The sequence below is a fragment of the Roseomonas sp. GC11 genome, assembly GCF_024437745.1.
Taxonomy (GTDB): Bacteria; Pseudomonadota; Alphaproteobacteria; order Acetobacterales; family Acetobacteraceae; genus Pseudoroseomonas.
The window spans coordinates 1-55,689 of the sequence record NZ_JANFNY010000007.1 but is presented as its reverse complement, the minus strand read 5'-3'; the positions used below and the strand labels follow the sequence as shown (position 1 = coordinate 55,689).

Annotated in this window: 54 protein-coding genes and 1 pseudogene (1 of these 55 only partly in view); 34 read left to right on the top strand and 21 right to left on the bottom strand. The window is 68.5% G+C overall.

The features are described 5' to 3' along the window. From NON00_RS03915 to NON00_RS03900, 4 genes and pseudogenes are all read left to right on the top strand, one after another. On the top strand, nt 1-471 hold the 3' portion of the coding sequence (locus NON00_RS03915; protein ID WP_256017777.1) for a GNAT family N-acetyltransferase. The gene continues 48 nt to the left of window position 1, outside the view; 471 of the gene's 519 nt are visible here — the last part of the coding sequence; its start codon lies beyond the left edge, outside the window; it ends in the stop codon at nt 469-471. Nucleotides 472-483: 12 nt separating this feature from the next. Further along, nucleotides 484-1,338 (top strand): annotated as a pseudogene (locus tag NON00_RS03910) (amino acid ABC transporter permease); the annotation flags it as partial. A 138-nt stretch (nt 1,339-1,476) separates the two neighbouring features. Next, nucleotides 1,477-2,241 carry an amino acid ABC transporter ATP-binding protein gene (locus tag NON00_RS03905; RefSeq protein ID WP_256017803.1) on the top strand — a complete coding sequence of 255 codons (765 nt, stop codon included), beginning with the start codon at nt 1,477-1,479 and terminating at the stop codon, nt 2,239-2,241. A 24-nt stretch (nt 2,242-2,265) separates the two neighbouring features. After that, nucleotides 2,266-3,207, top strand: a complete 942-nt coding sequence (locus NON00_RS03900; RefSeq protein WP_256017776.1) for an ABC transporter substrate-binding protein — start codon at nt 2,266-2,268, stop codon at nt 3,205-3,207. 179 nt (nt 3,208-3,386) lie between these two features. Here NON00_RS03900 and NON00_RS03895 read toward each other — a convergent pair whose 3' ends face one another. Continuing rightward, nucleotides 3,387-3,725: a ferredoxin family protein gene (locus NON00_RS03895; protein ID WP_256017775.1), complete on the bottom strand. Its 339-nt coding sequence runs from the start codon at nt 3,723-3,725 to the stop codon at nt 3,387-3,389. Further along, nucleotides 3,722-5,311: an FAD-dependent oxidoreductase gene (locus NON00_RS03890; RefSeq protein ID WP_256017774.1), complete on the bottom strand. Its 1,590-nt coding sequence runs from the start codon at nt 5,309-5,311 to the stop codon at nt 3,722-3,724. The genes NON00_RS03895 and NON00_RS03890 overlap by 4 nt, the downstream gene beginning before the upstream one ends. A gap of 321 nt (nt 5,312-5,632) precedes the next feature. On the opposite strand from NON00_RS03890, the gene NON00_RS03885 reads away from it, so the two are divergent. From NON00_RS03885 to NON00_RS03850, 8 genes are all read left to right on the top strand, one after another. Further along, entirely contained in the window at nt 5,633-6,484 is an 852-nt protein-coding gene (locus NON00_RS03885) for an ABC transporter permease subunit (protein WP_256017773.1), read from the top strand. After that, nucleotides 6,484-7,194: an ABC transporter ATP-binding protein gene (locus NON00_RS03880; protein WP_256017772.1), complete on the top strand. Its 711-nt coding sequence runs from the start codon at nt 6,484-6,486 to the stop codon at nt 7,192-7,194. The genes NON00_RS03885 and NON00_RS03880 overlap by 1 nt, the downstream gene beginning before the upstream one ends. 11 nt (nt 7,195-7,205) lie before the next feature. Further along, on the top strand, nt 7,206-8,192 hold the full coding sequence (locus NON00_RS03875; protein ID WP_256017771.1) for an NrtA/SsuA/CpmA family ABC transporter substrate-binding protein: 987 nt from the start codon (nt 7,206-7,208) through the stop codon (nt 8,190-8,192). A gap of 110 nt (nt 8,193-8,302) precedes the next feature. Further along, the gene (locus NON00_RS03870) at nt 8,303-9,439 is read left to right on the top strand and encodes an LLM class flavin-dependent oxidoreductase (RefSeq protein ID WP_256017770.1); all 1,137 of its coding nucleotides are present in this window, start codon (nt 8,303-8,305) and stop codon (nt 9,437-9,439) included. Between the two features lie 10 nt (nt 9,440-9,449). Beyond that, a complete protein-coding gene (locus NON00_RS03865) occupies nt 9,450-10,541 on the top strand; it encodes a histone deacetylase family protein (RefSeq protein ID WP_256017769.1) in 1,092 nt (363 codons plus the stop codon). Then, complete coding sequence (locus tag NON00_RS03860; RefSeq protein ID WP_256017768.1) at nt 10,538-11,950, top strand: aminotransferase; 1,413 nt, start codon at nt 10,538-10,540, stop codon at nt 11,948-11,950. Before NON00_RS03865 ends, NON00_RS03860 begins: the two co-directional genes overlap by 4 nt. A 2-nt stretch (nt 11,951-11,952) precedes the next feature. After that, the gene (locus NON00_RS03855; RefSeq protein WP_370688662.1) at nt 11,953-13,533 is read left to right on the top strand and encodes an ABC transporter substrate-binding protein; all 1,581 of its coding nucleotides are present in this window, start codon (nt 11,953-11,955) and stop codon (nt 13,531-13,533) included. A gap of 44 nt (nt 13,534-13,577) precedes the next feature. After that, the gene (locus NON00_RS03850) at nt 13,578-14,753 is read left to right on the top strand and encodes an acyl-CoA dehydrogenase family protein (RefSeq protein ID WP_256017766.1); all 1,176 of its coding nucleotides are present in this window, start codon (nt 13,578-13,580) and stop codon (nt 14,751-14,753) included. 155 nt (nt 14,754-14,908) lie between these two features. Here the strand turns inward: NON00_RS03850 and NON00_RS03845 are convergent, their stop codons facing one another. Next, nucleotides 14,909-16,258, bottom strand: coding sequence for an LLM class flavin-dependent oxidoreductase (locus tag NON00_RS03845; protein ID WP_256017765.1), 1,350 nt, complete (start codon nt 16,256-16,258; stop codon nt 14,909-14,911). A 335-nt stretch (nt 16,259-16,593) separates the two neighbouring features. Here NON00_RS03845 and NON00_RS03840 point away from each other — a divergent pair, with 335 nt between their 5' ends. The 8 genes from NON00_RS03840 (at nt 16,594) to NON00_RS03805 (ending at nt 24,765) form a co-directional block, all read left to right on the top strand. Next, nucleotides 16,594-17,565, top strand: a complete 972-nt coding sequence (locus NON00_RS03840) for a tripartite tricarboxylate transporter substrate binding protein (protein WP_256017764.1) — start codon at nt 16,594-16,596, stop codon at nt 17,563-17,565. A 30-nt stretch (nt 17,566-17,595) separates the two neighbouring features. Further along, nucleotides 17,596-18,570: a tripartite tricarboxylate transporter substrate binding protein gene (locus NON00_RS03835; RefSeq protein WP_256017763.1), complete on the top strand. Its 975-nt coding sequence runs from the start codon at nt 17,596-17,598 to the stop codon at nt 18,568-18,570. Between the two features lie 131 nt (nt 18,571-18,701). Then, a complete protein-coding gene (locus NON00_RS03830) occupies nt 18,702-19,247 on the top strand; it encodes an OsmC family protein (RefSeq protein WP_256017762.1) in 546 nt (181 codons plus the stop codon). A gap of 45 nt (nt 19,248-19,292) precedes the next feature. Further along, the gene (locus NON00_RS03825; protein ID WP_256017761.1) at nt 19,293-20,921 is read left to right on the top strand and encodes an ABC transporter substrate-binding protein; all 1,629 of its coding nucleotides are present in this window, start codon (nt 19,293-19,295) and stop codon (nt 20,919-20,921) included. Further along, complete coding sequence (locus NON00_RS03820) at nt 20,900-21,976, top strand: ABC transporter permease (RefSeq protein ID WP_256017760.1); 1,077 nt, start codon at nt 20,900-20,902, stop codon at nt 21,974-21,976. The genes NON00_RS03825 and NON00_RS03820 overlap by 22 nt, the downstream gene beginning before the upstream one ends. Continuing rightward, the gene (locus NON00_RS03815) at nt 21,973-22,815 is read left to right on the top strand and encodes an ABC transporter permease (RefSeq protein WP_256017759.1); all 843 of its coding nucleotides are present in this window, start codon (nt 21,973-21,975) and stop codon (nt 22,813-22,815) included. Before NON00_RS03820 ends, NON00_RS03815 begins: the two co-directional genes overlap by 4 nt. Then, nucleotides 22,781-23,818 carry an ABC transporter ATP-binding protein gene (locus tag NON00_RS03810; RefSeq protein ID WP_256017758.1) on the top strand — a complete coding sequence of 346 codons (1,038 nt, stop codon included), beginning with the start codon at nt 22,781-22,783 and terminating at the stop codon, nt 23,816-23,818. The genes NON00_RS03815 and NON00_RS03810 overlap by 35 nt, the downstream gene beginning before the upstream one ends. Beyond that, on the top strand, nt 23,815-24,765 hold the full coding sequence (locus NON00_RS03805) for an ABC transporter ATP-binding protein (RefSeq protein ID WP_256017757.1): 951 nt from the start codon (nt 23,815-23,817) through the stop codon (nt 24,763-24,765). The genes NON00_RS03810 and NON00_RS03805 overlap by 4 nt, the downstream gene beginning before the upstream one ends. A gap of 75 nt (nt 24,766-24,840) precedes the next feature. Here NON00_RS03805 and NON00_RS03800 read toward each other — a convergent pair whose 3' ends face one another. From NON00_RS03800 to NON00_RS03775, 6 genes are all read right to left on the bottom strand, one after another. Further along, nucleotides 24,841-26,421, bottom strand: coding sequence for an ABC transporter substrate-binding protein (locus NON00_RS03800; protein ID WP_256017756.1), 1,581 nt, complete (start codon nt 26,419-26,421; stop codon nt 24,841-24,843). A 441-nt stretch (nt 26,422-26,862) separates the two neighbouring features. Then, nucleotides 26,863-28,401, bottom strand: coding sequence for an amidohydrolase family protein (locus NON00_RS03795; protein WP_256017755.1), 1,539 nt, complete (start codon nt 28,399-28,401; stop codon nt 26,863-26,865). Nucleotides 28,402-28,432: 31 nt separating this feature from the next. Further along, entirely contained in the window at nt 28,433-29,230 is a 798-nt protein-coding gene (locus tag NON00_RS03790; protein ID WP_256017754.1) for an ABC transporter ATP-binding protein, read from the bottom strand. Next, nucleotides 29,223-30,128 carry an ABC transporter permease gene (locus tag NON00_RS03785; protein ID WP_256017753.1) on the bottom strand — a complete coding sequence of 302 codons (906 nt, stop codon included), beginning with the start codon at nt 30,126-30,128 and terminating at the stop codon, nt 29,223-29,225. The genes NON00_RS03790 and NON00_RS03785 overlap by 8 nt, the downstream gene beginning before the upstream one ends. Continuing rightward, nucleotides 30,125-31,174 carry an ABC transporter substrate-binding protein gene (locus NON00_RS03780; RefSeq protein ID WP_256017752.1) on the bottom strand — a complete coding sequence of 350 codons (1,050 nt, stop codon included), beginning with the start codon at nt 31,172-31,174 and terminating at the stop codon, nt 30,125-30,127. Before NON00_RS03780 ends, NON00_RS03785 begins: the two co-directional genes overlap by 4 nt. A gap of 197 nt (nt 31,175-31,371) precedes the next feature. Further along, the gene (locus tag NON00_RS03775) at nt 31,372-32,262 is read right to left on the bottom strand and encodes a polysaccharide deacetylase family protein (protein WP_256017751.1); all 891 of its coding nucleotides are present in this window, start codon (nt 32,260-32,262) and stop codon (nt 31,372-31,374) included. A gap of 84 nt (nt 32,263-32,346) precedes the next feature. Here NON00_RS03775 and NON00_RS03770 point away from each other — a divergent pair, with 84 nt between their 5' ends. Genes NON00_RS03770 through NON00_RS03745 form a run of 6 tightly spaced genes read left to right on the top strand, consistent with a single transcriptional unit; the run spans nt 32,347 to nt 37,545 of the window. Then, nucleotides 32,347-33,474, top strand: a complete 1,128-nt coding sequence (locus NON00_RS03770; RefSeq protein ID WP_256017750.1) for an ABC transporter ATP-binding protein — start codon at nt 32,347-32,349, stop codon at nt 33,472-33,474. Beyond that, nucleotides 33,471-34,499, top strand: coding sequence for an extracellular solute-binding protein (locus tag NON00_RS03765; protein WP_256017749.1), 1,029 nt, complete (start codon nt 33,471-33,473; stop codon nt 34,497-34,499). Before NON00_RS03770 ends, NON00_RS03765 begins: the two co-directional genes overlap by 4 nt. Next, entirely contained in the window at nt 34,496-35,326 is an 831-nt protein-coding gene (locus NON00_RS03760; protein ID WP_256017748.1) for an ABC transporter permease, read from the top strand. The genes NON00_RS03765 and NON00_RS03760 overlap by 4 nt, the downstream gene beginning before the upstream one ends. Further along, nucleotides 35,319-36,137, top strand: coding sequence for an ABC transporter permease (locus NON00_RS03755; RefSeq protein WP_256017747.1), 819 nt, complete (start codon nt 35,319-35,321; stop codon nt 36,135-36,137). The genes NON00_RS03760 and NON00_RS03755 overlap by 8 nt, the downstream gene beginning before the upstream one ends. Then, nucleotides 36,134-36,610 (top strand): ureidoglycolate lyase, encoded by a 477-nt coding sequence (locus NON00_RS03750; protein WP_256017746.1) that lies wholly within the window; start codon nt 36,134-36,136, stop codon nt 36,608-36,610. Before NON00_RS03755 ends, NON00_RS03750 begins: the two co-directional genes overlap by 4 nt. An 11-nt stretch (nt 36,611-36,621) precedes the next feature. Continuing rightward, a complete protein-coding gene (locus tag NON00_RS03745; RefSeq protein WP_256017745.1) occupies nt 36,622-37,545 on the top strand; it encodes an allantoinase PuuE in 924 nt (307 codons plus the stop codon). Between the two features lie 23 nt (nt 37,546-37,568). Here NON00_RS03745 and NON00_RS03740 read toward each other — a convergent pair whose 3' ends face one another. The 5 genes from NON00_RS03740 to NON00_RS03720 form a co-directional block, all read right to left on the bottom strand. After that, nucleotides 37,569-38,441 (bottom strand): alpha/beta hydrolase, encoded by an 873-nt coding sequence (locus NON00_RS03740; RefSeq protein WP_256017744.1) that lies wholly within the window; start codon nt 38,439-38,441, stop codon nt 37,569-37,571. A gap of 22 nt (nt 38,442-38,463) precedes the next feature. Beyond that, on the bottom strand, nt 38,464-39,366 hold the full coding sequence (locus tag NON00_RS03735; protein ID WP_256017743.1) for a VOC family protein: 903 nt from the start codon (nt 39,364-39,366) through the stop codon (nt 38,464-38,466). Between the two features lie 44 nt (nt 39,367-39,410). Beyond that, on the bottom strand, nt 39,411-40,472 hold the full coding sequence (locus tag NON00_RS03730) for an Ldh family oxidoreductase (protein WP_256017742.1): 1,062 nt from the start codon (nt 40,470-40,472) through the stop codon (nt 39,411-39,413). A gap of 94 nt (nt 40,473-40,566) precedes the next feature. Beyond that, the gene (locus tag NON00_RS03725) at nt 40,567-41,538 is read right to left on the bottom strand and encodes a tripartite tricarboxylate transporter substrate-binding protein (RefSeq protein WP_256017741.1); all 972 of its coding nucleotides are present in this window, start codon (nt 41,536-41,538) and stop codon (nt 40,567-40,569) included. A gap of 103 nt (nt 41,539-41,641) precedes the next feature. Then, nucleotides 41,642-42,352 carry a GntR family transcriptional regulator gene (locus NON00_RS03720; RefSeq protein ID WP_256017740.1) on the bottom strand — a complete coding sequence of 237 codons (711 nt, stop codon included), beginning with the start codon at nt 42,350-42,352 and terminating at the stop codon, nt 41,642-41,644. Between the two features lie 241 nt (nt 42,353-42,593). Here NON00_RS03720 and NON00_RS03715 point away from each other — a divergent pair, with 241 nt between their 5' ends. The 3 genes from NON00_RS03715 to NON00_RS03705 all read left to right on the top strand — a co-directional run bounded on the left by NON00_RS03715 (nt 42,594) and on the right by NON00_RS03705 (nt 44,985). After that, the gene (locus tag NON00_RS03715; RefSeq protein WP_256017739.1) at nt 42,594-42,968 is read left to right on the top strand and encodes a nuclear transport factor 2 family protein; all 375 of its coding nucleotides are present in this window, start codon (nt 42,594-42,596) and stop codon (nt 42,966-42,968) included. A gap of 102 nt (nt 42,969-43,070) precedes the next feature. Beyond that, a complete protein-coding gene (locus NON00_RS03710; RefSeq protein ID WP_256017738.1) occupies nt 43,071-44,120 on the top strand; it encodes a biotin/lipoate A/B protein ligase family protein in 1,050 nt (349 codons plus the stop codon). 223 nt (nt 44,121-44,343) lie between these two features. Further along, a complete protein-coding gene (locus NON00_RS03705; protein WP_256017737.1) occupies nt 44,344-44,985 on the top strand; it encodes a TetR/AcrR family transcriptional regulator in 642 nt (213 codons plus the stop codon). 25 nt (nt 44,986-45,010) lie between these two features. Here the strand turns inward: NON00_RS03705 and NON00_RS03700 are convergent, their stop codons facing one another. Beyond that, nucleotides 45,011-45,958: a 4-hydroxy-tetrahydrodipicolinate synthase gene (locus NON00_RS03700; RefSeq protein WP_256017736.1), complete on the bottom strand. Its 948-nt coding sequence runs from the start codon at nt 45,956-45,958 to the stop codon at nt 45,011-45,013. 296 nt (nt 45,959-46,254) lie between these two features. Here NON00_RS03700 and NON00_RS03695 point away from each other — a divergent pair, with 296 nt between their 5' ends. After that, entirely contained in the window at nt 46,255-47,229 is a 975-nt protein-coding gene (locus tag NON00_RS03695) for a tripartite tricarboxylate transporter substrate binding protein (RefSeq protein WP_256017735.1), read from the top strand. 6 nt (nt 47,230-47,235) lie between these two features. After that, nucleotides 47,236-48,117 carry an SMP-30/gluconolactonase/LRE family protein gene (locus tag NON00_RS03690; RefSeq protein ID WP_256017734.1) on the top strand — a complete coding sequence of 294 codons (882 nt, stop codon included), beginning with the start codon at nt 47,236-47,238 and terminating at the stop codon, nt 48,115-48,117. A 10-nt stretch (nt 48,118-48,127) separates the two neighbouring features. Here the strand turns inward: NON00_RS03690 and NON00_RS03685 are convergent, their stop codons facing one another. Continuing rightward, nucleotides 48,128-48,307 (bottom strand): hypothetical protein, encoded by a 180-nt coding sequence (locus tag NON00_RS03685; RefSeq protein ID WP_256017733.1) that lies wholly within the window; start codon nt 48,305-48,307, stop codon nt 48,128-48,130. A gap of 12 nt (nt 48,308-48,319) precedes the next feature. Then, a complete protein-coding gene (locus NON00_RS03680; protein ID WP_256017732.1) occupies nt 48,320-49,270 on the bottom strand; it encodes a LysR family transcriptional regulator in 951 nt (316 codons plus the stop codon). A gap of 109 nt (nt 49,271-49,379) precedes the next feature. Between NON00_RS03680 and NON00_RS03675 the strand changes: the two genes are divergently transcribed. The 3 genes from NON00_RS03675 to NON00_RS03665 all read left to right on the top strand — a co-directional run bounded on the left by NON00_RS03675 (nt 49,380) and on the right by NON00_RS03665 (nt 51,910). Beyond that, the gene (locus tag NON00_RS03675; RefSeq protein WP_256017731.1) at nt 49,380-50,447 is read left to right on the top strand and encodes an LLM class flavin-dependent oxidoreductase; all 1,068 of its coding nucleotides are present in this window, start codon (nt 49,380-49,382) and stop codon (nt 50,445-50,447) included. Next, entirely contained in the window at nt 50,447-50,737 is a 291-nt protein-coding gene (locus NON00_RS03670) for a hypothetical protein (protein WP_256017730.1), read from the top strand. The genes NON00_RS03675 and NON00_RS03670 overlap by 1 nt, the downstream gene beginning before the upstream one ends. A 180-nt stretch (nt 50,738-50,917) precedes the next feature. After that, entirely contained in the window at nt 50,918-51,910 is a 993-nt protein-coding gene (locus NON00_RS03665; protein ID WP_256017729.1) for a tripartite tricarboxylate transporter substrate binding protein, read from the top strand. An 18-nt stretch (nt 51,911-51,928) separates the two neighbouring features. Here the strand turns inward: NON00_RS03665 and NON00_RS03660 are convergent, their stop codons facing one another. The 4 genes from NON00_RS03660 to NON00_RS03645 all read right to left on the bottom strand — a co-directional run. After that, on the bottom strand, nt 51,929-52,693 hold the full coding sequence (locus NON00_RS03660; protein WP_256017728.1) for a carboxymuconolactone decarboxylase family protein: 765 nt from the start codon (nt 52,691-52,693) through the stop codon (nt 51,929-51,931). Next, nucleotides 52,690-54,048, bottom strand: coding sequence for an SDR family oxidoreductase (locus NON00_RS03655; protein WP_256017727.1), 1,359 nt, complete (start codon nt 54,046-54,048; stop codon nt 52,690-52,692). Before NON00_RS03655 ends, NON00_RS03660 begins: the two co-directional genes overlap by 4 nt. 86 nt (nt 54,049-54,134) lie before the next feature. Continuing rightward, a complete protein-coding gene (locus NON00_RS03650) occupies nt 54,135-54,908 on the bottom strand; it encodes an SDR family NAD(P)-dependent oxidoreductase (protein WP_256017726.1) in 774 nt (257 codons plus the stop codon). Between the two features lie 161 nt (nt 54,909-55,069). Continuing rightward, nucleotides 55,070-55,689 (bottom strand): acyl-CoA dehydrogenase family protein (locus tag NON00_RS03645; RefSeq protein WP_256017725.1); only part of this gene is annotated, 620 nt, incomplete at its 5' end.

The following is a 55,689-nucleotide window of genomic DNA, read 5'->3' as shown; positions in this document are numbered from 1 at the left end:
CCGCTGGTTGACGAGCTGATTCACGAATATGACAGCCGCTACGGCGATCTTTTCGACCGTGACGGCGCGGTCGTCGAGTTGAACCGCTACCCGCCGGAGGCCTTCGCGCCACCCTCGGGGCATTTTCTCCTGCTGATCCGCGATGGTGTGACCATCGCGGGTGGCGGCTTCAAGCGCTATGACGAGCAGACGGCCGAATTCAAGCGCATCTGGACCCGGCACGACCTGCGCCGCCAGGGCCTCGCCAGCCAGGTTCTGGTCGCGCTGGAGGAAGCGGCGCTGCGGCAGGGCTATCGGCGCATCTACCTGACCACCGGCTTCCGCCAGCCGGAGGCCGTCGGGCTTTATCTGCGCCGTGGCTATACGGCGCTGTTCGATCCGGCCGCGGATCTCGCTGCCCTGCGCCGCCTTCCTTTTGAGAAATGGCTGGCCGCGCAGGCCGAAGCCCCGCCCGCCATCGCGGCTGCCTGACGGAGCATCTTCATGTCCGGTCTGACGGAAGTGGCAGGCACGGCGGACGCCGTGCCTGGACAGGCGAGCCATGCCAAGCGCTACCGCATCATCCCCGCGCGCTATCCCCTGCGCAGCGCGGGCACGGTTTTCGGCATCCTGCTGCTGCTTGCCATCGCGCATTCCACGCTGAGCAATCCGCGCTGGGGATGGGATGTCTTCGCCCAGTGGTTCTTTGCGGAGCCCGTCCTGGTTGGACTGGGGCGGACATTGCTGCTGACGCTGCTCGGGACCTTTTTCGGCTTTATCCTCGGCACGGCCCTTGCCCTGGCGAGGGTCTCCGGGTCGCCCCTCCTGGCGGCGATCTCCTGGGGCTATATCTGGATCTTCCGCTCGACGCCGCTGATCGTCCTGCTTCTGCTGCTCAACAATCTTGGCTATCTCTACCCTGTCATCAGCCTTGGCATACCCTATACGGATCTGGAGTTCTTCAGCACCTCCACCACCCAGTTCATCACGCCCTTCGTGGCCGCGGTGCTGGGACTGACGCTGAACAAGGCGGCTTTCTCCTCGGAGATCATCCGTGGTGGCATTCTCTCTGTCGAGCAAGGGCAACTGGAGGCCGCGGCGGCGCTAGGTCTTTCGCGCCGGCGCCAGGCCTTCCGCATCATCCTGCCGCAGGCCATGCGCTCCATTCTGCCAACGGCCTTCAACGAAATCATCGCCCTCGCAAAAGGCACCTCACAGGTCTACATCCTGGCGCTGCCGGAACTGTTCTACACCATCCAGGTCATCTACCGCCGTAACCTGGAGGTGATTCCGCTGCTGATGGTGGCCACTGTCTGGTATCTCGTCATCCTGACCGTGCTCTCCGCTGTGCAGCAGCAGATCGAACGCCACTACGCCCGTGGCGCGCTGCGTGAGCCCCCGCCTTCTCTCTTCTCCCGCTGGCGTGGCCGGGCACAGGTGGCGGCACAGTCTTCCGTACCCACAGCGACATCGCCTGCCTTGGCAAGGAGCGCGTCGATCCAGGGCGGGGCCATCGAGATTCAGAATGTCTCGAAGAGCTTTGGCACGCTGCGTGTGCTGGAGGATGTGAGCCTCACCCTGCCCGCCGGCAGCGTTACCGCGATCCTCGGGCAGTCAGGCTCTGGCAAGTCAACGCTGCTGCGGACGATCAACCATCTGGAGCGCGTCGATTCCGGCTTCATCACCATCGATGGTGCCTTTGTCGGCTATCGCCAGGTGGAAGACCGCCTGTACGAACTGAAGGAAAAGGACATCCTCCTGCGTCGCGCCGAGACGGGCATGGTGTTCCAGACTTTCAACCTCTTTCCGCATCTGACGGTGCTGGAGAACATCACAGAGGCACCGGTGGCCACCGGCAGGCTCTCCGAGGCGGAGGCCGTTGCCCAGGCCCGTGAATTGCTGGCCCGCGTTGGTCTTGCGGATAAGGAAGCTGCCTATCCGCGGCAGCTTTCGGGCGGGCAGCAGCAGCGCGTGGCCATCGCCCGCGCCATGGCGCTGCGCCCCAAGGTTCTTCTGTTCGACGAGCCCACTTCCGCACTCGATCCTGAACTGGTCAAAGAAGTCCTCGATGTCATCAAGGACCTTGCCCGCTCGGGTACAACGCTGGTGATCGTTACCCACGAGATTGGCTTCGCCCGTGAGGTCGCGGACCGGATCGTCTTCATGGAAGGCGGACGTATCCTGGAGAGCGGCTCCCCTGAGCAGATCTTCAATGCACCGCGCCATCCGCGCACTGCGGCCTTCCTGGCAAAAGTGCTCTAACCGAGAAGAAACAGGAAAAACGCCATGTCCAACATGACCCGCCGCTTCGCCCTGGCCACCGGGGCAGGCCTGATCGCCCTGCCACTCCTGCCCCGGCCCCTGCGTGCGCAGGAAGAGATCGACCTGAGCCCGGCACAGGCCGGACGCATCCGCGCCAAGAAGGTGGAAGAGGCCATCCGCCTTCTGCCGGCCAATCTGCGTCTTACCACACCGGGCAAGCTGACAGTGGCCAATAATCCTGGCCGCTTCCCCTTTGGCGGCTATGCCACCGACAGCCGCACCCCCATCGGTTCGGAAATCGACATCGCGCAGCTGGTGGCTGACAGCCTCGGCCTCACGCTTGAGGTGATCCCGACCGCCTGGGCGGACTGGCCCCTCGGCCTCATCTCGGGCAAGTTTGATGCTGTGGTCAGCAACGTCACCGTCACCGAGGAGCGTAAGGAGCGCTACGATTTCTCGACCTACCGGAAGGATCTCCTGGGCTTCTATGTCGCGCTCGACAGCCGGCTGACCAGCATCGCGAAGCCCGAGGATGTGGCGGGCCTGAAGGTGATCGTCTCCTCCGGCACCAACCAGGAGCAGATCCTGCTGCGCTGGATCGAGGCCAACCGCGCCAAGGGCCTGCCCAACACCGAGGTGCAGTATTACGATGACGAGGCCGTGCTCGACCTCGCGCTGCAATCGGGCCGGGCGGATGCCTATCTCGGCCCGAATGCGACGTCTGCCTTCAAGGCCGCCCGTCAGCGCAAGACGCGGCTGGTCGGCACATTCTCCGGCGGCTGGCCGGTGACGGCGGAAATCGCCGTGGCAACGCGCAAGGGCTCGGGCCTAGCCGAACCGATCACCGTGGCGCTGAACGCGCAGATCGAAGCCGGGACCTATGCGCGCGCCCTCGCACGCTGGAATCTTTCGGCCGAGGCCATCGACCAGTCGCGGACGAATCCACCGGGCCTGCCGCGCCGCTGAGTTTTCTCCGCCAGGACAGCACGGAAAGGAAGGGCCGGCGCGCGATGCGCCGGCCCTTTTTCCATCATGCCCCCAGCAGGATCAAAGATAGCGCTCAGGGATGATGCGGAAGGCAATTTCCCTGGTGACGGCCAGAATATCACCCAGCGGCCGACGGGGCGCGCGGCAGAGCGCGCTGTTCAGCCGCCGCGCGCCAGGCGGAAAATCGCATCCATCCGCCAGTGTTCGTTCGGGTAGTGGCCCTGCCATTCATGCCATCCCGAATGCCGGCGGAACTGACCAAGCAGGCCAGACGCCAGGAGCGCGGCAGGTTCCACGGGAGTGCGCCCCTCCGCATCCGGGCTGACATAAAGGGCATCGGCGGTGCAATAGAGCTCGCACATGAAGCAGGTCTGGCAATCCTCCACGCGGGCGATGCGCGGTGGCGCACCGGGCACCGCCTCGAAAACATCGGTCGGGCAGGCTGTGACGCAGGCATTGCAGCCCGTGCATTGCTCTTCCAGCAGCAACTCGATCATGCGGCGGTCTCCGGCAGGGCAGGGACATGGTCAGGCGTGACGCGGATGGTGTCGATCCCGTCCACAAGCAGGCGATGCGCGAAATCCGGCACGATGCGCGGGATATCTTCCAGGCGGTGCAGGCCACGGCTTTCCGCGCGCGCCAGCGCGGCCGTCACCGACCAGCGCGCGGTGGCCAGCAAAGCAGCGGCCTCACGCGCGCGAAGACGCTCACGGCCCCCATGCCCGGGCAAGGCATGGTCGCGCAATTCCCCCCATGCGGTGTCCAGCACGGCGCGGGAACGCCGCAGGCCGGCCTGCGTCCGGAAGAAATTCTTGTCATAGGGCTGCATCTCGCCCAGCACGGTGGCCCGCGCGGCCTCGATCTCCACCGGCCGCACCGCACGCAGTGGCCGCAGCCCCGCCTGCCCCAGGCCGCGCAGCCGCGCCCCGGGCCGCCAGCCACGCGCAAAGCGCGCCGCGCCACGCCCGGCCCACAGGCCGGACGACAGGGCCCAGGCGGAATTCTGTGCACCGCCCCCCGAGATGGCGCCGGCGATCAATTCCCGGCTGGCGGCATCACCCGCGGCGAACAGGCCCGGAATGCCGGTGCCACACTCCGCGTCGACGATGCGCAGGCCCCCCGTGCCGCGGATGGTGCCATCCGTGTGCAGCGTGACGGGAAAGCGGTCCCGGAAGGGATCGATTCCCCAGCGCACGAAAGGCAGCATCACATTGGGCGAGACAAGGTGCAGGCGCGCGCGCACCGCCTCCGGCATGCGGTGCAGGGAACAGGTGACAGGCCCCGCCAGGAGCGCCCGCGCCAGCGTGGCGGTGTTGTCCGGCCCCGGCGGCACGACGATCTCGTGCCCGTCGGCATCATAGTAGGTGGCGAAGGCATAGGACATGCTGCGCGTCATCGTAGAGCGCGCCGGCGCCACGGTGTAGATGCCGGTGAATTCCAGGCCGGACAGCTGTGCCCCGGCCTCCGCGCCCATCAGATAGCCATCGCCGGTGTTGTTGCGCGCGCCCAGCAGGCCGGAGAGGAAGGCCGTGCCGCCCGTGGCCAGCACCGTGGCGCCTGCCTCCACCTGCCAGGGCGCATCCGCATCCTGGCGGCAGAGGCCGCGCGCACCGCCGACCCGGCCATTCTCCTCAGCCAGCAATTCCAGCGCCGGGCAATGATCGAGGATGAGAACGCCGAGTTCCTCCGCCTGGGCGCGCAGGGCGCGCATGTATTCGGGGCCACGCAGGGCGCGGTATTGCACCTGGCCCTTCTCATCGCGCGGGAAATCATAGTGCCGGGCGAGGCCGGGGAGGCTGCGCCAGGTTTCTTCGAGCACCCGCTCCATCCACTGCGGATCGGCGAGGCCGAGGGCGGCCTCGTTGCGCGCGGCGATGGCGGCGCGGCGCCCCTCGGGCGGTACCCACCAATGGCCGGGCCCCGCCGTGGCGGTGACGCCGCTGGTGCCGCAATAGCCTTTCTCGGCGAGCACAACGGACGCGCCCTGGCGCGCGGCCTCGGCGGCAGCCCAGGCCCCGGCCATGCCCCCGCCAATGACCAGCACATCCCGCCGCAGCGCAAGGCCTGGGGCGACGCTCCTCATCGCCACACCAGGCGGGGAAAAAGAACAGGGCGGGGGAGAAGAAAGGGGTCATCCGGTGCGGAGTGAGGCATGCCAAGGCTCCTGCCATATTTCACGTTTTTATAAAGCTATAAAAACACGTAACATCGCGCCAGAGCTTCCTGCGAGAGTTGAATATGATTCTTTTCTGCAAAAGGGATTTTCGGTTCATGGCGCCAATCCGCGATCATCCTGCCCGGCCTGGACGCTCCGCAGATCGAACAGGAAAGAGAAATTTTTACGTTGCAATTCGAATTACACGATTTAAAACGAATATATAATAGATTTCCGAAAGGAACGCGCATGAGCGCCACGACGGCTGGCCAGTCGCCCGCCTCCCGCGGCACCCGCCCTGGCCAGCACAACACGGCAGGCGATTGGGGCGGGCTGGGCCTGCATCTGCTCTCCTGGCTGGCACCCGTGGCGCTGCTGCTGCTGTGGGAAGGCGCGGCACGCTTCGGCGAGATCCCACCGCATCTCCTGCCCGCACCCAGCAAGGTCGCCACAACAGCCATACGCCTGATCGGCAATGGCCAGCTGATCCCGGATATGGGCGTGAGCCTGCTGCGCGCCGCCTCAGGCTTCGCTATTGGTGGCAGCATCGGCTTCCTGCTGGGCCTGGCGGTGGGCTTCTCCCGCCTCGCCGAGGCGCTGCTGGACCGCCCGGTGCAGATGATCCGCGCGGTGCCCTTCCTCGCCGTTCTGCAGCTCGTCATCGTCTGGTTCGGCGTCGGCGAGGAAGCGAAAATCTTCCTGGTCTCGCTCGGCGTGCTCTTCCCCATCTACATCAACACCGTGCTCGGCATCCGGCAGGTGGATCCGAAACTGCTGGAGATGGGGCGCGTGCGCGGCCTCAGCCGGGGGCAGCTGATCCGCCGGATCATCCTGCCCGGCGCCATGCCATCGCTGCTCGCCGGCGTGCGCTATGCACTCGCCTCGGCATGGCTGGCGCTGGTGGTAGCCGAGACCATCGCCGCCACCTCAGGAATCGGCTTCCTGGCCATGGATGCGCGGGAGTTCCTGCGCACCGATGTCATCGTCCTCGCCATTGTCATCTACGCGCTGATCGGCGTCCTGGCCGATGGGGTGGCGCGACTGCTGGAGCGGCGCCTGCTGGCCTGGCATCCGAATTATGCCCGCCGGGGGGCACGCTGATGGCCAGCCTCCCCGCCGCCCGCGTACAGGAACTGCGCCGCGCCTATGGCCCGCGCGTGATCATCGATGGCCTCAACCTCACCATCGCGCGGGGCGAATTCGTCGCGCTGCTCGGGGAAAGCGGCTGCGGCAAGACCACGCTGCTGCGCGCACTGGCCGGGCTGGACTCACCCCAGGGCGGGCGGATCGAGACGGCCGGGCGCCCCGCCATCGTCTTCCAGGAACACCGCCTGCTGCCCTGGGACACGCTGTGGCGCAATGTCGCGCTCGGCCTGTCCGGCCACGATGCCCGCGACCGTGCCGCGCGGGCCCTCGCCGAAGTCGGCCTGGGGGACCGGCTGGAGGACTGGCCGCGCAACCTCTCGGGCGGCCAGGCCCAGCGCGTGGCACTGGCGCGCGCGCTCGTCGAGGAACCGGCCCTGCTGCTGCTCGACGAACCCTTTGCCGCGCTCGATGCGCTGACACGCCTGCGCATGCATGACCTGGTGCGCGATCTTGTCGCGCGGCACCGCCCTGGCGTGCTGCTGGTCACGCATGATGTCGATGAGGCGATCGCGCTGGCGGACCGCATCCTGGTGATGCGCGATGGCGCCATCGCCGGAACCCATATCCCACCCGAGGCCACGCGCCGCGACCGCGCGCATCCGGAAGCCGCCGCCCTGCGGCGCGATCTTCTGGCGGCGCTCGGCCTGCGGGCCACGGCCGATTGAGCGGAAAACCCATGCTGTCTCTCCCCTTCCTCTCCCGCCGCGCGGTGCTGGGCACGGGCCTCGCCGCAGCCGGCACCCTGGCCGGCCACGCGGCCCTGGCGCAGGGTCGCCGCACCACGGATACCGTCCGCCTCGGCTGGGGCTTCGGCGGCCTGCCGCTGCTGGCCAAGGAACGCGGTGAATTCGCGCGCCTGCTGGCCCGCGATGGCATCAAGGTAGAATGGATCGGCCCCTTCCCCGCCCATGCCCCCTCGATCCAGGCGGTGGTCGGCGGCAGCGCGGATTTCAGCTTCGGCGGCAGCACGACGCCCGCCCTGGCCTCGATCATCGCCGGATCGCCGCTGGTCTTCACGCAATTCGCCGTGGTCGAGCCGCGCACCACCGCCATCATCGCCCGGCGGGACTCGGGCATCACCGGCATTCCAGGGCTGAAGGGGCGGAGTGTGGCCGTCAACCGCTCAGGCCTCGGCGAATTCCTGCTGATCGCCGCGCTGGAAAAGCATGGTCTCAGCCGCAACGATGTCCGCGTCGTCTATCTCAACCCGCCCGAGGCAGCGCCAGCCTTCGCCGCCGGTAAGGTCGATGCGTGGTCGATGTGGAGCCCGGGTGTGGATATCGCCCGCAGCGAATACGGCGCGCACGATATCTTCGTCGAGGGGCGTGACCTCGGTTTCCAGATCGACTTCAGCTCCTATCTCGTGACGCGCCGCTTTGCCGAGCAGAACACCGAGATCGTGCGCGCCGTGAACGCGGCCTATGCGGCCGAGGCCGCCTGGGCCAGCGAGAACCCGCGCGAGGCGGAAACCCTGGCGCAGCGCCAGGGCGCCTATAGCGACGCGATCCGGGATGCCTTCATCGAGCGCCGCCGCCGCTACGTCATCCGCCGCATCGATGACACGGATTTCCAGGCGGAACTGCAACGCGCGGCGGACTGGCTGTCCCAGCGCCGCGTCCTGCCGGAACCTGTGCGTGTCAGGGACCATCTCGCGCGGCTCTGAGCCCTTGCGCCTGGACAGCACCGCTGCCCAGGCCTGCCTGCTTCCCGCGGGAGGACGGAGCCGGGCCGCCCTTCCCCAACCTGCCAGACCTACCCTTCGGGAGAATCGCCATGAGCGTCGAATTCATTGGCTATGTCGGCCACTTCAATTCCTCCGAGACCATGCGGCGCAGCGGCCCGGCCGTGGACGTGCCGTATATCGAGGCCGTGGCCAAGGCGCATGAGCATGTCGGCTTCGATCGCGTGCTGGTCGCCTTCCACTCCAACTCGGCCGAAAGCATCCTGATCGGCCAGCACATCGCGCATGTGACGGACCGCCTGGGGCTGATGATCGCGCATCGCCCCGGCTTCACCGCGCCCACCCTGGCGGCACGGCAGCTCGCCACGCTGGACCAGTTCGCGCGCGGGCGCGCCGCCGTGCACATCATCACCGGTGGCAACGACAAGGAACTGGCCCAGGATGGCGACCATCTCACGAAGGATGAGCGCTATGCCCGCGCCAGCGAGTATATCGACATCCTCCGCCAGGAATGGACCTCGCAGAATCCCTTCGACTATGAAGGCCGCTACTACAAGGTTCTGGGCGGCTTCGGCGATGTGAAGCCCTACCGGGCCGAAGGCATCCCCGTCTTCTTCGGTGGCGCGTCCGAGGCGGCGCTGCCGGTGGCTGGTAAGCATGCCGATGTCTATGCGCTGTGGGGCGAGACGCTGGAGCAGACGCGCGACCTGCTGAACCGCGTGCGGGCCGCCGCCGCCCCGCATGGCCGCAACCCACGCTTCAGCCTCTCGCTGCGCCCCATCCTCGCCGAGACCGAGGAAGCCGCCTGGGCCAAGGCGGAGGAGATCCTGCGCCGCGCCCGTGCCCTGCGCGAGAGCGGCGGCAGCGGCCGTTCCCCGCACAATGCCCGGCAGCATGATGCCGCCGGCGCCGCGCCGCCGCCGCCGAATGAGGGCTCCCGCCGCCTCCTCGCCGCCGCTGCCCAGGGCAAGCGCCTCGACAAGCGGCTGTGGACGGAGATTGCCGCGCTGACCGGTGCTTCCGGCAATTCCACCGCGCTGGTCGGCACGCCGGACCAGGTGGCGGAAGCTCTGCTCGACTACTATGATCTTGGCATCACCACCTTCCTGATCCGCGGCTTCGATCCGCTGGTCGATGCCATCCAGTACGGGCGTGAATTGCTGCCCCGCTTCCGCGCCCTGGTGGCGGAGCGCGAGCGCAGCACCGCCCAGGCCGTCGCGGCGGAGTGACGGGGCGGCCATGCGCGTCCTCCTGCCCCCGGGTCATGCCGCGCATGACCCGGACCCCGTGATCGGCAGCGGTGCCGGCGCGCGGCCCTATTTCGAAACCCCCGCGCGTATCGCGGCTCTGCTGCGGGCCGTGCAGGCGGCAGGCCTCCCGGTGGAGGAAAACCAAGCCTGGGCGAGCGGCCAGGAAAGCCTTGGCGTCATCGCAAAGGTGCATGAGGCGGGCTATCTCGGCTTCCTGGAAGGCGGCTTCGCCGCCTGGCGCAGCAGGCCGGGGCGCGAGGCGGATCTGGCCGTGCGCCCCAGCGCCTTCGCCGTGCGACCGCTGAACCGGCGCCCCAGCGATATTGTCGGCCTTGCCGGCTGGTATCTCGGCGGCAATGGCGCGCCGCTGCTGGAAGGCAGTTGGGGCGCCATCCTGGCTTCCGCCCGGGCGGCTGAGGCAGGCGCGCGGTGCCTGCTGGCGGGTGATGCGCAGGCCTATGTCCTGACGCGCCCACCCGGACACCATGCCTATGCCGACCTCGCCGGCGGCTTCTGCTTCCTCAACAACGCCGCCATCGCCGCGGAGACACTGCGCGCGGGCGGCATCAACAAGGTTGGCATCCTCGATATCGATGTCCATCACGGCAACGGAACGCAGGCCATCTTCTACGAGCGCGAGGATGTTGCCTTCGCCTCGGTCCATGGAGATCCAGCCGGGCTCTACCCCTTCTTCGCCGGCTATGCCGATGAAACCGGCCAGGGCCGTGGCCTCGGCGCCACGCTGAACCTGCCGCTGCCGCCGGGCACGGGCAGTGCCGGATGGGTTGCCGCGGTGGAAAGGGCACTCTCCGCTTTGCGGCGGCAGGCCGTGGAGGCACTGGTCGTCTCCCTCGGCTTCGATGCGCAGGAAGGTGACCCGAGCGCCAACCTCGCTGTCCAGGCCGATGGCTTCCGCGAGGCCGGGCGGCGGATCGGGCAATTCGGCACCCCCATCCTGCTGGTGCAGGAGGGCGGCTACCTGATCACGCGGCTGGAGGACAATCTTGCCGCCTTCCTCGATGGATTCCTGGCCGCGCGCGGAATCGCCACGCGACCGCAGCTGACGGAGACACCGGCATGAGCGGCACGCCGCGCAATTCCTGGGCCGCACGCGATACGGCAAGCCTGATCCATCCCTACACCAACCTCCGCCGCCATGCCGAGGCCGGGCCGTTGGTGATACGCCGCGGCAAGGGTGTGCGTGTCCAGGACGAGCAGGGCCGCTGGTATCTGGAGGGCATGGCCGGCCTCTGGTCCGCCGCGCTGGGCTTCGACGAGCCACGCCTCGTCCGGGCGGCGACACGCCAGATGGAGGAATTGCCCTTCTACCACATCTTCAACGGCCGCTCGCATGGGCCTGCGATCGAGTTGGCGGAGACGCTGCTGGCTCTTGCCCCGCCGGGCCTGTCGCGCGTGCTGTTCAGCAATTCCGGCTCCGAGGCCAATGACGCGGCGATCAAGCTCGCCTGGCATTACAACCATGCGCGGGGCAAGCCGGAGAAGCGCAAGATCATCGGGCGGCAGCGCGGCTATCATGGAGTCACCATCGCCGCCGCCAGCGCCACAGGGCAGGCCGCCAACCACCAGGATTTCGGCCTGCCCCTGCCTGGCTTCCTGCATACCGGCAGCGCCAGCCACTGGCATGATGCCGCGCCCGGCGAGAGCGAGGCCGATTTCGTCGCCCGCCGCGCGCGGGAACTCGAAGAACTGATCCTGCGAGAGGGGCCGGAGACCATCGCCGCCTTCATCGCCGAGCCGGTCACCGGCGGCGGCGGCGTCTTCGTGCCGCCGGAGGGCTATTTCACCGCCATCCAGGCCGTGCTGCGCCGGCACGATATCCTGTTCATCGTCGATGAGGTGATCTGCGGCTTCGGCCGCACCGGCCGCCTCTTCGCCTGCGAGACCTTCGGCCTGAAGCCGGATCTGCTGACGGTGGCCAAGGCCCTTTCCGCCTCCTTCCTGCCGATCTCCGCCGTGCTGGTCTCGGAGGAGATCCATCAGGCCCTTCTGGCGGAGAGCGAGAAGCTCGGCGTCTTCGCCCATGGCGTCACCTACGCCGCGCATCCCGTCTGTGCCGCGGTCGCGCTGGAGACGCTGCGGATCTACCAGGAACGCGACATCATCGGCCATGTGCGGGCGGTCGCGCCCTTGCTGCAACAGGGCCTGCGCGATCTGGTGGGGCATCCGCTGGTGGGGCAGGCGCGTGGCATCGGGCTGATCGGCGCCGTCGAAATCGTCGCCGACAAGGAAAGCCGGCGGCATTTCCCGGCCGAACTCGGCATTGGCGCGCGCGTGCAGCAGGCGGCGCTGGAGCGCGGGCTCATTCTGCGCGGCCTGCGCGGTGATGCCATCGCCGTCTGTCCGCCCCTCATCATCCAGCCGGCCGAGATCCAGGAATTGCTCGCGGGCCTGCGCGCCGCGCTGGACGATGTGGCGGCAGCCCTGGCGCGCGAGGGCTTGTTCACGCTTGCGGAGGAACAGGTGGCATGAGCCTGCATCGTCGTACTCTGCTTTCCGCCGCGCTGGGCAGTTCCGCCGCCCTGTCATCCCCGCGCCTGGCCCAGGCGCAGGGCAAGCGCGTGCTGCGCTTCGTGCCGCAATCAGACCTCGCCATCCTCGATCCGGTGTGGACCAGCGCCTATGTCACGCGCAATCACGGCTTGATGGTTTTCGATACCCTCTATGGCATGGATGCGCAGTACCGGATCCAGCCGCAGATGGTGGAAGGCCATGTCGTCGAGCCGGATGGCCTGACCTGGACGCTGACCCTGCGCGAGGGCCTGCGCTGGCATGACGGGGAAAAGGTCCTGGCGCGGGACTGCACCGCCTCCATCCGCCGCTGGGCGGCAAGGGACGGGCTGGGGCAATCCTTGCTCGCCGCCATTGACGAATTGTCGGCGCCCGATGACCGCACCCTCCGCTTCCGCCTGAAAAAGCCTTTTCCGCTGCTCACCTATGCGCTGGGCAAGCCCGGCTCGCCGGTCTGCGTCATGATGCCGGAGCGTCTGGCGCAGACCGACCCCAACACGCAGATCCGCGAGATGGTGGGCAGCGGCCCCTTCCGCTTCGTGGCGGAGGAACGGCTGGCCGGTGCCCGCGTCGTCTACGCCCGCAACCCCGATTATGTGCCGCGCGCCGGCACGCCAAGCTTCACCGCCGGGCCAAAGGAAGTTTTCTTCGAGCGCGTGGAATGGCACGTCCTGCCCGACCCTTCCACCGCCGCCGCCGCCCTGCGCGCCGGCGAGGTGGATTGGTGGGAAGCGCCGCCCTTCGATCTGTTGCCGGCCCTGGCCAGGGACCGCGCCATCCGCACCGCCGTGCCGGACCCGACCGGCTATATCGGCACCATGCGGCTGAACCATCTGCATCCGCCCTTCAACAACCCGGCGCTGCGCCGCGCCCTGCTGCCGGCGCTGCGGCAGGCGGATTTCATGCAGGCCGTGGCCGGTGAAGTTGCGGATGGCTGGCGCGATGGCGTGGGCTTCTTCTGCCCGGACACCCCGATGGCCAGCACCGCCGGGCTGGAGGCGCTGACCGCCCCGCGCGACCTGGAGCGCGCGCGGCGTGACGTCGCCGCCTCCGGCTACAGGGGCGAGAAGGCCGTGCTGCTGGCACCCTCGGACTTCCCGACGCTGAAGGCGCTGGGCGATGTCGCGGCCGACCTCCTGCAGCGCCTCGGCATCCAGGTGGATTACCAGTCGCTCGACTGGGGCTCGACCCTCTCCCGCCTGACCAAGATGGAGCCGGTGGAGCAGGGTGGCTGGAGCGTCTTCAGCACCTATTGGGCCGGCATGGACCAGCTGGACCCGGCGGTCCACAGCTCACTGCGCGCCAATGGCCGGGCCGGGCCGCGCGGCTGGCCGAGCAGCGAGAAACTGGAAGCCCTGCGGGCCGCCTGGATGGAGCAGTCCGACCAGGGTGAGCGCATCCGCATCGCCGCCGAGATGCAGCGCCAGGCCTTCGAGGATGTGCCCTATCTCCCGCTCGGCCAGTTGCTCACCCGCACCGCATGGAAGGGGCTGACGGCGCCGCCGCATGGCTTCGCGCTGTTCTGGCAGATCCGCCCGGCATGACCCACGCGGCCCCCTCCCTTTCTCCTGACGACGGAGCCCGCCGGATGACCCTCGCACAGGCCGCCCTCGCGCCTCTTCCCGCCGCGCCCGCCGGGCGTCCCAGGCCGGATTGGCCAACCCTGCTGCCGCAGCTGCGCGAGGCCGGGGCACGGCATGACCGTGATGGCAGCTTTCCCTTTGATGCGCTCGATCTGCTGCGGCAGGCCGGGCTGCTCTCGCTCACCGTGCCGGTGGCGCTGGGCGGCCAGGGCGGGGGGCTGGCGGCCTCGGCCGAGGCGGTGGGGCTGGTGGCCCAGGGCTGTGCCTCCACGGCCCTGGTGCTGGCCATGCAATGCACGAAGCAGGCGGCGCTTGCGCGCGGCCAGGGCTATGCGGCCCCCCTGCGTGAGCGCCTCGGGCGCGAGGCCGTGCAGGAGGGCGCCCTGGTCAATGCCATCCGCGTGGAACCGGAGCTGGGCAGCCCGACCCGGGGCGGCCTGCCGGCCACCACGGCCCGCCGCGTGCCCGGTGGCTGGCGCGTCTCGGGCCGCAAGATCTATTCCACCGGCGCGCCCGGCCTCACCTGGTTCGAGACCTTCTGCCGCACGGATGAACTGAAGCCCCGCCTGGGCAATTTCCTCATCCGCGCCGGCAGCCCGGGCCTGCGCATCGTCGAGAGCTGGGACCATCTGGGCCTGCGCGCCTCGGGCAGCCATGACGTGGTGCTGGAGGATGTCTTCGTGCCGGAGGAGCAGGCGGGGCAGTTGCAGCCGGCCGGGGAAGGCCCGCCGCCACGGGATGACATCCAGGCGGCCTGGAATGCCGCGCTGCTGGGCGCGCTCTATACCGGGGTGGCCGTGGCGGCGCGGGACTGGCTGCTGGGCTTCCTGCGCGGGCGGGTGCCGGCCAATCTGGGCCAGCCCCTGGCCAGCCTGCCACGCGTGCAGGAGGCCGTGGGCGAGATCACGACGCTGCTCACCGTCAATGGGCGCCTCCTCGCCGGCCTCGCGGCCGAGACGGATGCCGGAAACGCGCCCTCCTCGACCGAGGCCGGACTGCTGAAGGTGGTGCTGACGCGGCAGGCGGTGGACGCGGTCCGGCTGGCCAATGGCCTTGCCAGCAACCATGCCCTGTCGCGGCACAATCCGCTGGAACGGCATTGGCGCGATGTCCAGTGCGGGGTGGTGCATGTGCCACAGGCCGATAGCGCGATGATCGCCGCCGGGCGTATAATTCTTTAAATTCAGTTATTTATGTTCTTTTTTGAAAAAAAGAACCAAAAAACTTTTCCAGTTGGCGTCCCGCGTATGGCCTGAGGCGGGACGCCAGACTGAAAAAGTCTTTTTGCTTCTTTTTCTTCAGAAAAGAAGATAAAATGTTGAATATAAAAGATTCCCTAAACCAAAACCTCCGCCTCCGCGCCGAAGAACTGATTGGCCGGCTCGGGCAGGCCGAGATGGCCGCGCAGGGTCTCGCTGTCATAGGCCTCGCGGAACAGGCCACGGCGGCGCAGGAGGGGAACGACCTCACTTGTGAAGGCTTCGAACTGCGCTGGCAGGATGGGCGGCATCACGTTGAAGCCGTCAGCAGCGCCGGAGCGGAACCAGGCCTCGATCACATCCGCCACCTGCTCCGGCGTGCCGGCCATGGTGTAATGGCCGCGCGCGGCGGCGAGGCGGTGCAGCAGCGCACGCAGGGTGGGCCTCTCCCGCGCCACGAGGTCGGTGATCACCTCCGCGCGGCTGCGGGCGGCCTGCACACCGGCGGGCGGCGGAAAATCATCCACGGAAAGCGCGCGGTCGAGCGGCAGGTGGGAGAAATCATGCCCGCCGAAACGCGCCGAGAGGCGTTCCAGCCCGACTTCCGGCGCGGCGCTCTCGTTCAGCTCGTCCCAGATACGCTGGGCCTCGCGCTCGGTGCCACCGATGGCGGCGCTGATGCCGGGGAGGATGACCACCCCCTCCGGGTCGCGCCCCAACCCGGCGGCCAGGGCGCGGATCTCCTGGCGGAAGGCGATGGCGGCGCCCTGCTCCAGATGGGCGGTGAAGATCACCTCGGCATGGCGGGCGGCGAAGCGCTTGCCCGTGCCGGAGGAGCCGGCCTGGACCAGCACCGGACGACCCTGTGGGCCGCGCGGCACGTTCAGCGGGCCGCTGACCTGATAGAAGGGCCCGTGGTGGTCGAAGCGCCGCACGCGATCGGGCCGGGCGAAGCGGCCGCGGGCACGGTCATCCAGCACCGCGTCACGCGCCCAGCTGTCCCAGAGCTTGGTGACGACGGCGAGAAAGTCTTCCGCCTGGGCATAGCGTTCCTCCAGCCCCGGCGGCGCGTCGCGGCCGAAATTGCGCGAGGCGGCGGCGAGCCAGGTGGTGACAATGTTCCAGCCCACCCGCCCGTGGCTGATGTGGTCGAGCGAGGCGAATTGCCGGGCGAGGTTGAAGGGCTCCGTGTAGCTGGTCGAGGCCGTGGCGACGAGGCCGATGCGGCGCGTGCCGGTGGCCAGGGCGGCGAGCAGGGTCAGCGGTTCCAGCCCGCCCTGCACGGCGTGGGCGATCTCGCTCGGCAGCAGCACGAGGTGGTCGGCGAAGAAGATGGCATCGAAGCAGGCGTCTTCCGCGCGGCGGGCGAGGTCCTGGTAATAGGCGAGGTCGGTCATCGCCAGCGGGGTGGCGGCGGGGTGGCGCCAGGCGGATTCATGATGCCCGCGCCCGTGGATGAAGAGATTGAGGTGAAGCTGCCGGCGCATCTGCGGTTCCCTTTGGGGTTCCCTTTGGGGGCGGGGCTGGGGCGAAGGGGCAAGGTGGGCCGGCGCGAGAGGCCGCGGCGGCATCGCGCCGCACGGGAAATTCACGGTAGTATCTCGTTCTGAATCACACGCGCGTGCCAGCCATCACCACCCCAGGCAGGAATATACAAGATCATTCGTTGAATCATTTGCAACACGTTTTTGAATGATATTTTATGGGCGGCGACCGCATCGGAGAGGATGCCATGCCCCCTTCCCCACCCTCCGCCCCACCCTCCGCCCCACCCTCTGCCTCACCCTCTGCCTCACCCTCCGCCCCTGCCGGCCGGCGCCGCGTGCTGGCATCCCTGCTGGCCTCCGTCATGGGCACCGGGCTGGCGGCGTGGCCCTTCGCCCGGCCCGCCGCCGCGCAGGAAGGCTGGCCGGACCGGCCGATCCGCCTGATCGTGCCCGTGGCGCCGGGCGGCAGCCTGGACCCGCTGGCGCGCCTCCTCGCCCGCCACCTCCAGGCCAGCCTGGGGCAGCCGGTGGTGGTGGAGAATCATGCCGGCGCTGGCGGCAACATCGCTTTTGAACTGGTGGCGCGCGCACGGCCGGACGGGCTCACTCTGCTCGTCGGCTGGGACAGCCTGGCGATCAACCCGGCGCTTTATCCGCGCCCCGGCTATGACCCGCTGCGCGACTTCGCGCCCATCCTGCAAACCGTCTCGGCGGCGCAGCTTCTCGTGGTGCGGCCGGGGCTGCCGGCCGATACGATGGAGGCCTTCGTCAGCCTCTCGCGCAGCCGTGCGCTGACGCTGGGCTCGCCCGGCAATGGCAGCATCGGCCATCTGGCGGCCGAGCTGCTGAAGGCGCGCAGCGGCGCGGAATGGGCGCACGCGCCCTATCGCGGCGGCGGCCCGGCGCTGCAGGACCTGATGGCGGGGCATATCGACGCGGTCTTCCTCACCCTGCCGGCGGCGACGGCGCATGTGCGGGCGGGGCGGCTGCGGCCGCTGCTGGTCACCAGCCCCGGGCGGGCCCGCGCCCTGCCGGAGGTGCCGGCCGCGCGGGAGAGCGGCCTGCCGGAGGTCGAGGTGGTGTCCTGGCAGGGGCTGCTGGCCCCGGCGGGGACACCGCCCGCCATCATTGCCCGGCTGCGGGCCGAGGCCGCCCGCATCCTGGCGCTGGACGAGGTGGCGGGGCCGCTGCTGGAGCAGGGCTTCGAGCCCAGCCCCGGCACGCCGGAGGCCCTGGCCGCGCGGCTTGCCGCCGATGTGCCCCGCTGGCGCGATGTGGTGCGCCAGGCGGGGGTCCGGCTCGACTGATCGCTGTTCCCCGCACCGACGAGGCCCGCCATGCCGCCCTTCGCCCTGCCCCGCCGCGGCCTGCTGGCCGTGCCCTTCCTGCTGCCCGCCGCCGCCCGCGCGGTGGAATTCCCGGACCGCAATATCCGGCTGATCGTGCCCTTCACCCCGGCCGGGCAGACCGACATCCTCGCCCGGCTGCTGGCGCAGCGGTTGCAGGAAGGGTGGGGCCGCCCCGTGCTGGTGGAGAACCGCCCTGGCGGCAATGCCATGCTGGGGGCCGATATCGCCGCGAAGGCGGCACCGGACGGACATACGCTGCTCGCCATCACGCTGGCGCATGCGGTGAATGCCTCGCTCTTCCCGCAGGCGCCCTATGATTTCCTGCGCGACCTGACGACGCTCACCGTGCTGGGCTCGCTGCCGCTGGTGGTGGTGGTGCGGGCCGGGGCTCCCTGGCCGGACCTCGCCGCGCTCCTGGCCACGGCGCGGACGGAGCGGCTGAATGGCGGCTCCTCCGGCACGGGCACGCCGCCGCATATCGGGCTGGAGCTGCTGCGCCGCGCCGCCGGGGCGGGGGATCTGCTGCAACACGCGCCCTATCGTGGCGGCGCGCCCTCGATCACCGATCTGGTGGCGGGCACGCTGGATGTGGTGGTCTCCAACCTTCCCGAGTGCCTGCCGCAGATCCAGGCCGGGCGGCTGCGCGCCCTGGCGGTGACGGGCCCGGCGCGCCACCCGCTGCTGCCCACCGTGCCGACGGCGGCCGAACTCGGGGTGCCGCAACTGTCGATCACGAGCTGGACGGCGGTGCAGGCCCCGGCCGGCCTGCCTGCCCCCCTGGCGGAGCGGCTGGCCGGTGACCTGCGCAGGGCGCTGGCGGAGCCGGTGCTGGTGCGCAAGGCGGAGGAGCTGGGCTTCACCCTGTCCGGGCTGGGGCTGGAGGAGTCCCGGCGCTTCGTGGCGGCGGAGACGGCGCGCTATGCCGCGCTGGTCGAGGAGGCGGGGATCCGGCCGGATCAATAATACCTATATTTTAAGCGTAATTAAAATTACACATTGACCATTCGCGTGATTCTTCCCCATGCTGCCAGGCAGGACGGGCGCCCGCATCGGCCGCCCCCGTCCCTGCCCCGCCACCCCTTGGGGAATGCCACATGTCGAGCCTGACCGAGTATCTCGCGCAGAAGCGCGAGGCCCTGTTCCGCCTCCGCGAGAAGGCCGCCCGGCCGGAGACGAAGCCGCAGCCGCTGCGGGCCACGGTGCGAGCGGAGGGGCGCAGCGGCGTCCGCCGCATCCGCATCCGCGATTTCCAGGTGCTGAGCGACAGCCCGGAGAGCTTCGCGGGCTATGACCTTGGCCCCAGTTCTCCGGAACTACAGCTCGGCGTGCTGGGCAGCTGCCTGACGCACACCTTCCTGATCCAGGCGGCTCTGCTGCAGATCCCGCTGGAGCATGTGGAAGTGGCGGTGGAAGGGGAAATCGATGGCCGCAGCGGCCAGCCCGGCTTCGAGGCGGTGCCGCGCCATCCCTACGGGCTGCGCTACACGGTCTCCATCGCCTCTCCCGCCGGGGAGGCGGAGCTGGCGCGGCTGCACGAGGCTGTCGAGAAGAATTGCCCCATCCTGCATCTCCTGCGCGCCCCACAGGAGATTTCCGGCGCCATCGCGCGCCTGCCGGCGCTGTCGCAGGCCGCCGAATAGGCACTGGTCCGACACAGCGCCCGCCCCCGACGGAAAGCCCCAGCCATGAAACGACGCCACCTGATGCTCAGCGGCCTGGGCCTCGCCGGCCTGCCCGCGCTGGCCCAGGCCCAGGGCCAGACGCCGCCGCATGCCGGCCACGCGCCCGCCGACCCCGAGGCCCCGGTGCGCGGCGGCACCGCGCGCATCGTCGTGCAGGAACCGCCCATCCTCACCTCGGCCTTCATCACCACGATGAACATCGGCATGGTGTCGTCGAAGATCCTGGAGGGGCTGGTCAGCTACGATCTCGACCTGAAGCCGGTGCCGGCGCTGGCGCAGTCCTGGGAGGTGAGCGCGGACGGGTTGCGCATCACCTTCCACCTGCGCCGCAACGCGCGCTGGCATGACGGGCAGCCCTTCACCAGCGCCGATGTGCGCTTCACCCTGCTGGAGGTGTCGAAGAAGCTGCACCCCTTCGGCCGCGCCGTCTTCGCCAATGTGACGGCGGTGGAAACGCCGGACCCGCACAGCGTCACCATCGTGCTCTCCGCGCCGGCACCCTACCTCTTCAACTACATCAACACCTACGGGGCGCAGATCCTGCCGCGCCACATCTACGAGGGCACGGATATCCTGCAGAACCCGGCGAACAGCGCGCCGATCGGCACCGGGCCCTTCCGCTTCAAGGAATGGGTGCGCGGCAGCCATGTGGCGCTGGAGCGCAACGCGGATTACTGGCAGGAGGGCAAGCCCTATCTCGATGGCATCCTGTTCCGCTTCATCCCCGATCCCGTGGCGCGCAGCGTGGCGCTGGAGGCGGGGGAGATCGATGTCACCATCGGCTCGCTGATTCCCGTCACCAGCCTGCGGCGCTTCTCTGATGCGCGGAAATACACGATCAACACCGAGGATGGGCGCTTCCTCGCCTCCATCTTCCTGGCGCAGATCAATGTCCGCCGGCCCTATCTCGGCGACCGGCGGGTGCGGCAGGCGCTGTCCCACGCGATCGACCGCGCGGCGCTGGTGCGGCTGGTCTGGCAGGGCTATGGCAAGCCCGCCACGGGGCCCATCCCCTCCTCCGTCAGCCAGTATTACGCGCGCGGCAACCCGCAGGAATTCGACCCGCGCAGGGCCGAGCAATTGCTGGACGAGGCCGGCTACCGGCGCGGCGCGGATGGCCGGCGCTTCCGCATCAACCTGGTCTCCGGCGATGGCGGCAGCCTGGAATCCAACCGCGCCGGCGAGTTCATCAAGCAGGCCTTCGCGCGCATCGGCGTCGATCTGGAGCTGGTGGTGGAGGACCCGGCCGCCTTCCTGCGCCGCGTCTACACCGATGCCGATTATGACATCATGACCTCCAGCCTGCACCGCCTGCCAGACCCGACGCTCGGCGTGCAGCGCCTGTACTGGACGAAGAACATCATCAAGGGCGCGCCCTGGACCAATGGTTCCGGCTATTCCAACCCGGAACTGGACGGGATCATGGAAGCCGCCGCGGGCGAGGGCGATGTGGCGAAGCGCAAGGCGCTGATCACCCGCTGGCAGGAGATCGCGCAGGAGGATTCGCCCATCCTCGATCTGGTGGAACTGACCTGGACCACCGTCTCCACCGCGCGCTTCCGCAAGGAGCGGGCGCAGGGGGATGGCATGTTCGCCGGGCTGGAGGATGCATGGCTGGCCCCGGCGCGCTGAGCGGCGCCGGCGTCCGGCGGCCGCTCTTCCGGGCCTGGCTTCCCTGGACATGGACTCCCTGGAGATGGATTCCCTGGACATGGATTCCCTGGGGCCGGCTGGCACAGCTGGCGCCGGTGCTGTTCGGCATCGCCACGCTGAACTTCCTGATCCTGCAACTGGCGCCGGGCGACGTGGTCGATGTGCTGTCCGGCGAGGCCGGCGCCGCCACGCCGGAGACCATGGCCGAGCTGCGCCGCAGCTTCGGCCTGGACCAGCCCCTGCCGGTGCAATACCTGCGCTATCTCGGGCATCTGGCGAGCTTCGACCTCGGCCATTCCTACCGCCTCAACATGCCGGTGCGGGAGCTGATCCTCACGCGCCTGCCGCCGACGCTGCTGCTGATGCTCTCGGCCCTGGTGCTGGCGGTGTCGCTCGGCGCCCTGGCCGGGCTGCTGGCGGCGCGCCATGCCGGGCGCTGGCCGGACCTGCTGCTCTCCGGCCTGACCCTGCTCAGCTACGCGCTGCCCACCTTCTGGCTCGGCCTCATGGCCATCGTGCTGTTCTCGGCGCGGCTGGGCTGGCTGCCCTCGGGCGGCATGCTGACGATCGGCGCGGGCCATGCCGGCCTTGCCTGGCTGCGCGACCTGCTGGCCCATCTCGTCCTGCCGGCGCTGACGCTCAGCACCTTCTACCTCGCCGTCTATGCGCGGCTGGTGCGCAGCGCCATGCTGGAGTTGCACGGCGCCGACTTCATCCGCACCGCGCGGGCCAAGGGCGCGGGGGAATGGCGCATTACGCTGCGCCACGCCTTCCGCAACGCGCTGCTGCCGATGGTCACCATGGCGGGCTATCAGGCGGCCTCGCTGCTCAGCGGCGCGGTGCTGGTGGAAACCGTCTTCTCCTGGCCTGGCCTCGGCCGCCTCGCCTATGAGGCCATCCGCACGCGCGACCTGAATCTTCTGCTTGGCATCCTCTTCTTCAGCTCGATCCTTGTCGTCATCGTCAATCTTGGCATTGACGGGCTGTACCGCCTGGTGGACCCGCGCGTCACGACCGGGGCGCGGCGGATATGAGCGCCGCCCCCGGCCTCGCGCGGCGGCTGCTGGCGCACCGCCAGGGCGGGCCCGGCCTGCTGCTGCTGCTCGCCGTGCTGCTGCTGGCGCTGTTCGGCCCCTGGCTCTGGCCCGGCGATCCCTGGGAAATGGCGGCGCCCCCCATGCTCTGGCCGGCGGAGGAGGCCGCCAACCCGCTCGGCTCCGATGTGATGGGGCGCGACATGCTCACCGGCCTCGTCTCGGGCGCGCGCGTCTCGCTGCTGGTCGGCTTCGTCAGCACGCTGATCGCCGCCGGGCTGGGCATCCTGGTCGGCGCCCTGGGGGGCTTCCATGGCGGGCGCGCTGATGCCGCGCTGATGCGCGTCACGGAACTGTTCCAGACGGTGCCGACCTTCGTCCTCGCCGTTGTGCTGGTGGCGGTGTTCCGCCCTTCCGTGGCCACGGCGGTGCTCGCCATCGGCCTCGTCTCCTGGCCGGCCACGGCGCGGCTGGTGCGGGCGCAGGTGCTCGCCCTGCGCGGGCGTGATTTCGTGCTGGCGGCGGAAACCTTCGGCATGGGCACGGCGCGGCTGCTCTGCACGCAGATCCTGCCCAATGCCCTGCCGCCGGTGGTGGCCATCTCCAGCCTGACCATCGCCCATGCCATCCAGACCGAGGCCGCGCTCGCCTTCCTCGGCCTCGGCGACCCCAATGTGATGAGCTGGGGCACCATGATCGGCAGCGGGCGGGAGCAGCTGGTGGAGGCCTGGTACATCTGCGGCCTGCCCGGCCTTGCCCTCGTCGTCACCGTGCTGGCCTTCAATCTTCTTGCCGAGGGGCTGAATGACTGCCTCAACCCGCATCTCCGCCGTCGCTGAGGGGCCTGCCCCGCCCCTGCTCCAGGTCTCTGGCCTGTGCACCACCTTCACCACCCATGCGGGGCCGCTGCCCGTGCTGCGCGATGTCAGCTTCACCCTGGCGCGCGGCGAGACGCTGGCGCTGGTGGGCGAGAGCGGCAGCGGAAAATCCGTCACCGCCGCCTCGCTGCTGCGGCTGGTCGAGGCGGCGGGGGGCCGCATCACCGGCGGGCGCGCGCTGTTCGATGGGGTGGACCTGCTCGCCCTGCCGCCCGCCGCGCTGCGCGCCATCCGCGGCGGGCGCATCGGCATGGTCTTCCAGGAACCGCTCTCCGCCCTCAACCCCGTGCAGCGGATCGGCGCGCAGATCGCCGAGGCGATCCGCCTGCATCGCCCGCTCAGCCGCCGCGCCGCCTGGGCGCGCGCGGTGGAGCTGCTGGCGCTGGTGCAGATCCCCGCGCCGGAGCTGCGCGCGCGCGACTATCCGCACCAGCTCTCCGGCGGCCAGCGACAGCGGGCGATGATCGCCATGGCGCTGGCCTGCGAGCCGGAACTGCTGATCGCCGACGAGCCGACCACCGCGCTCGACGTCACCACCCAGGCGCAGATCATGGCGCTGCTGGAGGATCTGCGCCGGCGCCTCGGCATGGCGCTGCTGCTGATCACCCATGACCTCGGCGTGGTCGCCGGCGTGGCGGACCGGGTGGTGGTGCTCTATGCCGGGCGGGTGGTCGAGCAGGGGCCGGTGGAGCGCATCTTCGCCGCGCCGCTGCATCCCTATACGCGCGGCCTGCTCGATGCGGTGCGGCTGGAAGCCTTGCCGCCCGGCAGCGCCTTGCCGGAAATTCCGGGGCTGGTGCCGGCCCTCCACGACCTGCCGGCGGGCTGCGCCTTCGCCCCGCGCTGCCCGCGCGCCGACGCGCGTTGCCACGCCACGCCGCCGCCCTGGCGGGAAGGCGCGCCCCACCAGGGCGCCGCCTGCTTCCATCCGCTCCCGGCCGGGACGGGGCGGCACGCCGCATGAGCACACCGATCTTGGAACTCCGCAGCGTGGTACGGCATTTCGACACACCGGCCGGCCGCGTCCGCGCGGTGGATGATGTCAGCCTGACGGTGCGGGCGGGGGAAACCCTCGGCCTTGTCGGTGAAAGCGGCTGCGGCAAATCCACCCTGGCGCGGCTGGCCATGCGGCTGCTGCCGCCGGACTCGGGCGCCATTCTGTTCGAGGGCACCGACCTCGCGAAGGCAGGGCGCGGGGATCTCGCCCGCTACCGCGCGCGCATGCAGATGGTGTTCCAGGACCCGCTCTCCGCCCTGAACCCGCGCGAGACCATCGGGCGCATCCTGGAGCAGCCGCTGCTGGTGCACCGGCGCGGTGGCCGTGCCGAGCGCCGCGCCCGCGTCGCGCAGCTGCTGGCCCATGTCGGGCTCCGGGGGGATATCGCCGCGCGCTTTCCACATGAACTGTCGGGGGGACAGCGGCAGCGTGTCGGCATCGCCCGCGCCCTGGCGCTGGAGCCGCGCCTGCTGCTCTGCGACGAAGCCGTCTCCGCGCTCGATGTCTCGGTGCGGGCACAGGTGCTGAATCTGCTGCTGCGGCTGCGCGGCGAATTCGGGCTGGCGGCGCTGTTCATCTCGCACGACCTCGCCGTGGTGCGTCACGTCGCGGACCGCGTGGCGGTGATGTATCTGGGGCAGGTGGTGGAGCAGGCCCCGCGCGATGCGCTGTGGCGGCAGCCGCGCCATCCCTATACCCGCGCCCTGATGGCGGCGACACCGGTGGCCGACCCGGCCGAGGCGCGGGCACGCCCTCCCCTGCCGTTGACAGGAGAATTGCCGAGCCCGATCGACCCGCCATCGGGCTGCCGCTTTCATCCGCGATGCCCGCTCGCCCTGCCGCGCTGCCGGGAGGATGTGCCGGCTTTACGGTTGGCCGGGCCGGAGCACACCGTGGCCTGCCATCTCGCATGAGCGTCGATGTTCCGGGAGGGCTCCGCCCTCCCGGACCCTCCCGCCGGGGTAGCAGGGCTACCCCGGACCCCGCCATCAGGCGCGGCGGATATTCCAGAAGATCGGCAGGCCCTCCACGCGGTCGCGCAAGGTCCTGCGCAGCGCGGTGCGGAAGTAATAGGTGCCGGTCGGGATATAGGCGACTTCGTCGATGACGGTGCGCTGGATGTCCTCCGCGATGGCCTTGCGGGAAGCCTCGTCCGCCGCCTCGAACCACGCATCGCGCAATTCCTCCAGCTTCGGGATATCGGGCCAGCCGAACCAGCCCTGCGACCCGTTGCCGCGCACCAGCGGATGCGAGGCCGGGCTGGCGAAATCGAAGCTGGAAAAGCCGGAGGTGATGGCCGACCAGCCGCCCTTCTCGACCGCTTCCTGGCTCGCCCGGCGTTGCAGCACAGTGCCCCAGTCCGATGTCGCATAGTCGAGGTTGAAGCCGAGGCGGCGGAACAGGTCGGCCGCGACCTGGCTCCAGGCCGAGGCGGCGGGTATGTCGGTGGGGCCGAGGATGCGCGTCAGCTGGCCATCATACCCTGCTTCCTTGAGCAGGGAGCGCGCTTTCTCAAGGCTGCGCGGCGTAAGCAGGGGCTCCAGGCCGGCACGGCTGGCAGAAGGCGAGCCAGGGGTGAAGACACCGGTGTCATCGCGCCAGTGCGCACGGTCAGGGCCAGCATTGGCCGCCATGAAGTCGGCCTGCGAGACGGCGTGCAGCAGCGCCTGACGCACGGCCTTGTTGTTGAAGGGCGGGTGCAGGTGGTTGAGGCGGAGGAAGCCGTTATTGCCACCCGTATCCAGGACCTCCACTGACAGGTTGCGATCGCGCGCGAAGAGTTCGAGCAATTCGTATTCCGGCATCTCGAACCAGTCGATTTCGCCCGACTGCAACGCGGCCGAGGCGGTCCCGCCATCGTTGATGATGCGCCATTCGATGCGGTCAAAATGCGCGACCTTCGGACCCGCCGTCAGGCTCGGTGTCCCCGCCGTGATGGGGCGGTAGCCGTCGAAACGCGCATAGGCAGCGAGCGACCCGCTGTTGTATTCATCAGCCAGGAATCGATAGGGGCCGGATCCGGTGGCATCCTGGATCTGCCGGAAGGGATCGGTCTCGGCCACGCGCTCAGGCATGATGAAAGCGGGCTGTCCGGCAAAGGCCAGGGCATGCGCCAGCAGGGGAAAGGGTTTGCGCAGGCGGAATTGCAGGCGGCGATCATCCAGGGCGCTCAGTTCCTCGGTCGCCGCCAGGAGTTTCTGCCCGAAGGCATTGCGGCGCCCCCAGCGCCGGATGCTGGCCACCGCATCGCGCGCGCGGATCGGCTCGCCATCATGGAAGCGGATGCCCTCACGCAGCGTGATAACCCAGCGCCGCCCGTCCTCCTCCACCAGATGGCCCGCGGCCAGCTGCGGCTGAGGGGCATAGGCACGGTCGGAGCCATACAGTGTGTCATAGACGAGATAGCCGTGGTTGCGGCTGACATTCGCCGTGGTCCAGACAGGGTCGATCGAGCTGAGGTTGGATTGCGGGACGAAGCGCAGCACCGTGCCCTGCGCCGCGCGCGCGGGCCTCGCAAGCGGCGCCAGGACAGCGGCGCCAGCAGCACCCAGGAAGCTTCTTCTTTGCATCACGCCAGCCTTGATGGTGAAGCCGGCGCCACAGGAGTGGCACCGGCAGGCACCGTCTATATCATATGAATTTATGTGAAATACAATGTTGCACGTATATTTTTTGTTTTATGGCCTGTTGGCTGCCACTCCCTGTCCTGGTTGCCGGGTCATGCTTCTTCACCCAAAGACGCGGATTGGCGTGCCGGACAGCCTGCATACCGCGAAGATTCCGGCATCTTCAGGGTGCTGGACACCCCCGTGACAAAGAGGTCAGGCGGGCTGGAGACACCCGCCCGCACGACAGGCGGCCCGCTTTCGGAAAGGGCGGCATTCCCGGCAAGGGCCGCCCGGCAATCAGGCCCTTGAACACGGCAACAGGCCACCTGCTTCCTTCGATGCACGGCGACCCGGTATTCCGCATATGCAACCGGGAAAAAGGATCGGCAGACCCCTCAGCCCCTACACCAGCGAACTCTGCCGGTAGAAAGGCTGGTGGCGTGACGGATCGAAATAGCCGGAATAGAAGCGCTGCACATGCGGCAGCAACGCCTTGGAGAGCTTGCGGCGCTCCACCTCGTCATCCGCCAGGGCCTTGGAGAGATCCTCGTGCAGCGCCTTCAGCACGGCATCCTGGTCCAGGCGGGTGAAGCGGCCTTCCTGGTAGAGCACTTCACCCGCCACCATGGTGGCCCGCACACCACCGGTCTTGGCACGCTGCAAAACGGCATCCAGCACCGGCATCTCGTCATCGAGGAAAGGCCAGGCAACCTGATGCCAGTCGATCATGACGAGATCAGCGGCACGGCCCACCTCCAGCGTGCCGATGCGGCCCTCGAATGCCGTGGTGCGGGCACCACCGGCGGTGGCCATGCGCAGCACCTGCTGCATGGTGGGCACTTCATCGCCGATGCCGGGCGTGCGATGTGCGCGCAGCACCATGCGCATTTCCTGCAGCATGTCGCGATCGTCATTGATGCCTGCTTCATCTGTCCCGATGGCCGTGGTGACGCCGCGCGCCTCCAGCCGGTTGAGCGGCGCGATCCCGCTGCGCAGGCGGAAATTGGACGAGCAGTTGTGGCAGACGCAGGCCCCCGCCTCGGCCAGGCGATCGATATCCTTCTCGCTGAGCCAGACGCCATGGCCGAGGGTGAGGTTCTTCGTCACCAGGCCGAAGCGGTCGATATACTCCACCGCCGTGCAGCCACCGCGGCGGGCGGCATATTCCTTCTGGAAAGCCGTCTCCAGAAGATGCATGTGCATGGGAATATTCTCGCTGGCGCTCATCTCGCCAAGGCGCGCCAGCGCGGCATCCGAACACCAGTGGAGATTGGCCGGCGCAAGCTGGACCCGCACCCGCTCCTTCCCCAGATGCCGGCTCCGCAGATGCCGGAAGAGGTCGAAATTGTCATCGAGGCTCATGTGGAAGCGCGCGAAATGCCGCGCCATCGGCTCGCGCAGCGGCTCCGGCAGGCTGGCGACGAAATCCTGATCGGCCTGATAGACAAGGCGGTTCTGGTCGCGCAGCGCGAAGGAATAGGAAACACGCATGCCGATTTCCTCATAGGCGCCGATCACCGCATTCGCGGCGTTCTCGACATCCTGGAGGCCACCCGGAATCCAGCCATGGATATGCTGCACCGTGGTCACGCCCGAGGCCAGCATCTCGAAGGCCGAATAGAGCGTATCGAGGCGCAGGTTGACGTTGCGGCAGACGAGGCGGGTGATGAACCACAGTTCCAGCGGCATGTCCGGGCTGCCAAGCTGCACCGGCGTCAGCCCGACATGATGGTGGCTGTTGACGAAGCCCGGCAGCACCACCTGCCCGCCATCGCCGAGCACCGCCATATCCGGGTAGCGGCGGCGGAGATCCTCGAAGGCACCGATGGCGGTGATGACGCCATCTTCCTGGACCAGCGCGGCATCGTCGATCTGCTCATGCGTGTGGCGATCGAGCGTCCGGGTGATGAGGTGGCGCGCGCGCACCATCGTCGCGGTCATGGCTGATCTTCCTTATCGTATCCGGAGGGGGTCAGGCGGAGGCGAGCGCTTCCTGTTCAGCGAAGGCGCGATCCACCTCGTCGCGCAGCAGCCCGCTCAGCTGCTGGCGGAGAGCCTCCGCCGCACGCGAGAACATGTCGCGCGGGCGGGGCAGATCGACCGGCACGATGGCCTTGATGCGGCCAGGCCGTGCGGTGAAGACGACAATGCGGTCCGCCAGCGCCACGGCCTCGTCAATGCCGTGGGTGACGAAGAGGACCGAGGCGCCCGAGCTGTGCCAGACATCGAGGAGGAAATCCTGCATCTTGGCGCGGGTCTGCACGTCGAGCGCGGCGAAGGGTTCGTCCATCAACAGCACGCGCGGCCGCATGGCCAGCGCCCGCGCCACGGCGACACGCTGGCGCATGCCGCCCGAAAGCTCGTCGGGCCGCTTGTCCATGGCATCGGCGAGGCCGACGCGGGAGAGCGCTTCCCGCGCCACGGCACGGCGCTGCGCCGCGCCATCGCCACGCAGGGAAAGGCCGAAGGTGACATTCTGCCAGACCGTCAGCCAGGGAAAGAGCGAGGTCTGCTGAAAAATCAGGCTGCGATCCGGCGAAGGGCCGGTGACGGCCTCACCAAAGGCCCGCAGCGTGCCGGCATTGTGCTGCTCCAGCCCGGCGATGAGGTAGAGCAGCGAGGATTTGCCGCAGCCCGAGGGGCCAAGTAGCACCACGAATTCGCCAGGGCGCACGGCAAGGTCGATGTTGCGCAGCGCCTCATGCGCGCGCGCCGTGCCGGCATTCCAGGTCTTGCCGAGGCCCTGGCAGAGGATGGCGGGGTCAGACACCGGCGATCACCTTCGTCTCGGGAATCCAGTAGAGGAGGCGGGCCTGGAGCTGGCGCAGCAGCCAGTCGAAGCCGAAGCCCAGCAGGCCGATCAGCGCGATGGTGAAGAAGACGAGCGAGGGGTTGAAGGTATTGCGCGCCAGCATGATCACCTGGCCGAGCCCGTAGCCCACGCCCGTTGCCTCCGCCACCAGCACCACCATCCAGGCCCCGAAGAGGTTGAGCCGCAGCACCACCAGCAGGCCGGGCAGGATGGCGGGGATGACAACGCGGGTATAGATCTGCCGCTTCGTCGCCCCCATCGTGCGCGCGACGTTGATGAAATTCCTGTCCACCGCGTCGATCTGGGCGATGGTGGAAATGGTCATGGTGAAAAACAGCGCAATGAACACCATGAACACCGCCGGCCCGTTGCCGATGCCGAAGAGAAAGATGGCGACCGGCAGCCAGGCGATGGGCGAGACAGGAGCAAGCAGCGTCACCGTCGGCAGGACCAGCCGCTCCGCCCAGCGCGAATAGCGGATGCCGACACCGACGAGGATGCTGGCCGCGCCGGCCAGCAGCAGCCCGGCGAAGACGCGGGCGGTGGAGGAGAGGATGGTGATCCCCACCGCCTCCCACGGCGTTGGCCCGCTGCCGCCATTGCCGATCTGCCAGCGCTGCGCGGTGTTGAAGTTGCGCGCCTGCTCCGCGACATTGCCCAGGAAGATATGCGGCGGCGGCAGGAGCTTCTGGTCCGCCCAGCCGATCAGCCAGAGGAATTCCCAGAGCAGGGCGAACAGCCCGACCGAGAGCAACGACCAGCCAAGCCGGACACCCCAGCCCCGTAGCAGGGCGAGGCGCCGGCCGGGGAGCAGGGGCGCGGGCGGCGCCATGCTCCGGGCGAGCCCCCCGCTCACGCGGCCGATTTCCACTTCAGGCTGTCATACAGCGCCTTGTTCTCGGCGATCACCTGTTCCAGCAGGCGCCAGTCGAGGATCGAGGCGCTCGGCGCCTTCTTGGCATAGCCCATCTCGATCAGGCTCTGCACGCGGCCCAGGATGAAATCCGACTGGCTGCGGGCATCGACAACGCTCGGCTGCTTGCTGGAGGCGAGGCGCGCATTCTCCATCGAGGTCTTGTAGTAGCTGCCGACCAGTTTCGGCAGCGCTTCCTCGGGGTGCTGCTCGAACATCGCCTGGGCCTGCATCATCGCCTTGATGATGGCCTTCACACCCTGCGGGTTGCGCTCGATCACCTCGCTGCGGGCGGCGAGGACGCAATCCGTATAGCCACGGCCATAGAGATCCGTGCCATCGGAGAGCTTCACCGCGCCGGGCACGTCGTTGAGCAGGGCCGTGCCATAGGGCTCGATGGTGGCGATCCAGTCCAGCGCGCCGGCGCGGAAAGCCTCGGCCGCCTCGGGCGTGGAGCCCATGTAGCGGACATTCACGTCGCGCAGGGAGACGCCGTTCTTCTTCAGCCAGTCATAGGGCAGCACTTCCAGCGTATCGAGCTGGAAGGTGCCGAGCGTCTTGCCACGCAGCTTGGCGGCGCTGTCCAGCCCCTTCTGCGCCACCAGCACGCAGCCTTCGACGCCGCCGCCGGCAATGATCCTGATCGGCGCGCCACCATCGATGAGGGAGAGCGCGCTGGTATAGGGCAGCACGCCGATATTGGACTGGCCCATGCCGAGGAAGGTGACCTGCTCGGCGAAGGTGGGTGCGTTGACGAACTCCAGCGCCACGCCGTCCTGCCGCGAGAACTGCATGGCATGGGCGAGGAAGAGGTTGAGGTTGCAGAAGCCGGTGCCCCGGCTGGAGATCATGGCGCCGCCCTGGGCCAAGGCCTGTTGCGCGGGCCCGAGGGCCATGGTCAGGGTGGTGGCCGCCGCGGTGGCCAGGAAGCCGCGCCGGGCCAGGCGGGGCTTGTGCAGGACAAGGTCACAGCCGAAGCGATCGCACATCGCCGGAAACCTCCTGTCAGGATCAAGGCGGACCCTGCTGGGCCGCCGGGCGATCCTAGGCAGCCCTTCCCGGCGAGAAGCAGCACCATTAATGTGCATTTGCGGGAAGATGCGTTCAGAAATGCACAGTGAAAAACCAAAAAGACTTTTTTGAGTGCATTTTTTCACACCCCAGCCCAATCCCTGGGCGGAATGACCTACCCCAGCGCAGCGCGAAAGGCCCGGGCGATCTCTCCCCGCCGCGCCAGCCAGACCTGCCCCCGCAGCGCCGCCAGCCGCTCCAGCACGCCCTCAAAGGCGCGGAACCGCCCCGGCCGGCCGGCAATGCGCAGGTGATAGCCAATATTCAGCAGGCGCGGCCGCCCCCGCTCCGCCTCGGCCAGCAGCACGGCCAGCGCATCCCCGACATAATCGACCATCTCCCCGGCGCGAACGAAGCCATTCGGGTGGAAGAACTTCATGTCGTTGCTGTCGAGCGCGTAGGGCACCACCAACAGGCCGGGATGCGCCGGATCCTCATAGGGCAGATCGTCATCGAAGGCGTTGGAGGTATAGCGGAAGCCCTGCTCCAGCAGCAGGCCGCGCGTCCACACGCTTTCCGAGCCGCGGCAGAAAAACCCCTCCGGCCGCCGCCCCGTCGCCAGCGTGATGGCCTCCACGCAGCGCGCGAGATCGGCGGCCTCCTCGGCCCGGCTGGCGTAATCGGCATGCGGCCGCCAGAGCCAGCCATGCGCCGCCGCCTCATGCCCCGCCGCCGCCACGGCGCGGGCCAGCGCGGGGGCGCGCTGCACGGCGCGGCCGCACATCAGGAAGGTGGCGGGCACGGCATGGCGCTCCAGCGCCTCCAGCATGCGCCACAGCCCCGCGCGCGTGCCATAGGCGAAGATCTGCTCCTGCCCCATATCCCGCACGCCGGGCGGCACGACGCTCAGCACCTCGCCCATGCGCTCGGAATGCGGGTCGCCATCGCCGACCTGCTGCTCCGCCCCCTCCTCCAGATTGACCACCACCGAGACGGCCAGCCGCGCGCCATTGGGCCAGCGCAGATCCGGCCAGGCACCGCCATAGCCGATCAGGTCACGTGTCATGCCGAGACTCCTTCCCATCATGCCACGCAAGGGCCACGCCAGTGTCACGCACCCCCTGGCACGGTGTTTGCTGCACCGGAAGAAATGCTGACACAGCCGGCCCCCGCCTCCCATGCCGCCGCGCCGCCGCCTTCCGGGCACCGCCTGGACATGGATGGCATCCGCGTGCGCTATGGCCAGTCCATCGCCGTCGAGAATGTCACGCTCTCGGTCGAGCCCGGGGAAATCCTCGCGCTGCTCGGCCCCTCCGGCTGCGGCAAGACGACGCTGCTGCGCACGGTCGCCGGCTTCATCCGGCCGGAGGCGGGGCAGGTGCTGGTGGATGGCGCCCCGGTGCAGCATCTGCCGCCCGGGCGGCGCGGTGTCGGCATCGTCTTCCAGTCCTACGCGCTCTTCCCGCATATGACGGCGGCGGAAAATGTCGCCTATGGGCTGGAGGCGCGCCGCCGCCCGCGCGCCGAGATCCAGCGCCGCGTCGAGGCAGCGCTGGCCGCCGTGCGGATGGAAGCCTATGCGCAGCGCCGCCCCGCCGCCCTCTCGGGCGGGCAGCAGCAGCGCGTGGCCCTGGCGCGCGCCCTCGCCATCGAACCCGCCATCCTGCTGCTGGACGAGCCCTTCGCCGCGCTGGACCGCGCGCTGCGGCTGGACCTGCAGATGGAGATCAAGCGCATCCAGCGGCGCTTCGGCGTCACCACCGTGCTCGTCACCCATGACCAGGACGAGGCGATGAGCATGGCCGACCGCATGGCGGTGATGCGCAGCGGCCGGGTGGAGCAGGTCGCCGCCCCCGCCACGGTGTATGACGCGCCGGCCAGCCCCTTCGTCGCCGGCTTCGTCGGCACCAGCAACCGGCTGCATGGCCGGGTGGAGGCGCGGCAGGGCGCGGAATACCGCATCCGGCTCGATGTCGGCGCCAGCATCCTGCTGCCCGGCGCGCGCGGCTTCGCAGTGGGGGAACGCGTCCTGGTCTGTGCCCGGCCCGAGCATCTGGTGCTGTGCGACGCCGCCATGGAAACCCCGGAGAGCTGGCCGGCGCGGCTGCGCCTCTCCCTGCCGATCGGCCCGGCGCTGGTGCATGATGTCGAGGCCGGCGCCACCGAGATGAAGCTGCACGCCGCGCGCCAGGGCGCCCCGCCGCCGCCCGGCCCCGTGCGCGTCGCGCTGCTGCCCACCGCCCGCCCTGCCCTCTTCCCTGCCGGAGACGAAGCATGACCGCCTTCACGCGCCGCCGCCTGATGGGTGCCGCCCTCGGCTCGCTGGGTGCCGCCGCCCTGCCCTTCCGCCCGGCAGAGGCCGCCGGCAGCATGACCGCCGCCGTCTATCCCGGCGGCTGGGACGAAGCCCTGCGCGGCGTGCTCGCGCCGGCGCTGAAGCAGGCGCATGGCGTGGAGGTGGCCTTCGAGCCGCTCTTCGCCGTGGACCAGATCGCCAAGGCCCGCGCCGCGCGCGGCGTGGCGCCCTTCGATGTCTTCGTGCTGGACCCCGGCCCGCGCGTCAGCGGCATCGAGCTGAAGCTGTTCGAGCCCTTCGACCCCACGCGCCTGAGCAACCGCGACAGGCTGCCGGCCGGCTATGCGGATGAGGCCGGGGCGGGTGTTGCGGCGCAGGTGGTGGGCATCGCCTATAACCCGAAGAAGGTGGCCAGGCCCGCCGGCTGGCGCGACCTGTTCAAGCCCGATTTCGCGAAGCATCTCGGCCTCACCGGCTTCGGCACCACCTTCGGCACCATCTCCCTGATCGAGATGGCCAAGACCGTCGGCGGCTCGGCGGAGGATATGGAACCCCTCTTCACCGAACTGAGAAAAATCCTGCCGCTGGTGCCGGCCGTGGCACAGCCCGCGGCGATGCCGGGCCTGTTCCAGCAGGGGCAGATCGACATCATGTACACCAACACCTACACGGTGACGCTGCTGAAGTCGCGTGGTGTGGACATCGAATTCGCTGTGCCAGAGACGGGCGCGGCAGCCTTCGGCACCACCATGCACATCGCGAAAGGCAGCCGGAACATCGAGGCCGCCTACCAGTATATCGACACCATGATCAGCACGCCGGTGCAGGCTGCCCTCTCCCAGGCGCCTTATTTCTTCGTGCCAGTCAACACCGGCGTGACGCCGGGCGCCGATGTGCCGATGAAGTCCATCGACGACCTGAAGAATTTCGTCACGCATGACTGGACGAAGATCAACCCGCAGCGCCCGCGCTGGATCGACCGCTTCAACCGCGAGATGGCGAAGTGAGCGAACAGGGCGCGTGGCGGCTGGCGCTGCCGCTCGCCCTGGCGCAGGCCGCCTTTTTCCTGGCGCCGCTGCTGCTGCTGGCGGCGACCTCCTTCGCCACGGATGAAAACCTCACCGCCTTCAGCCCCGCCGCCTGGGCCGATGTGCTGGGCGATGCCTTCCACCGCCAGGCACTGCTGAACACGCTGCGCCTCGGCGCCCTGGCGGTGCTCGCCACGCTGCTGCTGGCGGTGCCGCTGGCGCTGCTGCATCTGGTGGCGGGGCCGGTGGTGAAGCGCCTCATCCTCATCGCCGCCGTGCTGCCGCTGCTCACCTCCGTGGTGGTGCGGACCTTCGCCTGGATCGTCATCCTGGGGCGGGAGGGCGTCATCAACGGCGCTCTGCTGGCCACGGGCGCCATCAGCGCCCCCATCCCGCTGCTGCAGACGGAACATGGCCTGATCCTGGCGCTGACGCAGATCGAGATGCCGCTGATGCTGCTGCCGCTGATCTCCGCGCTGGGGCGGATCGACCCGGCCCTGCTCGATGCCTCGGCCGCGCTCGGCGCCTCGCTCGCGCGCACGCTGCGGCGGGTGGTGCTGCCCATGGCCATGCCGGGGCTGCTGGCCGGCTGCACGCTGGTCTTCGCCAGTGCCTCCACCGCCTTCATCTCGCAATCCGTCATCGGCGGTGGACGGCTGGCCTATCTGCCGATGCTGGTCTGGCAGCAGGCCATGGTGGTGTTCAACTGGCCCCTGGCCGCGGCGCTGGCGCTGACGCTGATGGGCTCGGTGCTGACGGTCGCCGCGGCGCTCTCCCTGCTCGGGCGGAGAGCGGCGCATGCATAGGTTCGGCGCCTCCGACCGCGCGCTGGCGCTGCTCCTCCTGGCCCTGGCCTTGCTGGCCCTGCTCGTCCTCGTGGGGCCGGTGCTGATCGTGCTGCTCACCTCCTTCACCACCTCCCAGGCGCTGCGCTTTCCGCCGCCGGGGCTGACGCTGCGCTGGTATGCGGAACTTTTCGATCCGCTGCGTTCGGCGCAGATCCACAAGGCCGCGGGCAATTCGCTACTGGTCGCCGCCTGCACGGCGCTGCTCTCCACCGCCCTGGCCACGGGCGCGGCGCTGGCCATCGCGCGCTCCCGCGCTGCCTGGGCGCGCTTCGCGGAAGGCGCCTTCCTGGCACCGCTGGTGCTGCCTGGCATCGCCTTCGGCCTCGCGGCGCTAATGTTCTTCTCCTGGCTGCGCCAGCCGCCTTCCTTCGCGCTGCTGGTGGCCGGCCATGCGATGATCGCCACGCCCTTCGCGCTGCGCACGGTGGGCGCCTCCGCCGCCGGCCTGGACCCCGCCCTTCTGGAGAGCAGCGCCATCCTCGGAGCCTCGCCCTGGCGCGGCTTCCGCCGCGTGGTGCTGCCGCTCATCCTGCCGGGCCTCGCCTCGGGGGCCTTCCTGGCCTTTATTTCCTCGCTCGACAATGTGCCGGTCTCGCTCTTCCTCTCCTCGGCCGAGACCGACATGCTGCCCATCCGCCTCTGGGGGATGATGGAAACCGCGCTGGATGTCCGCGTCGCCGCCGCCTCGGGCGTGCTGGTGGCGGTGGCCTTCCTGCTGTTGCTGGTGATGGACCGCGCCGTGGGGCTGGTCCGAAGGATGGCTGGATGACAATGCTGCACGCCCGCCCGCTGACGGCCGAGGCTTTCGCGCCCTATGGCGAGGTCCTGGAGGTCCCGGCGGAGCCTGGCCGCCTCTACTACGAACGCGGCCTCGCCACGCTGCGGCCGGGCGCATGGCCCAGCCTCTCCCTGGCGATGAAGGAGCCACACCCGCCCGGGCCGCTGCGCGTGCAGCAGATGGAGCGGCATGAATTTTCCTCGCAGAGTTTCGTGCCGCTCGGCGCCGCGCGCTGGCTGGTGCTGGTGGCACCGCATGCGGAAACCGGCGGGCCAGACATGGCGCGGGCGCAGGCCTTCATCGCCGGCCCCGGCCAGGGTGTCACCTACGGCACCAATGTCTGGCACCATCCGCTGACGGTCTTCGATACACCGGCCCGCTTCGCCATCATGATGTGGCGCGATGGCACGGCAACGGATGAGGAATTCTTTTCCGTGACGCCCTTCCTGCTCGATCCCGGCTGAGGAGTCCGCGCATGCGCTATACCGTGACGCGCGATTTCATCGGCTACGGTGCCAATCCGCCCGATCCGCGCTGGCCGGGCGGGGCACGCCTTGCCGTCAATTTCGTCATGAACTACGAGGAAGGCTCGGAACCCTCGGTACAGGATGGCGAGGGCTATAGCGAGCATGGCCTCACCGAGGCGCCGGGCCTGGCCCATATTCCACGCGGACGCGACCTCGCCGCCGAAAGCATGTTCGAATATGGCAGCCGCGTTGGCTTCTGGCGGCTGATGCGGCTGTTCCAGGAACGTGGCCTGCCGATGACGGTCTTCGGCTGCGCCCTGGCGCTGGAGCGCAACCCGGAGGCCGCCGCCGCCATCCGTGACAGTGGCTTCGATGTCTGCTGCCACGGCTGGCGCTGGGTGAAGCATTTCGAGCTGAGCGAGGAGCAGGAGCGCGAACATATCCGCCTCGCCGTGGAGTCGCTCCGCCGCACCATCGGCAACCGCCCGCTCGGCTGGTATTGCCGCTATGGGCCCAGTGTGAACACGCGCCGCCTCGTCGCCGAGGAAGGTGGCTTCCTCTATGACAGCGATTCCTACGCCGATGAACTGCCCTGGTGGGTAACGGTGGAGGGCAGGCCGCACCTCGTCATCCCTTATTCCCTCACCAACAATGATGGGAAATATGCCGGTGCCATTGGCACCTCAGACCAATGGTTTTCCTTCATCCGCGATGCCTTTGACATGCTCTATGCCGAAGGCGCCCGCACGCCGAAGATGATGTCCATCGGCCTGCATATGCGGCTGATCGGCCACCCCGCACGGGCTGCCGGCCTGGCCCGTCTGCTGGACCATATCCAGAAGCATGCGGGGGTCTGGGTGACGCGGCGCCTGGACATCGCGCAGCACTGGATGAAGGAGCATCCCTACCCAGGCTGCGGGCTGAACGAGTAAGCGAGGGGCACCACGCCGCATCCTCAGGGCACTGGGAAAAACTTGTCCAGCCATCCCTTGATCAGGGCCTTGGTGCGCGGCGCATCGTCCCGCGACAGGGGGAAGTGCGAGGTTCCCGTCACCAGCATCAACTCCGCCGGCTGCGCCGCCTTCTCGAAGAGCCGGATGGATTGTTCGGTCGGCGTGATGCCGTCATTGGCGGTGTGGAAAAACAGGATCGGCCGGGGCGCGATATCGGCCACCACATCCTCCGCCCGGAAATTGTACATGCTGAGCGCGGTTTCCACCGGAATTTCCAGGATCGCCTTCGGGGAAAGATTTTTGCGCAGCGCCTCGGGAATCGGCACGGCATCGAATCGCGAAATCCATTTGCTCTGCCCTGTCTCCTGCTTGTGCCGGCGCCCTTCCTCCAAAAGCCCGGTGAAACGGGCCCAGGCTTCGGGCGTCGGGTGCTGGCCACGGAATTTGCGCTCTCCATCGCCCCATCCACAGGAGGAAATGACGCAGGCGAAGCGCTGGTCCACCCCGGCGGCATAGACCGCGACCGCCGCGCCGAAGCTGTGGCCCACAACACCAATCCGCGCCGGATCGACCTCCTCGCGCTGGGCGAGGAAGGTCATCGCGTTCTTGGCATCGGCCACCTGGTCGAAACAGCGCACCTGTGCACGCTCGCCCTCGCTCTCCCCACAGCAGCGGAAGTCGAAGCGCAGCGCGACATAGCCGAACTCCTCCATCATCTGTGCCTGGATCTCGGCATGGGATTCGTCCTTGGATCCCACGAAACCATGCAGCACGATGAAGGCGGGCAGCTTCTGCCCTGGCTTTCGGCTGTCCGGGACATGCAGCACGGCCGAAATCTTCAGGCCATCCGAAAGGAAGGTCAGTTTTTCCTGCATCGATCTTGCTCCTTTCTCAGGCTCAGGAAATGGTGGCAAAGGGGAAGTGGTGCGTCCGCCATTCCAGCGGCGCCGGCGTGCCCCAGACATTCATGACGCGCACATTGCCTGGCCTCTCGAGCTGGGTGATGACATTCGGCGTGAAGGCCTCGTCATCGGCGATGACGGCCATGGCACTCGCGCATTCGATCATCGCACCGCTGGAATCCGTGTAGTAGGCATAGGTGTTATCGCCAGGGCGATGACGGCCAGGGCCCCAGACCATCTGCTTGCCGAAGCGGTCCAGCGTGTCACCCAGGCGCAGATACTGGTTGAATTCGAGGAACTCGAAGGAATAGTGGTGCAGACCGACCACGCCCTTCACCAACCCCAGGATGTGATGCTGGCGGTTGCCGCCATACATCCAGCTCAGGCTGTCATCCACCAGCCGCTCCGACAGCTTCAGCCCGCCAATGGCCTCAAGCTGCCGCCGCGTGGCCACCGGGTCGGGCGACATGACATTGATGTGGTCCATCCGGTTGGGCCCAACACCCGTGCTGGCATGGCGGCGGCCATAGAGTTCATCGCGGATGGGCGTATGAATTTCGAAGCGTAGGCCTTCAGGCGTGGCGAATGTGACTCCAGCGGCGACGCCTTCAAGACTCGGTTCCGTCGAGAGGATGCGGCAACCGGCGGCGGCCACGCGCGCCTCCGCCGCGCGGACCGCATCGACGGTCAGCGCCTCAAGGCCGACCGTATGCGCGGCATTCTCCGCCGCGTGTAGCAGCACCAGTTCAACGGCACGCCCATTTGAGCTGAGCCAGGTCTGCCCCACCTCGCGGCGCGTCACATGCAGGCCGAGAATATCCGTGGCTTCCGCGATCACGGCGTCCGGATCGGTCACGTTGAGTTTCAGATGCCCGATGGCATGGACGAGATGCGTCATGATTTTCTCTCCCGGATTTTGGTTCTGGATTTAAATTCTCGTCGTCAGGATAACACACCCTGCCCAGGCAGCGGTTCCGGCATGGCAAGCCCGGCGGCGGCAGCAGCAGCAGCCAGTTGCTTCCAGACTGCGGCAGGCAGCGGAATGCCTTCCTCCTGGCGCAGGACGCGCACGACATCACCGCGTTCCCCAGGCAGCAGCAGCCGCTCCACGCCGGGTGCGGGCGGTTGCGCCAGAACGACCTCAGCCAGTGCATCCACTTCCGCCGCGAAAGCACCGGGTTCGCCAAAGGCGGTGACGTCAAGCGCCACGGCCGTGCCATTCATCCGCGTGCCCTTCCGTCCCGACAGCGCCGGCGCCAGCACCGGATTCCCCGCCACAAGGCTCGCCAGACACTCGATCATCAGCGACAGGCCGGAGCCCTTGGCGCCCGCCATCGGCAGCAGCGTGGCAATGGCGGCAGCATCGGTGGTGGGCAGGCCCTGCGCATCCACCCCCCAGCCCTCCGGTACCGGGCGGCCGGACTGCCGCGCCTGCTGGATCTTGCCCAGCGCCACCGTCGCCGTCGCCATGTCGAGCACCAGCGGCGGGCGGTCGCGCGCCGGGATGCCGATGGCGATGGGGTTGGTCGAGACCACCGGCCCCTGGCTGCCGTGATAGGCCATCAGCGGCCCGGAGGCTGTCATCACCAGCCCCACCATGCCGGCTTCCGCTGCCTGCAGCACATATTGCCCCACCGCGCCGGCATGGGTGATATCGCGCGCCACGCACCAGCCGACATGCACCTCCCGCGCGCGGGCGATGGCGATCTCCATCGCCCGCGCCATGCCAACCGGGCCTGGGGCGCGGTCCGCATCCAGCAGGGCGATCGCGCCACTCTCGCGCAGCAGGCGCATCTCCGGCCGCGCCTTGATCTCGCCCGAGGCCAGCCATTCCAGGTAGCGCGGCACGCGCAGGACACCATGGCTGTCCACCCCGCGCAGATTGGCCGTGACAAGGCTGCGCGCCCAGAAGAGCGCATCGCCCTCAGCCACGCCGGCATGGCGGAAGATCCCGGCCACCAGCGCCTCCAGCGCCATCGGCTCCATCCGCAGCACACCGCTCACGGCCGCACCGCCATGGGCAGAACAGACGGGAAGAACCCTGTTCCTGTCATCATGATTCCACACTCTCCTTCAGACGAAGCTGCTGCATGGGGCGCTATTCCAGCACGATCCGGCGAGCCTGGATGAGTTCGCGCCAGCGCGTGATCTCCTGCGCCATCAGCGCCCGCAGCGCCGCCGGCGTACCAGGCACCGCCTCACCATCGAGCAGATCCGCCAGCCGCGTCTGCACGGCCTTGTCGTGCAGCGCCGCCGCCGCCGCCGCATTCAGCCGCGCCACCACCGCCGGCTGCGTCCCGCGCGGCGCCAGCAACCCCGCCCAGCTCGATGCGTCATAGCCAGGCAGTGCCACCTCGGCGACCGTCGGCACCTCCGGCAGCCGCGCCGAACGCACCGGGCCCGTCGTCGCGAGCAGCCGGATCTGCCCGCCCTGCACCAGCGGAATCGCGACATTGGCGGCGGTGATGGCCAAGGGAATTTCCCCGCCCAGCACGCCGGTGATACTGGCTGCATCACCACGATAGGGCACATGCATCATCTGCAGGCCGGACATGGCATTCAGCAACTCGCCTGCCAGATGCTGCGTTGTTCCGCTACCAGCCGAGCCGAACTGCCAGCCACGCGGCGCGCTGGCCGCCATGCGCAGCGCGGCCTTCAGATCCAGCGCCGGATGATCCGCCCGCACCGCCAGCACAAAGGCATAGCGCGCCACCTGCGACACCGCCTCAAACCCATCCAGCGGATCATAATTCTGGTTGCGGCCAAAGGCGGCGGTGACAGCATGCCCACCGGTGACAAGCCCGATCACCGAGCCATCCGGCACCGCGCGCGACAGGGCGGCGGCGGCGATATTTCCGCCCGCGCCGGGGCGCGGCTCCACCACCACGACCTGCCCCAGCGCCTTGCCCATCGGCAGCGCCACCAGCCGCGCGATGGCATCCGCCGGGCCGCCCGGCGCGAAGCCATGCATCAGGGTGATGGCGTGGCCGGGCGCCTCCTGGGCCGAGGCAAGGCTCGCCCATGACCCGCCGGCGGCCATCGCCGCGGCGAGCAGATTGCGTCTGTTCATTCCTGGTCGTCCCCTTCCGGCGGCGGACTCTACGGCCCGCTTCCGCCTCGTCATCACGGATGCCGCCCGCCCCCACCCCTGCGTGGCGGCGGCGGGCGGAGCCTCAGCCCGCGCCGGGCATGAATTGCGGCGCGTGGCGCAGAACGGTCTGCGTCGTTTCCTCCAGATGCTGGCGCAGCAATTCGCCCACCTCCTCCGCGCGCCGTGACAGCGCGGCCTCACGGATCAGTTCATGCTCCCGCCGCTTGTGCATGCTGAGCGGCCGGTGCTTCTGCGAGAGCAGGCGATAGCGTTCCATGTGATCATAAAGCGGCGCGCGCAGCCGCAGCAGCCAGCGCGAGCGGCAGCCGGACACCAGCGCGTCATGAAAGGCACGATGGCAGAGCAGCCATTCGCTGCTACGCTGGATGCGCTCCTCGCGCGGCAGCGCCTCGATGCGGGCCAGGCGGTGGAAGCTGGTGAGCACATCGGTCTCCCAGGCGTCGCCGCCATGGCGCACGGAATCCACCGCCGCGCGTTCCTCGAACTCGATGTAGAGCGCGGAGACATCGCGCAGATCCTCGGCCGAGACAGGCGCGACGCGGAAGCCCCGCCCCGCCTCCATCTCCACCAGCCCCTCCGAGCGCAGATGCGACAGCGCCTCGCGCAGCGTGCCGACGCTGGCCTCGTAGGTCTCCTGCAGCAGTGCGGTGCCGAGCTTGCTGCCGGGCGGGAAGCGGCCGTCGAGGATGTCGCCCTTCAGGCGCGACTGCACGTCATGGCTCACCAGCGCGGCGCTGGATGTCACCTTGCGGCGGGACGATGCTGCGGCCACCTCGGCGCCTCCTTCTGCTCCCCCCCCAGTTTCCTGGTTATTTTTCGAAACGCAACAGAGTTTCGAAAGTTTTTTAAAGAGAGCTGGCGCGCCCATCCTTTTGAGGCCCGAGCAGGCGCCACGGCAAGCTCAGGCGCCTTCCAGACCAAGTTTCGAATATCTTAAAAATTTCGATAGACGGCCCACACCCTGCCCCATATCGTCGCCCTGGCACCATCAACGATCCCAGGGAGAGCGCCCGATGAACGGGGCAGTCACCGAGTCCCTCATCCTCGAACTGGAGGACCGACGCTTCCAGGCCACGATCGGCGCCGACATGCCCACACTGAATGCCCTGATCGCCGAGGATCTGCGCTACGTTCACTCCAACGGCGAAAGCGAGGACAAGGCCGAGTTCCTGCGCAAGCTTGCCTCGGGGGAGCGCCGCTACAGCCACTATGAGGCCCTCTCGCGCGGACTGCGGCGCGAGGGGGGCTTCGCCTTCGTCCATGGGCTGGCCCGCGTCGGCCTGCTCCGCGCCACCGGGCCGCTGGAGATGCGCCTGGCCTATACCGCCATCTACCGCGAGGCCCCCGCCCCGCGCCTCATGGCCTGGCATTCGACGAAGGCGGCCTGAGCCGCGGGGCCGCCCCGTCTGACCGCCCCATCTGGCCAGCGCCGCCACCACAGTGGTATTGCCGCTCTCCAGACAGCACCGGACAGACAGGTCGGCCCGCACATGCATGGCGAATACAAGGTACAGGGCGGCAAGCTCGTCGTCGTCGATCTCGAACTCAGCGAAGGCCGCATCACGGCCGTGCAGATTGCCGGCGACTTCTTCCTGGAACCCGCCGAGGCGCTGGACGATATCCGCGCCGCCGTCGAGGGCCTGCCCGCCACGGCCAGTTTCGAGGAAATCGCCGCGGCCGTGAGGGCTGGGCTGCGCCCGGACGCCGCGCTGATCGGCTTCAGCGCCGAGGCCGTCGCCGTCGCCGTCCGCCGCGCCCTCGGCCAGAGCGGCTCCTGGCGTGACTATGACTGGCAGATCATCGAGGCGCCGCCCGTCTCCCCGGCCATGCATCTGGCGCTGGACGAAGTCCTCGCCCGCGAGGTCGCCGCCGGCCGCCGCGGCCCTACCCTGCGCTTCTGGGAATGGGAACGCCCTGCCATCATCATCGGTGCCTTCCAGTCGCTGCGCAACGAGGTGGACCTGGAGGCCGCGGCGGCACATGGCATCGAGACGGTCCGCCGCGTCACCGGCGGCGGCGCCATGCTGGTCGAGCCCGGCAGCACCGTCACCTATTCGCTCTACGCGCCGGGCGAACTCGTGCGCGACATGAACTTCGCCGATTCCTACGCTTTTCTCGACGCCTGGGTGTTGCAGGCCCTGATCTCGCTCGGCATCGATGCCTTCTACAAGCCGCTGAACGACATCTCCAGTTCCAAGGGCAAGATCGGCGGCGCGGCGCAGAAGCGTTTCTCCGCCGGCACCGTCCTGCACCACGTCACCATGGCCTATGACATGGACGCGGAGAAAATGGTCAAGGTGCTGCGCATCGGCCGCGAAAAGCTCAGCGACAAGGGCACCACCAGCGCTGTCAAGCGCGTTGACCCCCTGCGCAGCCAGACCGGCCTGCCGCGTGAGGCGATCATCCGCCATATGCGGGAGACCTTCGTCTCCCTGCACGGCGGCAGTGCCGGCGCCATCACCCCGGAGGAATATGCGGCGGCGGAAAAAATCGCGGCGGAGAAATTCATGTCGCCGGAATGGCTGCGCCACATTCCCTGAAAAGCGCGGGGACCGGAACAACAAGGCCCGACGGCACAGGCCCCTTCCCTCCAGGCATCAGGCGCGCAATGGTGTTTGAAATGACCATTTGTGCCCTGGAGCCTGATGGATTGCCCGTTCCACCCGCAACCCTGAAGCCCTGCCCGCCCCGGCGGATGGCCACCCCGAGGAGCGCCGCATGCCCGTGAAGGCACGGACAAAAGGCGGCACCCGGGCGGCCGGCATGCCGGAGACCGCCGCGCGCATCCTGACCGCCGCACTGGAGGCCTTCGCCGAGCGCGGCTTCGACGGCGCCTCGGTGAAGGAGATCACCGAGCGCGCCGGTGCCAACATCGCCGCGGTGAACTATCATTTCCGCTCGAAGGACGACCTGATCCGCGCCGTGCTGGAGCATTTCCTGGGCGAGATCAATGCCGCGCGACTGGCCGCACTCGAACATTGCGAGGCCGTGGCGGGGCCGGGCGGGCCAACGCTGGAAGCCCTGGCCGAGGCCCTGATCCGCCCGATGGTGCGCCTCAGCCGCGACCGGCAGGATGGCCGCGCCATCGTGCGGCTGTTGTTACAGGCCCGCGCCCTGCCACGGGGCAGCACCAACAGCGTGCTGGCGGCGCAGTTCGACCCCGTGCATCTGCGTTTCCTCGCAGCCTTGCAGGGCGCGGCGCCCTGGCTGGCACACGAGGACATCGTCTGGCGCTACGATTTCGCACGCGGCGCCATGATGCAGATCCTGGCCGACCTGGATCGCGGCACGAACCGGCTCGCCAGTATTTCCCCGCAGGTGGCGGGGGCGGATGACGATGCCGTGGTGCGGCAGCTCGTCACCTTCATCGCAGCGGGCTTCCGCGCGCCGCCAGCCCCGCGCTGAAGGCACCGGGCTGGCGGAGGCAGAGTTACTCGGCGGCCAGCGGCACGCCCTCGCCCGGCAGGGTCCAGCCATATTGCCGGTCCAGGCCCAGCTTGCGCACCACGGCGAGGCCGCGCGCCAGATGCTCCGGCGGCAGACCCTTCAGCGGCCGACGCAGATCGCCGGCCGGCAGCCCCACCGCCTTCATCAGCGACTTCACCGCCACGGGGTTGATCGCCGAATAGGTGAAGTGCAGCAGCGGCAGCAGCCGCAGATAGGTCTCCCGGAACACCACCGACTGCTCCGGCGTCGTCCAGGGGGTGGACAGGCGCGCAATGCCGGCGGGGTCGATATTGCCCGTCATGTTGGCGGTGCCATGGCCGCCGAGCGACATGGTGGGCACGACGAGGCCGAGATTGGGGCTGTCGCAGCACATGATCGAGGCATCCGGCTGCGCGGCGCAGACCTGCGCCACCTGGCCGACACGCGTGGTGCTTTCCTTCAGCACGACGATGTTCGGGTGCTTCAGCAGCCGCAGCAGGTTGTCCCAGTGCAGATCCGTCTTCACGCGCGGCGGATTGTTGTAGATGCCGATGGGAAGTTCGACGGCATCAGCGCATTCGGCGAAGAATTCTTCGATATCGGCTTCCGGCGCGCAGATATAGGCGGGCGCGGCCAGGATGGCGCCATCCGCCCCGGCGGCCTTGGCGTGCTTCAGATAGGCGATGCTCGCCGCCGTGCTGGTGCCGGTGCACCCGTAAAAGAGCTTCATCCGGCCCGTCTTCATCGCCGCCGTCTTCTCGACGATCTCACGCCGCTCCTCGGGCGTCAGCATGCTGACCTCGCCCGTGGAGCCCATGATCAGCACGGCGGAGGTGCCAGACTTCTCATGCCAGTCGAGCAGCGTGCGGAATGCGCCGAAATCGACCGTGCCATCGGCGTTGAAAGGCGTGATGAGGGCGACGAAGGACCCCTCGATGCGCATCTTGGCCATGTTGAATGCTCCAGCTTTCAGGCTGGCCGGAGGCTATCCCTGCGCCGGGCGGGATGGCAATGATAATTCAATCGTTCATTTGAAAATACCTGCCCGTTTTTTGCATTGCTTCAGTGGCTCGATCAGGCCGGGCACCTGGGCCTGCTGGCACATGGCCCGGCCGGCCAGATAACAGCCATTCCGGGGGTTATTGCGGATTCCGCTCTTCTGCCTTGACCGTCCGGTCAGTCAGCAGCAATCTTCAAGACCATCACGGAAGCGACGCAGAGCGCTCCATGCCTCTGGAGGAACACATCATGACAGCATGCAGCGTCCCGCGCCGGCGCCTGCTCACGGGCATGGCTGGCCTCAGCCTGGCTTCCACCGCGCAGGCCCAGGATTTCCCAAGCCGCCCGATCCGGATCGTGGTTGCTTTCGCCGCCGGTTCCGAGCCCGACATCCTCGCGCGCCGTCTGGCGAGCGCGATGGAGAAAAACCTCGGCAGCCCTGTGGTGGTTGATAACAGGCCGGGGGCCAATACCGTGATCGCCGCCGGCCATGTGGCGCAATCCCGGCCAGATGGCTACACCATCCTCCTGACCTCCTCGACGACCTTCTCGGTCCTGCCGCATCTCTACGAGATCCAGCGCGCGCCACTGGAGCAGTTCACGCCGATTTCCCTGCTGCTGCGCGCCCAGATGGCACTTTACTGTAACCCCCGCCTACCCGTGCGCTCGGTGGCCGAGCTGGTCGCCTGGGTGAGAGCACAGCCACACCCCGTCCCTTACGGCGCCAACCCAGGCGCGATAGGCCATCTCTGCGGTGAATTGCTCAGGCAGGCCACAGGCATCAAGCTCACCGATGTTTCCTTCCGAGGCACCACCGACGCCCAGCAGATGATGATCAGGGGCGATATCGCTTTTGCCTTTGATGGCGTCGCGGCATATCCGGAACTGATCAAGGGTGGAGAATTGCGCTGCCTGGGTGTCACCGGTGAGAAGCCTGTCCCCTACCTTCAGGGTACTCCAAACTTCCGCGACACAGGCTTCCCCGATATCGCAATGCCTTATTGGTATGGCATGTTCGCGCCTGCCAACATACCCCGTATCCTTGCCAACAGGCTGGCCTCGGCGATTCACGAGGCCCAGAAAAGCCCTGATCTGGCATCGCAGTTCTTTGCGCAAGGCGCCGAACTCATCGGCAACGATCCGGATTCCTTTGCCCGGATGATCGCCATGGAAAGGGAAAAATGGGGAAGCTTGATTCGCAGCATTGGCCTCAGGCTAGGATAAGAACGCATGTCTCTCTCGATTACGCGCGTCTCCGACACGAAGGATCGCCTGGGCGAGAGTCCTGTTTGGGATGCAGCGGAACAGACACTGTTATGGCTCGATTCCCTGGAAGGCACTCTACACAGGCTGGAATGGTCCAGCGGATTCCGGCAGGACTTCGTGGTTCCTGCACCTGTTGGGTCCTGCGCCCTGTCCAGCAAGGGCGATATCATCCTGGCCCTACGAACGGGCTTCAGCCGCTGCGATCTCATAAGTCAGAAGGTTACCCCAATCGTTGAGCTGGATATCTCCCACCCCGATATCCGTTTGAATGATGGCAAGGTTGACCGCCGAGGGCGTTTCCTGTCAGGCACCATGCACGGCAATCGGGAACCCACAGAGCGCGTTATCGGTGGATTATACCGGCTTGATCCTGATACGGCAGTCACATGCATCGTCGGAGACCTGGCCACCACCAACGGCCCCTGCTTCAGTCCGGAAGGAACAACCCTGTACTGCGCGGACAGCACGCGGCAGGTGATTTGGGCCTTTGATTATGATCTTACGACGGGCACACCGTCGAATCAGCGTCTCTTCGTCGACTTCAGAGCCATGGGCACAGCGCCTGATGGTGCCACGATCGATTCGGAAGGATGCCTGTGGACCGCATTGGTTCGCAGCGGTCAGATCGCGCGCTTTTCGCCGGAAGGGCAGTTGCTGCGGCTGATCGACATGCCAGTCACCCATCCCACCAGCGTTGCGTTTGGTGGTCCAGGACTCGATATCCTTTTCGTTACGTCGATTTCCGCCAGTCACCGGCTGCGGGCAGTGGAAAAAGAAGCAGGGTGGCTTTTTGCCATTGAAGGTCTCGGCGTGACAGGGATTGCCGAGCCACGCTTTGCCGGGTGATCTCCTTCTCCTATTCGAGCCGCGAGCCCATTCGCCGGATCAACGCCTCACAGGATACGGTTTCCTCGACAAGAAGGCCCGCGAATTGCCCGGTCGTGTTGGTTTCGATCATGCCACCCTCATAGGCCAGATCATTCCAGAGCGCGGCATCCTGGATCGTGGCGATCGTTGCCGCATAAATGCGTGACAATTCAGCCGCAGGCTATTCCTCTCCTGACCGATCGGTCAGCGCTGATATCTCACTCTGAAATATCAGTCCAGGAAGGAACTCAGCCATGAAATCCAGGAAAGCCCGCGTCTTGGCTGGCAGCATCTTCGCCGGATGAAAGACCGCATAGATTCCGGAGCCAAAATGCACCGTATTGCTGACCCGCCATTCAGGCAGAAGGCGCACCAGGCGACCGGCCGCACGGTCATGCTCGACCGTGTAGTCATCGAGCAGAGCGATTCCGTGACCGGCAATGGCAAGCTGGCGCAGAACCTCACCGCTATTGCTGCTGAACCCATCGGAGATGGAAATCTCCTCACAAGATTCTTCCTTCCTGAAGCGCCATACAACCGCTTCTGGATCGATCCAGTAGGTCAGGCAACGATGCCGTACCAGATCGCGCGGAGCAGAGATGGCAGGCCCTGCCGCGAGGTAACGAGAGCTGGCAACCAGGATCCGTTCGCTGCGCAGCAGGAGCCGCTGCTTCAGGCCTGAATCGGGAGAAGGACCGATGCGCAAATCCACATCGAATTCCTGCTCCGGCAGCTGCGCCGCCTGTTCGGACAGGCGCAGTTCGACCCGCAGATCCGGATAACGCGCCTGGAAGGCCGGAATCAGCGGTGAGACAACCCGCATGCCGAACATCATGCGCGAATGCACGCGCAGCAAGCCTCGCGGCGTGCTTTGCAAAGCACGGACGGCGTCGTCGGTATCCTGGATCTCGCGGAGGATCGCCTCGACGCGGGTGAGATAGATCTGCCCCGCTTCCGTCAGGGAAAGGCTTCGGCTGGTGCGATTGAGCAGCTGCACACCCAGATCGGACTCCAGCATCGAGACATGCCGTGCCACGGAAGCCGGCGACAGGCCAGCTCTCCGTCCGGCGGCGGAGAAACTCCCTTCCCGCACCGCAGCAACAAACAACTCCATCGCCTGCAGGCGACTCATCACCAGATCACCTTTTCAAAATCCGATCAGGTCCTGATCGATCATATCCTATGGTCGCCGCGCGAGGCCAGCACCTAGCCTTCTCCAACCAAGGGAAGGAAACCGGGATATGGAATTCGGCATCTTCATCCTGATGTCGCAGCGCGGCTACCACCAGACCTCTGATCAGGTGATCCGCAACGCGGTGGAGCAGACAGTCGCCGCGGATCAGGCCGGCTTCAACACCGCATGGTATGCCGAGCATCACTTCTCCAATTATGGCCTCTGCCCTTCGCCGCTGATGATGGTGGCGCATATGGCAGCGCAGACAAAGCGCATCCGCCTGGGCAGCGCCGTCTGTGTCCTGCCGATGTATCATCCTGCGCGGCTCCTGGCGGAGGCCGGCTTTGCCGATTCCGTCTCCAATGGCCGCCTGGAATTCGGTGTTGGCTCGGGCTACCAGAAATTCGAGTTCGACCGCTTCGGCGTGAAGATCGAGGAAGCCCCGGAAATCTTCAACGAGTTCCTCGATATCCTCCAGCTCGGCATGCGGGAGAAGAGCTTCCAGTATGGCGGCAGACATCTGCGGATGCCGGAAACCTCCATCAGCATCCGCACCCGGCAGAGTCCCATGCCGCCGATCTGGCTGGCCACCGGCAATCCCGAGACGCAGGCGCGTGCCATCCGTGAGGGTCACAACCTCTTCGTCACCGCGCTGCTGAACGGCACCGACAAGCTGCAACAGCTTCGTGATGGCCTGGTGAAGGTGGCCGCTGGCGAGGGCCGCGATATCGACGACACCAAGGTGGGCCTGCTGCGCTGCGCCTATGCCAGCGACAATGAGGCGGAGATCATGAGCTATGTCGAGAATGCCCGCTATCAGCGCCGCGTCTCGGAAGGGCTGAAGCTGCGCCGCGCCCGCTCCGATGACGGCTTCCTGGTGCAGGAGGAGCCGGGCCTCAATGAACCGTCGCTGGATCAGATCCGCGCCAACCTTCCCGTGGGCAGCGTGGATTACGTGGTCGAACGGCTCGTCGAGGAAATCCGCATCCTCAGGCCGAAGCATGTGGCCATCCAGACCCAGGTCGGTGATTTCGACCAGAAGACCATGTTGAGGCAGATCGAGCTGTGGGGCAGCCGCATCATTCCCGCGATCCGGCGCGAACTGGGCGTGAGCGCCGCGCAGGCGGCGGCCTGATGCGGATCCGGATCGGCGCGGACGGCATGGTGGTGCTGGAGGAGCCGGGGGATTTCCGGCGCTTCGGCATCCTGGCGGCCCCCGGCGCGCCGCTGGAGAGTGCCCTGGCCGGTCTCGCGCGGGTGGAGGGGCAGCATGCCTGGGTCTCGCCCCAGGCCCTGCGCCGCCTCGCACCACAGGCCGGCCTGCCGGACTGGGAAGAGGGGTTCGGCGCCATGCTCGGCTATGCCGGCCGCAAGGGTTGGACCGACCCCACGGGCGCGGTGCGCGCCCATATCGAAATCGGCTGAGACTGCCTGAAAGCCTGGCGCCTCCCCTTGGGAAAGGCGGGGGCCCCCTCCCCTGCCCAAAGGAAAGAATGGGGGGAGTTTGAGGGGGCAACCCCCTCACCCCCACAGGCCCCGGCCTTTTCAGACAGCCAATGAGAACCGCCCCCATGCAGAGGGGCGGCAGGCGGGAGAGGAACACGCATGACGACATCGCACATCGCCGCGCCGGGCTTGGGCCGGCGTGGCTTCGCCGCCACCCTGGCCGCGCTGACCACAACCACGACAGCCAGGGCAGAGAGCTTCCCCGGCCGCCCGCTGCGGCTGGTCATGCCCTATGGCCCTGGCAGCGAACCGGATACGGTCGGCCGCCTGCTGGCACAGGGCATGGGGGCGGCGCTCGGACAGCCCGTGGTGGTGGAGAACCGCAATGGCGGCTCCAGCATGATCGGCGCGGAGGCCGTGGCCAATGCGAAGCCCGATGGCTATACGCTGCTCTTCGGCGGCTCCACCGTCTTCGCCGCCAATCCCCACCTGTTCCGCAACATCCGCTACAGCTTCGAGCAGTTCCAGCCGATCACCCTGCTGATGCGCGGGCGCATCGTGCTCTATACCCATGCCGCGCGCGGCTATACCGGCGTGCAGGATCTCGTGGCGCGCATCCGCGCCGCACCGGGCCGCTTCCGTTTCGGCAGCGCCGGGCATGGCAATGGCACGCATCTGTCGGCCGAGCAGTTCCGCGCCCAGGCCGGGCTGGATGTCAGCGACATCAGCTATACCAACAGCAGCGGCATGCAGCAGGCCCTGCTGCGCGACGATGTCGATTTCGTCTTCGATGGCGTCGGCGCCTATCTGCCGCTGGTGCAGGAGGGGCGGCTGCGCCCGCTGGGCATTGCCGGGCCGAACCGCATCGCCGTGCTGCCCAATCTGCCCACCTTCGCCGAGCAGGGCTTCCCGGAACTCGGCATGCCCTACTGGTATGGCCTCTACGCCCCGGCGGGGCTGCCGCCCGCGGTGCTGGCGCGGCTGCACGAGGCCGCGCTGCGCGGCGCCGCCGACCCCACCCTGCTCGCCCGCGCCGAGCAGCAGGGCGCCACGGTCGAAACCCTGGATGTCGAGCGCTTCACGGCGATGAACCGCAGCGAACACGCCGCCTGGGGCCAGCTGATCCGCGCCCTGAACATCCGCCTCGACTGACAGGAGAACGGCGCGGGGTCAGCCCCGCGCCGCCATCGCCTCCATCAGCGCCGGCACCCCGGCGGCGCAGGCATGGACGCCCAGATGCGCCGTCATCTGGAGCACCTGCAGAATTTCCGCGGCACTCGCGCCGAGGCCCAGCGCGCGGCGGATCTGCCGCCGCGTGGCCTCTCGGTCCAGCGCGGTGAAGCAGGCGGAGAGCGCCAGGGAGAGCAGGCAGCGCGCCTTGTCATCCAGCCCCTCCCCCGCCTCGCGGCAGGCGAGGAGGTCGAGCATCACGGCGAAGAATTCCGGGTCCAGCCCCAGCAGGGCGTCGCAGAAGGCCGGCCAGTCGCCAAACAGGGCGAGGTAGCGCGCCTTCAGCGCCTGCCGCAGCGCATCGGGCGGCACCGGGGGCGGGGCCTGGCCCGCCGCCGCCAGCTCCTCGGCCAGCAGGGTGACGCCCATGGCCAGCCCATCCAGCCCCTGCGCCGTGGCGAGGTGCAGCGTCTCCACCACCTGCAACGGCGTCGCGCCGCGCTCCAGCGCCAGGGCGACATGCAGCCGCAGCCCGCTCTCGAAGAGATGCGTGGCCGAGCCATCCAGCGCCACATAGACCAGCTCGCACATCGCCGGGGAAAGCGGGCCCTGCGCCGCCGGGTGCCCGGCATAGCGCGCATAGGCGGTGAGGAAATTCGGGCTGAGGCGCAACAGCCCTTCCGTCCAGGGCCGCCAATAGCCACGGGCACGGATATATTCGGCCTTCATCGCCTCCTGCGCGGGGGTCAGCGCGGTGTCGGTCATGCGTCGGGGTCCAGTCCGCCATAGGCGCCCAGGCCGCCATCCACCGGCACGACGGCGCCACTGATAAAGCCCGCCGCCGGCGACAGCAGGAAATCCGCCACGGCCGCGATCTCGCCGGGCCGGGCCATGCGGCGCAGCGGCACGCGGGGCAGCAGGGCGGGGTCATCGCCCTCCACCAGCCCGGCGGCCAGCGCATTGACGCGCACCCCGCTGCCGCCCCACTCGCAGGCCATGCTGCGCGCCAGCATGGCAACGGCCGCCGCCTCCGGCCCTGGCCCCTCCGCGCCACCCAGCGCGGCCTGCCCGGCGATGCCGGTGAGGGTGACGATCGCGCCATGGCCCTGGCGCAGCATCACGCGCCCCGCCGCCTGGGCCTGGAGAAAGACACGCTCCAGATGGCCAGGCCGCTCCGGCACCGCATCGGTGCAGAACAGCCCGTCCAGCCGGGGCTGCCGTTGCAGCGCCGCCGCCGGCACCACGCGGGCGCCGCGCGCCACCAGCCGGGTGGCCAGGGCCTCGGCCACCCGCCCCTCCCCCACGGCGATGACCGGCGGCCCGGGCGCCACCACCACCGGCAGGGCGCCGCGCGGCAGATTGGCGTCCTCGCTGCCGCCAAAGGCGTTGGAGCCGCCATCCGCCACCAGCAGCGCCCCGGCCATATAGGCGGCGTCGGGGGAAGCCAGGTGCAGGATGGCCGCGGCGATCTCCTCCGGCTGCCCCATGCGGCCAAGGGGGATGCGGCGCGCCACCTTCTCCGGGTCCACCCGGCCGGAGGCGATCAGCGCCTCCACCAGTTCGGTGCGCGTATAGCCGGGGGCGACGGCGTTGACGCGGATGCCATGGCGCGCCCAGGCACAGCCCTGGTCGCGTGCCAGCGCCACCACCCCGGCCTTGGAGGCGCTATAGCCATTGCGCAGCGGAATGGCGCGCAGCGCGGCACCGGAGGCGACATGGATGATCGCCCCGCCGCCCTGCCGCCGCATCAGCGCCGCCGCCTCGCCCGAGACCACGGCAGCGCCGCCGAGATTGAGGGCCAGCAAAGCGCGGAAGGCCTCCGGCGCCTGCTCCGCGAGGCCGGTGCCACCCTCGATGCGGCCGGCATTGCTCACCAGCACATCCAGCCGGCCATGCCGCGCGGCGATGCCGGCGACCAGTGCGCGCACCTGCGCCGCATCGGCCATGTCCACCGCCACGGCCTCATGCCCCGCGCCCAGCGCGGCGGCGCGCGCCCCGGCGCGCGGGCCGTCGATATCGGCCAGCACCACGCGGTCCCCCAGCGCGGCGAAGGCCCGCGCCGTGGCCCAGCCAATGCCGGCGGCGGCCCCCGTCACCAGCACGATGCGCCCGCACCGCACCGGCGCAGGGGCCAAAGCCGAGGCCGAGGCCGAAGCCGGGGCCGGGGCCGGGGCCGGGGCCGTCTCCGGGCCGCTCGCCACGGGGCTCACAGGATGCTGGTGGTGATGCCGCCATCCACCGCCAGCACCTGCCCCGTGACAAAACCCGCCTGATCAGAGGCCAGGAAGCCGATGGCCCTGGCGATATCCTCCACCGTGCCGAGACGGCCAAGCGGGGTGCGGGCGATGCGCTTCTGGTCCTTCTCCTCCGTCCGGTGCTTCGCCGTGCCCTCCGTCGGCACGGCGGAGGGAGCGATGGCGTTGACGCGGATGCCGCGCCCGCCAAGATCCACCGCCGCCGCGCGGGTGATGCCCATCACCGCCGCCTTGATGCCGCTATAGACGATGCTGGAGGGGGTGGAGCGCAGCCCCGCCGTCGAGGCGATGTTGATGATGGAGCCGCCCTCGCGCATCACCTCCGCCGCCGCCTGGATGCCCCAGATGACGGATTTGAAGCCGACCTCCAGCATCCGGTCCACCGTCTCCGGCTGGATGTCGGCCACGGCCTGGTAACGCACCCAGGCGGCGTTGTTGACGAGGATGTCAAAGCGCCCGGCGGCCTCCGCGAGGCCGAGCACGGCGGCGCGCATCCCCTCGCGCGAGGCGATGTTCTGCACCACGGGCAGCGCCCGGCCCCCCGCCGCCTCGATCTCGGCCACCGCCTCAGCGACGAATTCCGGCTTCAGGTCGTTGATGCCGACGGTCGCCCCCATGGCGGCCATGTGGCGCGCCGTGGCGCGGCCAATGCCATGCCCGGCCCCCGTGATCAGCGCCACACGCCCGGCCAGCATGCCGGCCCCCGGCCCTTCCTCGATCGCCATGCCTGTCATTTCCTCCGGTCTTGTCGTGCGGGTCTTGTCTTGCGGGGCGCCATGGCCGTGGGGGGCCTTGAGGGGGCTTTGCCCCCTTGCCCCCCTTTCTTTTCCTTGGGCAGGGGACAGGGTCCCCTGCACCCGCCTTCAGAAAGGGTTTTCAGGGGCTCTCAGGCCGCCGCGATGAAGGCCGTGGCCACGGCCTCACGCAGGCGGGCCACCTGGCCCTGCGCCTCCAGCGCGCGGATGCGCCGCAAATAGCGGTGCAGCGGCACCTCCGTGGTGAAGCCCATGCCGCCGAAGAGCTGGATGGCGCCCTCGGCGATCAGCGGCCCATGCGTGGCGGCGGCGAGGAAGGCAGCCTGGCGCGGCAGCAGCCCCGCCCCCTCCCAGCCGGCACGGGTGATGGCGCCGCGGATGCCCTCCAGCCCCAGCTTGTGCCGCGCCATCAGGTGGCGCACCGCCTGATAGGCCACCAGCGGCTTGCCGAACTGGCGGCGATGGGCGATGTGCGCCGCCGCCAGCTCCAGGCAGCGTTCCGCCGCGCCCAGGATGAGGGCGGCCCGCAGCGGCAGGGCCTCCTCCTCCAGCGCCGCCCAGGCCGGGGGGGAGAGCAGCAGCGCGGGCGCCACGCCCTCCAGTTCCAGCTCCTCCTCCGGGACGGAGACATCCAGCGTCACCGCCGGGCGCGGCCGCGCCGCCGTGGCCGCCACCAGCGCGGCGCCCCCCTCGCGGAGCGGCACCAGCACCCAGTCCGCCCCGCCGGCCAGGGGCGCGCGGCCTGCCATGC

Bases quoted from the DNA above. Each gene is read 5' to 3' on its own strand.
- NON00_RS03900 (WP_256017776.1), top strand. From the start codon at position 2,266: ATGTCCAACATGACCCGCCGCTTCGCCCTGGCCACCGGGGCAGGCCTG.
- NON00_RS03895 (WP_256017775.1), bottom strand. From the start codon at position 3,725: ATGATCGAGTTGCTGCTGGAAGAGCAATGCACGGGCTGCAATGCCTGC.
- NON00_RS03890 (WP_256017774.1), bottom strand. From the start codon at position 5,311: ATGAGGAGCGTCGCCCCAGGCCTTGCGCTGCGGCGGGATGTGCTGGTC.
- NON00_RS03885 (WP_256017773.1), top strand. From the start codon at position 5,633: ATGAGCGCCACGACGGCTGGCCAGTCGCCCGCCTCCCGCGGCACCCGC.
- NON00_RS03880 (WP_256017772.1), top strand. From the start codon at position 6,484: ATGGCCAGCCTCCCCGCCGCCCGCGTACAGGAACTGCGCCGCGCCTAT.
- NON00_RS03875 (WP_256017771.1), top strand. From the start codon at position 7,206: ATGCTGTCTCTCCCCTTCCTCTCCCGCCGCGCGGTGCTGGGCACGGGC.
- NON00_RS03870 (WP_256017770.1), top strand. From the start codon at position 8,303: ATGAGCGTCGAATTCATTGGCTATGTCGGCCACTTCAATTCCTCCGAG.
- NON00_RS03865 (WP_256017769.1), top strand. From the start codon at position 9,450: ATGCGCGTCCTCCTGCCCCCGGGTCATGCCGCGCATGACCCGGACCCC.
- NON00_RS03860 (WP_256017768.1), top strand. From the start codon at position 10,538: ATGAGCGGCACGCCGCGCAATTCCTGGGCCGCACGCGATACGGCAAGC.
- NON00_RS03850 (WP_256017766.1), top strand. From the start codon at position 13,578: ATGACCCTCGCACAGGCCGCCCTCGCGCCTCTTCCCGCCGCGCCCGCC.
- NON00_RS03845 (WP_256017765.1), bottom strand. From the start codon at position 16,258: ATGCGCCGGCAGCTTCACCTCAATCTCTTCATCCACGGGCGCGGGCAT.
- NON00_RS03835 (WP_256017763.1), top strand. From the start codon at position 17,596: ATGCCGCCCTTCGCCCTGCCCCGCCGCGGCCTGCTGGCCGTGCCCTTC.
- NON00_RS03830 (WP_256017762.1), top strand. From the start codon at position 18,702: ATGTCGAGCCTGACCGAGTATCTCGCGCAGAAGCGCGAGGCCCTGTTC.
- NON00_RS03825 (WP_256017761.1), top strand. From the start codon at position 19,293: ATGAAACGACGCCACCTGATGCTCAGCGGCCTGGGCCTCGCCGGCCTG.
- NON00_RS03820 (WP_256017760.1), top strand. From the start codon at position 20,900: ATGGCTGGCCCCGGCGCGCTGAGCGGCGCCGGCGTCCGGCGGCCGCTC.
- NON00_RS03815 (WP_256017759.1), top strand. From the start codon at position 21,973: ATGAGCGCCGCCCCCGGCCTCGCGCGGCGGCTGCTGGCGCACCGCCAG.
- NON00_RS03810 (WP_256017758.1), top strand. From the start codon at position 22,781: ATGACTGCCTCAACCCGCATCTCCGCCGTCGCTGAGGGGCCTGCCCCG.
- NON00_RS03805 (WP_256017757.1), top strand. From the start codon at position 23,815: ATGAGCACACCGATCTTGGAACTCCGCAGCGTGGTACGGCATTTCGAC.
- NON00_RS03800 (WP_256017756.1), bottom strand. From the start codon at position 26,421: ATGCAAAGAAGAAGCTTCCTGGGTGCTGCTGGCGCCGCTGTCCTGGCG.
- NON00_RS03795 (WP_256017755.1), bottom strand. From the start codon at position 28,401: ATGACCGCGACGATGGTGCGCGCGCGCCACCTCATCACCCGGACGCTC.
- NON00_RS03780 (WP_256017752.1), bottom strand. From the start codon at position 31,174: ATGTGCGATCGCTTCGGCTGTGACCTTGTCCTGCACAAGCCCCGCCTG.
- NON00_RS03775 (WP_256017751.1), bottom strand. From the start codon at position 32,262: ATGACACGTGACCTGATCGGCTATGGCGGTGCCTGGCCGGATCTGCGC.
- NON00_RS03770 (WP_256017750.1), top strand. From the start codon at position 32,347: ATGCTGACACAGCCGGCCCCCGCCTCCCATGCCGCCGCGCCGCCGCCT.
- NON00_RS03765 (WP_256017749.1), top strand. From the start codon at position 33,471: ATGACCGCCTTCACGCGCCGCCGCCTGATGGGTGCCGCCCTCGGCTCG.
- NON00_RS03755 (WP_256017747.1), top strand. From the start codon at position 35,319: ATGCATAGGTTCGGCGCCTCCGACCGCGCGCTGGCGCTGCTCCTCCTG.
- NON00_RS03750 (WP_256017746.1), top strand. From the start codon at position 36,134: ATGACAATGCTGCACGCCCGCCCGCTGACGGCCGAGGCTTTCGCGCCC.
- NON00_RS03745 (WP_256017745.1), top strand. From the start codon at position 36,622: ATGCGCTATACCGTGACGCGCGATTTCATCGGCTACGGTGCCAATCCG.
- NON00_RS03740 (WP_256017744.1), bottom strand. From the start codon at position 38,441: ATGCAGGAAAAACTGACCTTCCTTTCGGATGGCCTGAAGATTTCGGCC.
- NON00_RS03735 (WP_256017743.1), bottom strand. From the start codon at position 39,366: ATGACGCATCTCGTCCATGCCATCGGGCATCTGAAACTCAACGTGACC.
- NON00_RS03725 (WP_256017741.1), bottom strand. From the start codon at position 41,538: ATGAACAGACGCAATCTGCTCGCCGCGGCGATGGCCGCCGGCGGGTCA.
- NON00_RS03715 (WP_256017739.1), top strand. From the start codon at position 42,594: ATGAACGGGGCAGTCACCGAGTCCCTCATCCTCGAACTGGAGGACCGA.
- NON00_RS03710 (WP_256017738.1), top strand. From the start codon at position 43,071: ATGCATGGCGAATACAAGGTACAGGGCGGCAAGCTCGTCGTCGTCGAT.
- NON00_RS03705 (WP_256017737.1), top strand. From the start codon at position 44,344: ATGCCGGAGACCGCCGCGCGCATCCTGACCGCCGCACTGGAGGCCTTC.
- NON00_RS03700 (WP_256017736.1), bottom strand. From the start codon at position 45,958: ATGGCCAAGATGCGCATCGAGGGGTCCTTCGTCGCCCTCATCACGCCT.
- NON00_RS03695 (WP_256017735.1), top strand. From the start codon at position 46,255: ATGACAGCATGCAGCGTCCCGCGCCGGCGCCTGCTCACGGGCATGGCT.
- NON00_RS03690 (WP_256017734.1), top strand. From the start codon at position 47,236: ATGTCTCTCTCGATTACGCGCGTCTCCGACACGAAGGATCGCCTGGGC.
- NON00_RS03680 (WP_256017732.1), bottom strand. From the start codon at position 49,270: ATGAGTCGCCTGCAGGCGATGGAGTTGTTTGTTGCTGCGGTGCGGGAA.
- NON00_RS03675 (WP_256017731.1), top strand. From the start codon at position 49,380: ATGGAATTCGGCATCTTCATCCTGATGTCGCAGCGCGGCTACCACCAG.
- NON00_RS03670 (WP_256017730.1), top strand. From the start codon at position 50,447: ATGCGGATCCGGATCGGCGCGGACGGCATGGTGGTGCTGGAGGAGCCG.
- NON00_RS03665 (WP_256017729.1), top strand. From the start codon at position 50,918: ATGACGACATCGCACATCGCCGCGCCGGGCTTGGGCCGGCGTGGCTTC.
- NON00_RS03660 (WP_256017728.1), bottom strand. From the start codon at position 52,693: ATGACCGACACCGCGCTGACCCCCGCGCAGGAGGCGATGAAGGCCGAA.
- NON00_RS03650 (WP_256017726.1), bottom strand. From the start codon at position 54,908: ATGGCGATCGAGGAAGGGCCGGGGGCCGGCATGCTGGCCGGGCGTGTG.